This window comes from Microbacterium sulfonylureivorans (assembly GCF_003999995.1).
Lineage (GTDB): Bacteria > Actinomycetota > Actinomycetes > Actinomycetales > Microbacteriaceae > Microbacterium > Microbacterium sulfonylureivorans.
Genome location: NZ_RJAD01000004.1, coordinates 221,670 through 278,833, shown reverse-complemented (window position 1 = coordinate 278,833; position 57,164 = coordinate 221,670). Strand labels below are relative to the sequence as shown.

General features: G+C 70.4%; 53 protein-coding genes (2 of these 53 cut by a window edge). 30 read left to right on the top strand and 23 right to left on the bottom strand.

The window, feature by feature from the left end; genetic code table 11:
• Nucleotides 1–587, bottom strand: the start of a protein-coding gene (locus EER34_RS17180) for a PspC domain-containing protein (RefSeq protein WP_127476910.1). 994 nt of this gene lie to the left of the window's left edge; 587 of the gene's 1,581 nt are visible here — the first part of the coding sequence; the start codon lies at nt 585–587; the stop codon falls past the left edge of the window.
• A gap of 114 nt (nt 588–701) precedes the next feature.
• Between EER34_RS17180 and EER34_RS17175 the strand changes: the two genes are divergently transcribed.
• The 8 genes from EER34_RS17175 to ligD all read left to right on the top strand — a co-directional run bounded on the left by EER34_RS17175 (nt 702) and on the right by ligD (nt 8,829).
• The gene (locus tag EER34_RS17175; protein ID WP_127476909.1) at nt 702–1,901 is read left to right on the top strand and encodes an ATP-binding protein; all 1,200 of its coding nucleotides are present in this window, start codon (nt 702–704) and stop codon (nt 1,899–1,901) included.
• A complete protein-coding gene (locus EER34_RS17170; protein WP_127476907.1) occupies nt 1,894–2,568 on the top strand; it encodes a LuxR C-terminal-related transcriptional regulator in 675 nt (224 codons plus the stop codon). The genes EER34_RS17175 and EER34_RS17170 overlap by 8 nt, the downstream gene beginning before the upstream one ends.
• Before the next feature lie 38 nt (nt 2,569–2,606).
• Nucleotides 2,607–5,066, top strand: a complete 2,460-nt coding sequence (locus tag EER34_RS17165; protein ID WP_127476905.1) for an ATP-dependent helicase — start codon at nt 2,607–2,609, stop codon at nt 5,064–5,066.
• 92 nt (nt 5,067–5,158) lie between these two features.
• Complete coding sequence (locus EER34_RS17160) at nt 5,159–6,184, top strand: SseB family protein (RefSeq protein ID WP_127476903.1); 1,026 nt, start codon at nt 5,159–5,161, stop codon at nt 6,182–6,184.
• A gap of 72 nt (nt 6,185–6,256) precedes the next feature.
• The gene (locus EER34_RS17155; RefSeq protein WP_127476901.1) at nt 6,257–6,640 is read left to right on the top strand and encodes an ArsR/SmtB family transcription factor; all 384 of its coding nucleotides are present in this window, start codon (nt 6,257–6,259) and stop codon (nt 6,638–6,640) included.
• Nucleotides 6,637–7,113 (top strand): SRPBCC family protein, encoded by a 477-nt coding sequence (locus EER34_RS17150; protein WP_127476900.1) that lies wholly within the window; start codon nt 6,637–6,639, stop codon nt 7,111–7,113. The genes EER34_RS17155 and EER34_RS17150 overlap by 4 nt, the downstream gene beginning before the upstream one ends.
• A 1-nt stretch (nt 7,114) precedes the next feature.
• Nucleotides 7,115–7,711 carry a dihydrofolate reductase family protein gene (locus EER34_RS17145; RefSeq protein WP_127476898.1) on the top strand — a complete coding sequence of 199 codons (597 nt, stop codon included), beginning with the start codon at nt 7,115–7,117 and terminating at the stop codon, nt 7,709–7,711.
• 71 nt (nt 7,712–7,782) lie between these two features.
• Nucleotides 7,783–8,829: a non-homologous end-joining DNA ligase gene (gene ligD, locus EER34_RS17140; RefSeq protein ID WP_127476897.1), complete on the top strand. Its 1,047-nt coding sequence runs from the start codon at nt 7,783–7,785 to the stop codon at nt 8,827–8,829.
• 64 nt (nt 8,830–8,893) lie between these two features.
• Here ligD and EER34_RS17135 read toward each other — a convergent pair whose 3' ends face one another.
• From EER34_RS17135 to EER34_RS17125, 3 genes are all read right to left on the bottom strand, one after another.
• Entirely contained in the window at nt 8,894–9,940 is a 1,047-nt protein-coding gene (locus EER34_RS17135; RefSeq protein WP_127476895.1) for an ATP-dependent DNA ligase, read from the bottom strand.
• A gap of 339 nt (nt 9,941–10,279) precedes the next feature.
• A complete protein-coding gene (locus EER34_RS17130; RefSeq protein WP_127476893.1) occupies nt 10,280–11,434 on the bottom strand; it encodes an AI-2E family transporter in 1,155 nt (384 codons plus the stop codon).
• Nucleotides 11,435–11,497: 63 nt separating this feature from the next.
• A complete protein-coding gene (locus EER34_RS17125; protein WP_127476892.1) occupies nt 11,498–12,730 on the bottom strand; it encodes an acyl-CoA dehydrogenase family protein in 1,233 nt (410 codons plus the stop codon).
• Nucleotides 12,731–12,950: 220 nt separating this feature from the next.
• Between EER34_RS17125 and EER34_RS17120 the strand changes: the two genes are divergently transcribed.
• From EER34_RS17120 to EER34_RS17590, 3 genes are read left to right on the top strand one after another with little or no spacing between them, the layout of a single operon-like run.
• Entirely contained in the window at nt 12,951–13,700 is a 750-nt protein-coding gene (locus tag EER34_RS17120) for an SDR family oxidoreductase (protein WP_127476890.1), read from the top strand.
• 29 nt (nt 13,701–13,729) lie between these two features.
• The gene (locus EER34_RS17115) at nt 13,730–14,320 is read left to right on the top strand and encodes a TetR/AcrR family transcriptional regulator (protein WP_127476888.1); all 591 of its coding nucleotides are present in this window, start codon (nt 13,730–13,732) and stop codon (nt 14,318–14,320) included.
• Complete coding sequence (locus EER34_RS17590; protein WP_164743604.1) at nt 14,307–14,465, top strand: hypothetical protein; 159 nt, start codon at nt 14,307–14,309, stop codon at nt 14,463–14,465. Before EER34_RS17115 ends, EER34_RS17590 begins: the two co-directional genes overlap by 14 nt.
• A 21-nt stretch (nt 14,466–14,486) precedes the next feature.
• Here EER34_RS17590 and EER34_RS17110 read toward each other — a convergent pair whose 3' ends face one another.
• The 3 genes from EER34_RS17110 to EER34_RS17100 form a co-directional block, all read right to left on the bottom strand.
• Nucleotides 14,487–15,692: an acyl-CoA dehydrogenase family protein gene (locus tag EER34_RS17110; protein ID WP_127476886.1), complete on the bottom strand. Its 1,206-nt coding sequence runs from the start codon at nt 15,690–15,692 to the stop codon at nt 14,487–14,489.
• The gene (locus EER34_RS17105; protein ID WP_127476884.1) at nt 15,692–16,729 is read right to left on the bottom strand and encodes a phosphotransferase family protein; all 1,038 of its coding nucleotides are present in this window, start codon (nt 16,727–16,729) and stop codon (nt 15,692–15,694) included. Before EER34_RS17105 ends, EER34_RS17110 begins: the two co-directional genes overlap by 1 nt.
• A gap of 93 nt (nt 16,730–16,822) precedes the next feature.
• Nucleotides 16,823–17,566, bottom strand: coding sequence for a formylglycine-generating enzyme family protein (locus tag EER34_RS17100; protein WP_127476883.1), 744 nt, complete (start codon nt 17,564–17,566; stop codon nt 16,823–16,825).
• A 158-nt stretch (nt 17,567–17,724) separates the two neighbouring features.
• Here EER34_RS17100 and EER34_RS17095 point away from each other — a divergent pair, with 158 nt between their 5' ends.
• The gene (locus EER34_RS17095) at nt 17,725–18,153 is read left to right on the top strand and encodes a VOC family protein (protein WP_127476881.1); all 429 of its coding nucleotides are present in this window, start codon (nt 17,725–17,727) and stop codon (nt 18,151–18,153) included.
• A gap of 3 nt (nt 18,154–18,156) precedes the next feature.
• Here EER34_RS17095 and EER34_RS17090 read toward each other — a convergent pair whose 3' ends face one another.
• The 10 genes from EER34_RS17090 to EER34_RS17045 all read right to left on the bottom strand — a co-directional run bounded on the left by EER34_RS17090 (nt 18,157) and on the right by EER34_RS17045 (nt 27,555).
• A complete protein-coding gene (locus EER34_RS17090; RefSeq protein ID WP_127476879.1) occupies nt 18,157–18,567 on the bottom strand; it encodes an acyl-CoA thioesterase in 411 nt (136 codons plus the stop codon).
• A 43-nt stretch (nt 18,568–18,610) separates the two neighbouring features.
• Nucleotides 18,611–19,258 carry a QsdR family transcriptional regulator gene (locus EER34_RS17085; protein WP_127476878.1) on the bottom strand — a complete coding sequence of 216 codons (648 nt, stop codon included), beginning with the start codon at nt 19,256–19,258 and terminating at the stop codon, nt 18,611–18,613.
• A 268-nt stretch (nt 19,259–19,526) separates the two neighbouring features.
• Nucleotides 19,527–20,357, bottom strand: coding sequence for an alpha/beta fold hydrolase (locus EER34_RS17080; protein WP_127476876.1), 831 nt, complete (start codon nt 20,355–20,357; stop codon nt 19,527–19,529).
• Nucleotides 20,354–20,848 (bottom strand): SRPBCC family protein, encoded by a 495-nt coding sequence (locus EER34_RS17075; RefSeq protein WP_164743603.1) that lies wholly within the window; start codon nt 20,846–20,848, stop codon nt 20,354–20,356. Before EER34_RS17075 ends, EER34_RS17080 begins: the two co-directional genes overlap by 4 nt.
• Complete coding sequence (locus EER34_RS17070; protein ID WP_240642473.1) at nt 20,845–21,159, bottom strand: ArsR/SmtB family transcription factor; 315 nt, start codon at nt 21,157–21,159, stop codon at nt 20,845–20,847. The genes EER34_RS17075 and EER34_RS17070 overlap by 4 nt, the downstream gene beginning before the upstream one ends.
• A gap of 75 nt (nt 21,160–21,234) precedes the next feature.
• Entirely contained in the window at nt 21,235–21,984 is a 750-nt protein-coding gene (locus tag EER34_RS17065; RefSeq protein WP_127476873.1) for an SDR family oxidoreductase, read from the bottom strand.
• Entirely contained in the window at nt 21,981–23,129 is a 1,149-nt protein-coding gene (locus EER34_RS17060; RefSeq protein WP_127476872.1) for an alcohol dehydrogenase catalytic domain-containing protein, read from the bottom strand. Before EER34_RS17060 ends, EER34_RS17065 begins: the two co-directional genes overlap by 4 nt.
• A gap of 218 nt (nt 23,130–23,347) precedes the next feature.
• Entirely contained in the window at nt 23,348–23,956 is a 609-nt protein-coding gene (locus EER34_RS17055) for a hypothetical protein (protein WP_127476870.1), read from the bottom strand.
• 107 nt (nt 23,957–24,063) lie between these two features.
• Nucleotides 24,064–26,790: a cation-translocating P-type ATPase gene (locus EER34_RS17050; protein WP_127476869.1), complete on the bottom strand. Its 2,727-nt coding sequence runs from the start codon at nt 26,788–26,790 to the stop codon at nt 24,064–24,066.
• Between the two features lie 81 nt (nt 26,791–26,871).
• Nucleotides 26,872–27,555: a TetR family transcriptional regulator gene (locus EER34_RS17045; protein ID WP_127476867.1), complete on the bottom strand. Its 684-nt coding sequence runs from the start codon at nt 27,553–27,555 to the stop codon at nt 26,872–26,874.
• A gap of 118 nt (nt 27,556–27,673) precedes the next feature.
• Between EER34_RS17045 and EER34_RS17040 the strand changes: the two genes are divergently transcribed.
• The 4 genes from EER34_RS17040 to EER34_RS17025 all read left to right on the top strand — a co-directional run bounded on the left by EER34_RS17040 (nt 27,674) and on the right by EER34_RS17025 (nt 31,999).
• Complete coding sequence (locus tag EER34_RS17040; RefSeq protein WP_127476865.1) at nt 27,674–29,236, top strand: FAD-dependent oxidoreductase; 1,563 nt, start codon at nt 27,674–27,676, stop codon at nt 29,234–29,236.
• 149 nt (nt 29,237–29,385) lie between these two features.
• Entirely contained in the window at nt 29,386–30,549 is a 1,164-nt protein-coding gene (gene sucC / locus EER34_RS17035; RefSeq protein ID WP_127476863.1) for an ADP-forming succinate--CoA ligase subunit beta, read from the top strand.
• 27 nt (nt 30,550–30,576) lie between these two features.
• A complete protein-coding gene (sucD, locus tag EER34_RS17030; RefSeq protein WP_127476861.1) occupies nt 30,577–31,479 on the top strand; it encodes a succinate--CoA ligase subunit alpha in 903 nt (300 codons plus the stop codon).
• Between the two features lie 79 nt (nt 31,480–31,558).
• Nucleotides 31,559–31,999: a nitroreductase family deazaflavin-dependent oxidoreductase gene (locus EER34_RS17025; protein WP_127476860.1), complete on the top strand. Its 441-nt coding sequence runs from the start codon at nt 31,559–31,561 to the stop codon at nt 31,997–31,999.
• Between the two features lie 52 nt (nt 32,000–32,051).
• Here the strand turns inward: EER34_RS17025 and EER34_RS17020 are convergent, their stop codons facing one another.
• Complete coding sequence (locus EER34_RS17020; protein ID WP_127476858.1) at nt 32,052–33,521, bottom strand: NCS2 family permease; 1,470 nt, start codon at nt 33,519–33,521, stop codon at nt 32,052–32,054.
• Between the two features lie 121 nt (nt 33,522–33,642).
• Here EER34_RS17020 and EER34_RS17015 point away from each other — a divergent pair, with 121 nt between their 5' ends.
• The 7 genes from EER34_RS17015 (at nt 33,643) to EER34_RS16985 (ending at nt 43,540) form a co-directional block, all read left to right on the top strand.
• Nucleotides 33,643–35,142 carry a cell division protein PerM gene (locus EER34_RS17015; protein WP_127476856.1) on the top strand — a complete coding sequence of 500 codons (1,500 nt, stop codon included), beginning with the start codon at nt 33,643–33,645 and terminating at the stop codon, nt 35,140–35,142.
• A gap of 4 nt (nt 35,143–35,146) precedes the next feature.
• Nucleotides 35,147–35,755 (top strand): phosphoribosylglycinamide formyltransferase, encoded by a 609-nt coding sequence (purN, locus tag EER34_RS17010; RefSeq protein ID WP_127476854.1) that lies wholly within the window; start codon nt 35,147–35,149, stop codon nt 35,753–35,755.
• 23 nt (nt 35,756–35,778) lie between these two features.
• Nucleotides 35,779–37,383 carry a bifunctional phosphoribosylaminoimidazolecarboxamide formyltransferase/IMP cyclohydrolase gene (gene purH, locus EER34_RS17005; RefSeq protein WP_127476852.1) on the top strand — a complete coding sequence of 535 codons (1,605 nt, stop codon included), beginning with the start codon at nt 35,779–35,781 and terminating at the stop codon, nt 37,381–37,383.
• Between the two features lie 103 nt (nt 37,384–37,486).
• Nucleotides 37,487–39,034 (top strand): DNA-3-methyladenine glycosylase 2 family protein, encoded by a 1,548-nt coding sequence (locus tag EER34_RS17000; RefSeq protein ID WP_240642472.1) that lies wholly within the window; start codon nt 37,487–37,489, stop codon nt 39,032–39,034.
• Complete coding sequence (locus EER34_RS16995) at nt 39,031–39,543, top strand: methylated-DNA--[protein]-cysteine S-methyltransferase (protein WP_127476851.1); 513 nt, start codon at nt 39,031–39,033, stop codon at nt 39,541–39,543. Before EER34_RS17000 ends, EER34_RS16995 begins: the two co-directional genes overlap by 4 nt.
• A gap of 359 nt (nt 39,544–39,902) precedes the next feature.
• A complete protein-coding gene (locus EER34_RS16990; protein ID WP_127476849.1) occupies nt 39,903–41,726 on the top strand; it encodes an ABC transporter ATP-binding protein in 1,824 nt (607 codons plus the stop codon).
• Nucleotides 41,723–43,540: an ABC transporter ATP-binding protein gene (locus tag EER34_RS16985; RefSeq protein ID WP_127476847.1), complete on the top strand. Its 1,818-nt coding sequence runs from the start codon at nt 41,723–41,725 to the stop codon at nt 43,538–43,540. The genes EER34_RS16990 and EER34_RS16985 overlap by 4 nt, the downstream gene beginning before the upstream one ends.
• A 77-nt stretch (nt 43,541–43,617) precedes the next feature.
• Here the strand turns inward: EER34_RS16985 and EER34_RS16980 are convergent, their stop codons facing one another.
• The 3 genes from EER34_RS16980 to EER34_RS16970 form a co-directional block, all read right to left on the bottom strand.
• Nucleotides 43,618–44,541, bottom strand: coding sequence for an N-acetylglucosamine kinase (locus tag EER34_RS16980; RefSeq protein ID WP_240642470.1), 924 nt, complete (start codon nt 44,539–44,541; stop codon nt 43,618–43,620).
• A gap of 72 nt (nt 44,542–44,613) precedes the next feature.
• The gene (locus EER34_RS16975) at nt 44,614–45,579 is read right to left on the bottom strand and encodes an acetylxylan esterase (RefSeq protein WP_127476844.1); all 966 of its coding nucleotides are present in this window, start codon (nt 45,577–45,579) and stop codon (nt 44,614–44,616) included.
• Between the two features lie 158 nt (nt 45,580–45,737).
• Complete coding sequence (locus tag EER34_RS16970; RefSeq protein ID WP_127476843.1) at nt 45,738–46,190, bottom strand: GNAT family N-acetyltransferase; 453 nt, start codon at nt 46,188–46,190, stop codon at nt 45,738–45,740.
• Nucleotides 46,191–46,334: 144 nt separating this feature from the next.
• On the opposite strand from EER34_RS16970, the gene EER34_RS16965 reads away from it, so the two are divergent.
• A complete protein-coding gene (locus EER34_RS16965; RefSeq protein ID WP_127476841.1) occupies nt 46,335–48,554 on the top strand; it encodes an NADP-dependent isocitrate dehydrogenase in 2,220 nt (739 codons plus the stop codon).
• A 76-nt stretch (nt 48,555–48,630) separates the two neighbouring features.
• Here EER34_RS16965 and EER34_RS16960 read toward each other — a convergent pair whose 3' ends face one another.
• Together EER34_RS16960 and EER34_RS16955 are read right to left on the bottom strand one after the other, a co-directional pair.
• Nucleotides 48,631–50,724, bottom strand: a complete 2,094-nt coding sequence (locus EER34_RS16960; protein WP_127476840.1) for a L,D-transpeptidase — start codon at nt 50,722–50,724, stop codon at nt 48,631–48,633.
• Nucleotides 50,725–50,828: 104 nt separating this feature from the next.
• Nucleotides 50,829–51,326 (bottom strand): hypothetical protein, encoded by a 498-nt coding sequence (locus EER34_RS16955; protein ID WP_127476838.1) that lies wholly within the window; start codon nt 51,324–51,326, stop codon nt 50,829–50,831.
• A 147-nt stretch (nt 51,327–51,473) separates the two neighbouring features.
• Here EER34_RS16955 and EER34_RS16950 point away from each other — a divergent pair, with 147 nt between their 5' ends.
• The 6 genes from EER34_RS16950 to EER34_RS16925 form a co-directional block, all read left to right on the top strand.
• The gene (locus EER34_RS16950; protein ID WP_127476837.1) at nt 51,474–52,673 is read left to right on the top strand and encodes an ROK family transcriptional regulator; all 1,200 of its coding nucleotides are present in this window, start codon (nt 51,474–51,476) and stop codon (nt 52,671–52,673) included.
• A gap of 103 nt (nt 52,674–52,776) precedes the next feature.
• Entirely contained in the window at nt 52,777–54,039 is a 1,263-nt protein-coding gene (locus EER34_RS16945) for an extracellular solute-binding protein (protein ID WP_127476835.1), read from the top strand.
• A gap of 186 nt (nt 54,040–54,225) precedes the next feature.
• Nucleotides 54,226–55,203, top strand: a complete 978-nt coding sequence (locus EER34_RS16940; protein ID WP_127476833.1) for a carbohydrate ABC transporter permease — start codon at nt 54,226–54,228, stop codon at nt 55,201–55,203.
• A 95-nt stretch (nt 55,204–55,298) separates the two neighbouring features.
• A complete protein-coding gene (locus EER34_RS16935) occupies nt 55,299–56,165 on the top strand; it encodes a carbohydrate ABC transporter permease (protein WP_420845984.1) in 867 nt (288 codons plus the stop codon).
• A 43-nt stretch (nt 56,166–56,208) separates the two neighbouring features.
• Entirely contained in the window at nt 56,209–57,135 is a 927-nt protein-coding gene (locus EER34_RS16930) for an ROK family protein (protein ID WP_127476829.1), read from the top strand.
• A protein-coding gene (locus tag EER34_RS16925) for a glucosamine-6-phosphate deaminase (protein WP_127476828.1) crosses the window boundary here: on the top strand, nt 57,128–57,164 show its 5' portion. It continues 743 nt past the right edge of the window; 37 of the gene's 780 nt are visible here — the first part of the coding sequence; its start codon is at nt 57,128–57,130; its stop codon lies beyond the right edge, outside the window. Before EER34_RS16930 ends, EER34_RS16925 begins: the two co-directional genes overlap by 8 nt.

The window sequence follows — 57,164 nt, the reverse complement described above, 5'->3', positions numbered from 1 at the left end:
CCGGAGTCGCTCGGATCCGCGGAAGCCGTTCGCGGATCCGTCACAGGTGCGACCCCGGACGTGGGAGCGCGGTGCGATGACGACCGCGCGATGAGGAAGATGACGCCCCCGATGGCGGCGACGGCGAAGAGCGTCCAGAACGCGCCCCAGGGCGACCAGTCGAAGAAGGGGCCGAAGGGGAGGGCCGCCGCGAAGAACCACGGGACGACGGGGAAGAGCCCGACGAGGAGCATCAGGCCGATTCCCACCATGGCCGGATCGAAGCGGCGCGCCAACAGGTCGCGGAGGTGAATGCGTCCCAGGATGTCGGGGAGCAGCGCCCAGGCGATGCCGTAGACGAGGAACATGGGGAGGCCGAACAGCGCGGCGACGACGAAGACGCCGCGCACGATGACGGGGTCGATGCCGATGCGGGCGGCCAGTCCCGCGCACACGCCGCCGATCCAGCCGTCGCCGCGTGCGATGCCGAGGTCGGTCAGCCACTCGAACACGCGGTCCCATCCGCGGGGGCGTCCCGCGGGAGGGGGCGGCGGTGGTCCGGGATCGGCGAGAGGCGCAGCATCCTGTGCGGCAGTGGCGTCGGTCATGCATCGATCCTCCGCGGTCCGCGCCGACGCTCGCCATGGGGTGATCCCCTGAGCGGACCCTGATCTTCGTCACTGTGGTCCTCGGCCCGCAGACGAGGGTGATTGGATGGCGGCATGACCTCGTCCGCCGTACCTGCCGCGCGCGAGCGCGCGCCGCTGCGCCGCCCCCGGGCGTGCCAGGTGTCGGGCACCTCGGAAGCTCTCGCGACGCATCTGGGGTGGGGGCCGGCCGCTGTGCGGACGATCTTCGTGCTCCTCACCCTGCTGTGGGGTGCGGGCGTGCTGCTCTACGCCTGGGTGTGGGTGTTCACGCCGTGGCAGGAGGGGGACGCCGCGCCGACGCGGCGCGTCCCCGTCGCCTGGACACTCAGCGCCGCCGCGGGCGTGTGCCTCGTCGGCACGTCCGCGACGCTCTTCGCCCTCACCTCGGCGGACGTGCCGATTTCGTCCCAGCCGAGCTGGTTCGTGTGGGTCGGCGCGACGACGGTGTTCGCGGTCGCGGCGGGGATGTGGGCGACCTTCGTCGACCGTGACGACCCGGCCCGCGGGCCGCGGCACGAGCTCTCGGTTCGGCTCACGGTGACGGCGATCCTCGTGGCACTGGTCGCCATGCAGGTCGCGATCATGCAGGAGGCGGGACTCGTCGCGTTCCTCTTCGCCGTCACGATCATCGCGGGCATCGCAGCCGTCTACTCGTCGACTCTGATCGCGAAATGGCGCGAGCTGTCGGGCGAGAGGGTGCGCCGCATCCGCGAGGAGCAGCGCGCCGAGATGGCGGCGCACCTCCACGACTCGGTGCTGCAGACCCTCGCCCTCATCCAGAACCGGGCCGGCGCCTCGAGTGAAGCGGCACGGCTCGCGCGGGCGCAGGAGCGCGAGCTGCGCTCCTGGCTCTACGACGGCGACAGTCCGGCCGACAGCGATCTGCCGACCGATCTCCGTGACTACGCGGGCGCGCTCGAGCTCGACTTCCCGGTGCGCATCGACGTGGTCTCGGCCGGTCTGTCGACCGAGCGGGCGAGCGGGGAGGTCGCCGCCGCTGCCCGCGAGGCGATGCTCAACGCGGCGCGTCACGCCGGCGGAGACGTCTCGGTCTACATCGAGGGGACGACGGCCGGGGTCGACGTGTACGTCCGCGACCGGGGGCAGGGGTTTTCGCTGGAGGCCGTTCCCGGCGATCGTCTCGGAGTCCGCGAATCAATCATCGGACGTCTGCGCCGAGCGGGCGGCGCCGCAACGGTGAGGCCCGGGGCGGGCGGGGTCGGCACCGAGGTCCACCTGCACTTCGCGGGAGAGGAGGCCCGGCGTGGGTGAGACGTTGCGGGTCGTCCTCGTCGACGACCACTCCATCTTCCGATCCGGACTGCGCGCCGACCTCGACGCCTCGCTCGACGTGGTGGGCGAGGCAGCGGATGTCGCCTCCGCCGTCTCGGCGATCGCCGAGCTCAAGCCCGATGTCGTGCTGCTCGACGTCCATCTTCCGGGTGCAGCTGAGGCGGGCATCCCCGATGCGAGCGGCGGCGAGGCGGTTCTGCGTCGTGCGGGAGCTCTCGCGCCGCAGGCCCGTTTCCTGGCGCTGAGCGTGTCGGATGCGGCGGAGGACGTCGTGCGGGTCATCCGCGCCGGGGCGCGCGGCTACATCACGAAGGGGTCGTCGGGAGCCGAGGTCAGCCGGGCGGTGCACGCCGTCGCCGACGGCGATGCCGTCTTCTCGCCGCGCCTCGCGGGTTTCGTGCTCGACGCGTTCGGAGCGGTCGCGGGCGAGACCGCCACCCGCAGCGACGAGCTCGACAGGCTCTCGGCTCGCGAGCAGGAGGTCATGCGGCTGATCGCGCGCGGGTACGCCTACAAGGAGGTCGCGGCCGAGCTGTTCATCTCGACGAAGACCGTCGAGACGCACGTCTCCGCGGTGCTGCGCAAGCTGCAGCTCTCGTCGCGATACGAGCTCACAGCGTGGGCGTCGGAGCGGCGACTGCTCTAGACGCGGGTGTCACCGCTCGCGCCTAGACTTGTCGGGACATGACCGACGCCTCCATTCCTCTCATCGTCGGCGGAGATCGCGGTCCTCAGCCCGGCGACGCGCGCCCCGACGACGACCTCCTCGCCGGTCTCAACGCACCGCAGCGCGACGCCGTCACCTACCGCGGCCAGGCGCTCCTCATCGTGGCCGGCGCCGGTTCGGGCAAGACGAGCGTGCTGACCCGACGCATCGCGAGCCTGCTGCGCACCCGCGAGGCGTGGCCGAGCCAGATCCTCGCCATCACCTTCACGAACAAAGCCGCGGGCGAGATGCGCGAGCGCGTCGAGCAGCTCGTCGGCGACACCGCGCGGGGCATGTGGATCTCGACGTTCCACTCCGCGTGCGTGCGCATCCTCCGCCGCGAGGCCGAGCAGTTCGGCTTCACGAAGGCGTTCACGATCTACGACTCCGGCGACTCGCGTGCGCTCATCAAGCGCCTGGTGAAGGAGCACGAGGCCGACGCGTACGGCCTGACGCCTGCGGCAACCCAGAGCCGCATCTCGAAGCTCAAGAACGAGCTGTCGGATGCCGAGTCCTACGCGCGGTCGGCCAACATGAGCGATCCCGCCGAGCGCGTCTTCGTCGAGCTGTTCGCCGCGTACCAGCGAGAACTCCAGCGGGCCAACGCCTTCGACTTCGACGACCTCATCGGCCAGACCGTGTTCCTGTTCCGTGCGTTCCCGCACGTGGCCGACGTGTACCGGCGCCGATTCCGGCACATCCTCGTCGACGAGTATCAAGACACCAACCACGCGCAGTACGCGCTGATCCACGAGCTGACGCGCCCGATCGGATCGGATGCCGGGCCTATCGCGTCGTCTGGCGGAATGATGATCTTCGACGCCGACCCGGCCGACGATCCCGACAAGGCGGGCGCGTCGCTCACCGTGGTCGGCGACTCCGACCAGTCGATCTATGCGTTCCGCGGCGCCGACATCCGCAACATCAGCGAGTTCGAGCGCGACTATCCAGGCGCAAAGGTCGTGCTGCTCGAGCAGAACTACCGCTCGACGCAGAACATCCTCTCGGCCGCGAACGCGGTCATCAGCAATAACTTCGATCGCAAAGACAAGAAGCTGTGGACCGATGTCGGCGCGGGCGAGCAGATCGTCGGGTTCACCGGCTACTCGCAGCACGACGAGGCCCAGTTCGTCGCCGACGAGGTCGAGGTGCTCCGCAAGGCGGGCATCGACTACTCGCAGATGGCGGTCTTCTACCGCACCAACTCGCAGTCCCGTGCGCTGGAAGAGATCTTCATCCGCTCGGCCGTGCCCTACAAGATCATGGGCGGCACGAAGTTCTACGAGCGCGCCGAGATCAAGGACGCCCTGGCCTACCTCGTCGCGGTGTCGAATCCCGCCGACGAGATGGCGATGCGCCGCATCATCAACCGGCCGCGGCGCGGCATCGGCGACGTCACGATCGAGGCCATCTCGCGCTACGCGCAGGACGAGCAGATCACCTTCCGTGACGCGCTTGCGAACTCCTCGGCACTTGGGGTCGGCCCCAAGATCCAGGCGGCCATCGCGCATCTCGACACGGTGCTGGCCGAGGCATCCGCTCTCATGCTGCCCGCCACGGGCGAACTTGCGCCTCCCACCGCGGTGGCCGAAGGGCTGCAGCTGCTGCTGAACCGGAGCGGGTACTACGACGCGCTGCGCGCGAGCAAGGACGCTCAAGACGAGGCGCGCATCGAGAACCTCGACGAGCTCGTCGCCGTCGCGCGGGAGTTCGCGCGCAACAACCCCGAGGGGACGGTCATCGACTTCCTGGCCGAGGTCGCCCTCGTCTCCGACGCGGATGATCTGGAGGATGCCTCGGGCTCGGTGTCGCTCATGACCCTCCACACCGCGAAGGGCCTGGAGTACGACGCGGTGTTCGTCACCGGCGTCGAAGAGGACCTGATCCCGCACCGGATCTCGGCCGGCGAGCCCGGCGGACCGCAGGAGGAGCGGCGGCTCTTCTACGTCGGCATCACGCGCGCTCGCAAGCGCCTCTACCTGTCGCTCGCGATGACCCGCGCGCAGTTCGGCGAGGTGACCGTGGCCATGCCGAGCCGCTTCCTGCAGGAGATTCCCAACGAGCTGCTGAACTGGCGTCAGTCGCCCGGTGACGTCAACTCCCGCGGGGGAACGCAGTCGCGGGCCCTCAACGCCCGCCGTCAGTCGGGCTCCGGGTACGGCGGTTCGGGCAAGCGCTACGGCGACGACCTCGTTCCCCTCGCACGGCGAGAGCCGAGCGGCTCGATCGACCGGTTCGCCAACAAGATCCCGGCGAAGGTGCGCGACAACGGCGACCTCGAACTCGCCCCGGGCGACCGCATCCGCCACGACGACTTCGGTGAGGGTCGAGTGGATGCCGTCACCGGCGAGGGCGCGAAGCGCGTCGCGCACGTGCGCTTCGACACCGCCGGACCGAAGAAGCTGCTGATCAAGATCGCGCCGATCGCGAAGCTGTAGAGGAATTCGTGAGACCGGGCCGCGCAGCCATCGCCGGCTGGGCCTGGGGACAGTCTCGGTTGCGTCGGAGGACCGCGGGTTAGGCTCGGACCATGGCCCTCTTCTCGCGCCGCCCGAAGGATTCCCCTGAGCCGAAGCCGGAGGATGCCGCGCCCGCCGCGGACCTCGACGGAGCGCCTGACGACGCCACGGTTCCCGAAGAGGTGCTCGACGCCGATGCGGCGGCCGCGGCATCCGTCTCCATCTCGGTCTCGTCTTTCGGGGGGCTCGGAGCCTCCCGGCCCGACCTGCACCCGCGCCGCACCGCTCGCGCGGCGACCAAGGTCGCGCCACGCGAGGCAGAGACCGTCCCCGGCCTTCGCGACAACGTGCTGGTGCGCGAATCGCTCGCCCGGCTCGCCGACGGCACCGCGCCGCAGGCTCTCCTCGATGTGGCACGCCAGACTCTGCAGGGGCACCTCTTTCTGCGGGTGAAGGGCGACGCGCGGGCGCTCTTGGCAGAGGGCAAAGAACTCCCGCTCGCGATGGTCAAGGTCGGTGATCGCAGCTTCGCCCTGGCGTACTCGAGCGGGTCCGCCCTGCAGGCGAGCGTGCGGGCCGACGGCGACGTCGACACGTCGGCGATGGGCCAGCCCGTCCTTTCGGTCATACGGCACGTGCTCGCCGGCCCGTATGAAGGGCTGATCATCGATCAATCCTCGGCGCCGGCGCGCGCGGTGCTGCCCAAGGCCCTGCTCGAGAAGATCGTCGAGAAGGTCGACGAGCAGCTCGCCGTGAAGACGCTCCTCGCGGGGGAGCGCACGCCCGAGACCGCGGCGGCCGTGGCCGACGCGCTCACGCGCGCGCCCCTGTGGGTCGCCGTCGGCAAGCTCGACGACGGGCGGCCCGGCATCGCCGAAGGGCGCTCCGAGGACGGCGCCCGCTACCTCGAGGTGTACTCGCACCCGCTCGAGGTCGCGGTGATGGGTCGCGGCGATCAGGCCGCGCCGGTCACCGCATCGCAGCTCGCGGCGGCGCTCGGCGATTCTGGGCTGGCCGGCGTCATCGTCGACCCCGCGGGTCCGTGGATCCGCCTCACACGCGCCGACCTCGCGCCGCTGCTGCCCGCCACCGGCTGATAGAGGTCTTGACGCGGCATCCGTTCCGTCTTATCTTGTTATCAATCAAGTGATTGATAAAGGGATTGATTGATGACAGACGAGGATGCCGTGCTCGACCGGGCGTTCGCCGCGCTGGCCGATCCGGTCCGCCGCGCGATCGTGGCGCGCCTGAGCCGCGGCTCCGCCACACTCGGCGAGCTCGCCGAGCCGTTCGCCATCTCGCTCCAGGCGGTGTCGAAGCACATCACCGTGCTCGAAGACGCAGGCCTGGTCTGGCGCACGCGGGAGGCGCAGCGCAAGCCCGTCCACCTCGACGCGGCCGCACTCGAGCGCCTCACCGCATGGATCGACCGCTACCGGCTCGACGCAGAACGCGCCTACCGCCGCCTCGATGCCGTGCTCGCCACCGCCGAAGCCCTCCAAGCCCCTCGCAGAAGAACCCCCAACACCCGCACGAAGGAGAAGGAATCATGAGCAACCCGCTCATCGTCGACACCGTCCCGGGTACGTCGTACGCAGACATCACTCGCGAGTTCGACGCGCCCGTCGACGCCCTGTTCCGCGCTCACGCCGACCCGGAGCTGTTCACGCAGTGGATCGGACCGGGCGAGGAGCGCACCGAGATCACCCACTGGGATTTCCGCACCGGAGGCGGCTACCGGTTCGTGCAGCGCGACGCCGACGGCGAATACGGCTTCCGCGGCGTCTTCCACACCGTCCGCGAGAACGAGCTGATCATCCAGACGTTCGAGTTCGAAGGCTGGCCCGACGAGGTCAGCATGGACATGATCCGCTTCGAGTCCCTTCCCGATGGGCGCTCGCGCCTCGTCGACCACAGCGTCTTCCCGACGATCGAGGTGCTCGAGGGCATGGTCGCCCAGGGCATGGAGCGCGGCATGCGCGAGGGCTACGAGAAGCTCGACCGAATGCTCGCCCTCGGACACTGACATGGGCAAGGTCATCACGTCGGCCTCGACATCCCTCGACGGATTCGTCGCCCACGAGAACAACGACCCCGGCCGGCTGTTCGACTGGTACGAGGCGGGCGACGTCGAGGTCGGGAACGAGGGAGACCTCCCGCCCTTCCACCTCACCCCCACGAGCGCCGAGTTCTGGCGCGGGTGGGTGAAGGAAGTCGGATGCCTCGTCGTCGGCCGGCTGCTGTTCGACATCACCGACGGGTGGAAGGGCGAGCACCCGATGGGTGTGCCCTTCGTCGTCGTCACCCACGAGGCGCCGACGGACTGGGCGCACGCCCATACGGGCAACGCGCACTTCGTCACCGACGGGATCGGGGCCGCCATCGCCCGGGCGAAGGAGATCGCCGGAGACGGCGACGTCGGCGTCGCCGCCGGAACGATCGCCGGGCAGGCGCTCGCCGCGGGTCTGGTCGACGAGGTCGCGATCGACCTCGTCCCCGTGGTGCTCGGGAGCGGCCACCGCTACTTCGCTGACGTCGACCCGGCAGTCGTGCGCCTCGGAGATCCGACCGTGGTGATTCCGAGCACGCGTGTGACGCACATGGTGTTCCCGGTCGAGAAGTGACCGCGCGACGGCGTGACGCCGCGCGCCTCAGAGGGGTGCGGGATGTCGCGCGCCGCGCCTAGGGTCGAGGCATGGCGTCGGAGCGCATCATGTTGACCATCCCCGGACCGGACGGCGACCGCGAGGTGGGACTGTCCAGTCCGAACCGGGTGCTGTGGCCGGAGCTCGGGATCACCAAGCACGAGCTGGCGGAGTACATCATCGCCGTGTCGGAGCCCTTCCTCGCCTCCAACGGCGACCGGCCGGTGTCGCTGGAGCGGTTCCCCGATGGAGTCGACGGCGAGCGGTTCTACTCGAAGAACCCGCCGAAGGGCGCACCGGGGTTCGTCGAGGCGCAGACCGTGACGTACAACAGCGGGCGGAGGCATCCGCAGCTCATCCTCACGGAGATCGCGACCGCCGTCTGGGCCGTCCAGATGAACACGATCGTGTTCCACCCGTGGGCGTCCCTCGCCGCCGACACCGACAGCCCCGTCGAGCTGCGCATCGACCTCGACCCGCAGCCGGGCACCGATTTCGCGGATGCCGCGGCCGTTGCGCCCGCGCTGCGCGAGGTGCTGGCCGAGGCGGGACTGACGGCGTTCCTCAAGACGAGCGGCAATCGCGGCATCCACGTGTTCTGCCCCATCGAGCCGACGCACGAGTTCCTCGACGTGCGCCACGCCGTCATCGCCGCCGGGCGCGAGCTCGAGCGGCGACTGCCCGACAAGGTCACGATGAACTGGTGGAAGGAGGAGCGCGGGGAGCGCATCTTCATCGACTTCAACCAGGCCAACCGCGATCGCACGATGGCCGGCGCCTACAGCCCGCGCGCCCTGCCCACCGCGACCGTTTCGACCCCCCTGACGTGGGACGAACTCGACGGCGTCGACCCGGCCGCCTTCACGGTGCGCACCGTGCCGAAGCGGCTCGCCGACGTCGGCGACCCCTGGGCCGACCTGCTCTCGAAGCCGGGCCGCATCGACACGCTGCTCGAGTGGTGGCAGCGCGACCTCGACGACGGGCTCGGCGAGCTGCCGTTTCCGCCGGACTTCCCGAAGATGCCCGGCGAACCGCCGCGCGTGCAGCCGAGCCGCATCAATCGCGAGAACTGGACGGCGGACGGCGAAGCCCGATGACCGACGGCGCCGGCCTCCTCGACCGTGCGGCTGCTGCGTACGCGGGTGACCGTGGAGCGCGCTCTCAGTCCAGCACGTCGCCGAGGTCGTAGGCCGATACGGTCTCGAGCTGGTCGTACGTGCAGGACGCGGCATCCCGATCCGGACGCCATCGCTCGAACTGCACCGTGTGGCGGAACCGCCATCCCTCGAGCTGGTCGTAGCGCACCTCGAGCACGCGCTCGGGGCGGAGGTGGACGAAGGACGAGTCGCGGTCGGGGGCCGAGAATCGCGACTTCTCGCCCTCGCTCTTGACGGCGGCGCCCTCTTCGTCGCGCTCGACGAGCGGGGCGAGCTCGTCGATCAGCTCGAGGCGGCGCGCGTTGGTCCAGGCGGCGACGCCGCCGACGGGGTAGAGGACGCCGTCGTCGTTGTAGAGCCCGACCAGGAGCGAGCCGAGGCCCTGCCCCGACTTGTGGATGCGGTAGCCCATCGCGACCACGTCGGCCGTGCGCGCGTGCTTGATCTTGTACATCGCACGCTTGTTCGGGGCGTACGGCTGCGCCAGCGGCTTCGCGATCACCCCGTCGAGTCCGGCGCCCTCGAACTCGGCGAGCCAGCGCTCCGCAACGGCGCGGTCGTCGGTGGTGCGCGTCACGTGCACCGGATGCGGCACGCCTCCGAGGAGGTCGACGAGCTCCGCGCGCCTGACCCCGAATGGCTCGGACTGCAGGTCGCGGTCGCCACGCGCGAGCAGGTCGAATGCGATGAGCATCGCGGGCGTCGTCTCGGCGAGCATGTTCACGCGGGATGCCGCGGGGTGGATGCGCTGCGTCAGGGAATCCCAGTCGAGCCGCTGCCCTCCGGGCCCGTCCTTCGGCACGACGATCTCGCCGTCGATCAGGCACGGCTCGGGGAGGAGGCGCGCGAATGCCTCGACCAGCTCGGGGAAGTAGCGCGTGAGCGGCTTGGCGCCGCGGCTGCCGATCTCGACGTTCTCGCCGTCCCACGACACCAGGGCTCGGAAGCCGTCCCACTTCGGCTCGAAGCTCAAGCCGCCCGGCGTCTTCGCGGGGTCGGGCACGGCGGGCACGGACTTCGCGAGCATCGGCGCGGGGATCACGTACGGCATGGACCCATCCTGCCGTGCGCTTCCGACGGCCGACAGGTTCAGCCGTCGGACCCATGTCCCGTTTCGTCCGCAACGTGGTCCCCATTCGACCCGGTATCCGAGTGCAATTGCGGGACGAATCGGGACATGGCCGGTGAATCTCACGGCCGACAGGTTCAGCCGTCGGACCCATGTCCCGTTTCGTCCGCAACGTGTCCCTATTCGGCCCGGTATCCGAGTGCGATTGCGGGACGAATCGGGACATGGCCGGTCGGCGGGTCGGGACATGGCCGGTCGGCGGGTCGGGACATGGCCGGTCGGCGGGTGGGGACACAGCCCCCCGCGAGGGGGGAGGCGCCGTCAGGCCTCGATCGGATGCTTCGGGCGCGCCCAGCGGGCGGGGAGGTCGGGTCCGTCCCACACCTGGATCACGCCCCACACCGCTGCCGCGATCGGAACGGCGAGCACGGCTCCGACGATGCCGCCGAGCACAGTGCCCACCGTCAGGGCGACCAGGATGACGAACGCGTGCAGCTTCATCGAGCGGCCCATCAGGACCGGCTGCAGGAAGTTTCCCTCGAGCTGGTTGACGAGCACCACCACGCCGACGACGAACAGTGCGTTTACCCAGCCGTTGGCGACGAGCGCGACCAGTGCCGCGATGATGCCCGCCACCGTCGCGCCGACGATCGGGATGAAGGCGAGGAGGAACACCAGCACCGCGAGCGGGATCGCCAGCGGCACCTGAAGGATGAGCAGACCGATGAGGATGCCGATCGCATCCACCGCGGCGACGGTCGCGGTGCCGCGGACGTACGAGCCAAGCACAGTGGTCGTCTTGTCGCCGATGCGCCGGGCACGCAGATAGTGCGCGCCGCGGAACGGGCGGAGGAGGAATTCCCACATCTGCGGTCCGTCCTTCAAGAAGAAGAACAGGATCGTCACCATCAGGACGAGGCCGGTGACGAAGTTCGCGACCGCGCCGACGCCGGCCAGAGCTCCTGAACCGAACTGGGCGCTCGTCACGAAGTCGGTGAGCGTAGCGACCCACTCGTTGACCTGGTCGGGCTGGACGAAGTCGAACGGCAGCGTCTGCACCCACGCGAGGAGGTCCTGGAAGCCGGCCTCGGCCTGCGCATACAGCTCATCCCACTGATCGCGCACGGCCCACACGATGAGCCAGCCGAGGAGGCCCAGAATCAGGACGATCCCGAGCAGGGTGATGAGCGTTGCCACGATCGAGGGGACGCCGCGCCGGCGCATCCAGCTCATCACCGGGTTGAACGCGCACGCGAGGATGAGTGCGATCACGAGCGGGATCGTGACGAGCGTCAGCGACTGGATCGTGTAGACGATGCCGGCGACGACTGCGACCACGACGATGATCTGCAGCGACCGGATGGCGAGCATCCCGAACCCGTCGGCCCACAGGCTCCACGGCGCGCGCGTCGCCTTCAGATCGACGTCGTGCGACTCGAGGCGGACGGTCTGGGGGTCGTTCCGGAAGAGTCCCATCCGTCGAGGCTAGCCCGACGTCGGGCTGAGTCCCGGTGGCTTGCCGGAGCGCCCGGCCGACTGCTACGCGAAGGCGCTCATGCCGGTGATGTCGCGACCGATCAGGAGCGCCTGCACGCTCTCGGTGCCCTCGTACGTGTGGATCGCCTCGATGTCGGCCATGTGCTGCATGACGCCGTTCTCGAGGAGGATCCCGTTGCCGCCGAGCAGGTCACGGGCGGTCGCCGCGATCCGGCGGGCGGCGCGCGTGTTGTGATACTTCGCGAGCGACGCCTGAGTGGGGCGGAGGCCGCCGGATGCCTCGAGGTCGGCGAGGTGCCGGCAGTAGAGCTGCATGGCCGTGAGCTCCTCGAGCATCTGCGCCAGACGCTCCTGCACCATCTGGAACTTCGCGAGCGGCTTGCCGAACTGGAGGCGCTGCTGCGAGTACGACAACGCGGCCTCGTAGCAGGCCGTGGCGTGACCGAGCGCCGACCACGCGACGCCCGAACGCGTCGAGTAGAGGACGGTCGAGGCATCCTTGAAGGTCTTCGTGCCCGGCAGCACGGCGTCGAGCGGCACGCGCACGCCGTCGAGGACGATGAGAGCCTGATGGATGCCGCGCAGCGACGCCTTGCCGCCGATCGCCGTGCCGGTGTACCCCGGGGTCTCCTGCTCGACGAGGAAGCATCGGACGGCGCCGTGCTCGGGCGCCTCGGGGTCGTCGATCCGTGCCCAGACGAACGTGATGCCGCCGGACGCGCCGTTGCCGATCCACTTCTTCGCGCCGTCGAGCACCCACTCGGTGCCGTCGCGGCGGGCTGTCGTCTCGAGCGACACCGAGTCGGAGCCGTGGTCGGGCTCGGTCAGCGCGAAGGCTGCAGGCACCTCGCCCCGCGCGACCGGCTTCAGCCACCGCGCCTGCTGCTCGGGACTGCCGAACAGCGCAAGGGTGCGCAGGGCCAGGCCGCCCTGGACCGCGATGACCGTGCCCAGCGAGCCGTCGCCGCGCGACACCTCCATGTTGACGAGCCCGGCCGCGAGCGGCGAGAACCGTGTGAGATCGGGGTGGTCGATGCCGTCGTTGAAGAGGTCGAGCTCGCCCATGCGCATCGCGAGGTCGAGGGGGTAGGCCGCGGCATCCCACGCGTCCTGCATCTGCGTGCCGACCTCGTCGACGTAGCCCTGCGCGCGCTCCCAGACGGCGCGGTCGGCCTCGGGGATGTCGGCGAACACCTGGTAGTAGTCGGTGCCGAGGCGGGCGGTGACGTCGTAGCCCTCGGTCGCCTGGCCGGGGCGGGCGCGGAAGTCGGTCATGGTGGTGCTCCTGACGTGGTGCATGCGGCGTTCCCACTCTACTGGAACTGAATCCCACACAATCAAGGACTCAGTCCCATCCGTGAAGTCGGTTCGTGTGGCCGGAAGCGGCCATGTCGAGTCACCGCTGCCGAATGCGCGCACGCAAGCCGAGAAGCATGGCATGCTAAGGTCGGGTGAAAACCGACTGGACGGTATGCATCAAGCGCGAGGAGGCGCCATGGCAGTGGGCACACGGCGATTCGACGGGACGGTGTCGCTCATCACCGGCGCGAGCCGCGGCATCGGCTTCGCGATCGCGCGACGCATCGTCGCGGAAGGCGGCTCGGTCGTCATCACCGGCCGCAAGCAGGAGGGACTCGACGCCGCGCTCGCGGAGCTGGGGGATGCCGCCACGGCGGTGGCCGGCCGCGCCGACGACGCCGAGCACCGCGCAGCGGTCTTCGCCCACATCGCCGAGCGCCACGGCCGGCTCGATCACCTGGTCAACAACACCGGGATCAACCCGGTGTACGGTCCGATCGTCGACGTCGATGCCGACGCGGCCCGCAAGATCCTCGAGGTCAACGTCGTCGCCGCGCTCGACTGGACGCGCGCTGCGGTCTCGGCGGGCCTCTCGCGGTCGGTGGTGAACATCGCCTCGGTCGCGGGGCTCGGCGCGAGCCCCGGGATCGCGTTCTACGGCATCTCCAAGGCGGCGCTCATCAACCTCACGATGCAGCTCGCCTACGAACTGGCGCCCGGCATCCGGGTCAACGCCGTCGCCCCGGCCGTCATCAAGACCGCGTTCGCGCGCGCCCTGTACGAGGGGCACGAGGAGCAGGCATCCGCCGCCTATCCGCTCCGCCGGCTGGGCGAGACCGACGACGTCGCGGGCCCGGTCGCGTTCCTCCTCTCCGACGACGCCGCATGGATCACGGGCCAGACTCTCCCGATCGACGGCGGAGCCGGCATCCGTCCGTTCCTCTGATCCGGGCGGATTCGCGGAAAGATGAACCCATGAAGGATTCCCACGTCGCAGACGACGTCACCCGTGCCGCCGTCGAGCTCTTCGCCACGCAGGGCTACGCCAACACGAGCGTGCAGCAGATCGTCGAGGCCGCCGGCGTCACCAAGGGCGCGATGTACCACTACTTCGAGTCGAAGGACGACCTGCTCTTCGGCATCTACGAGAAGCTCCTCTCGCTGCAGAAGTCGCGACTCGACCAGATCATCGCGCGCGGCGGCGCGGTCGACGACGTGCTCCGGGCCGTCTGCGTCGACGTGATCGAGACGTCGATCGACCACATGCCCGAGGGCACGGTGTTCTTCCGCAGCATGCACATGCTCTCCGCCCCCCGTCAGCAGGAGGTCACACGTCGCCGCCGCGAGTATCACGACGAGTTCGTGCAGCTCATCGAGCGCGGGCAGGCCGAGGGCGTCTACCGCACCGACATCCCGGTGGCCGTGCTCGTCGCCCACTTCTTCAGCGACCTGCACTACCTGTCGCACTGGTATTCGCCGGAGGGCCCCGAAGACAAGACGCTCGTCGCCGAGCAGCTCACCGACCTCTTCCTCACGAGCATCAGGAGACCGGATGCCGCGGCCTGACGCCCTTCGCGCCTGGCGCATCAGCTCGCTCGGCGAGTCCGCCGACGCCCTCACTCTCGACGAGATCGCCGCCGCGAAGATCGGCGTGCTCGCCGAGTACGCTGCGGTGCCGGCATCCGCTGTCCGGAAGATCCGGATGCCCTGACCGACGCCGCACCCGGCGGGTTCAGCCGCGCAGCTGTGCGCGGCCGAGGCTCGACAGGTGCACTTCGTCGGGGCCGTCCGCGATCCGCAGCGACCGGATCCCTGCGTACAGCTCGGCGAGCGGCGTGTCGGACGAGACCCCTGCGGCGCCGTGCACCTGGATCGCACGATCGATGATCGTCTGCACCGCGCGGGGAACGGCGATCTTGATCGCCTGGATCTCGGTCATCGCCTGCTTGTTGCCGACCGTGTCCATCAGCCATGCGGTCTTGAGGACGAGGAGGCGGAGTGCCTCGAGCTGGATGCGCGACTCGGCGGCCCACTCCCGCACCACGCCCTGGTCGGCGAGCGTGCGGCCGAAGGTGTGACGCTCGTTCGCCCGCGCGGCCATGAGCGAGAGTGCCCGCTCTCCCATGCCGAGCGCCCGCATGCAGTGGTGGATGCGTCCCGGTCCGAGGCGCGCCTGGGCGATCGCGAAGCCGGAGCCCTCCTCGCCGATGAGGTTCGAGGCGGGCACACGCACGTCGTCGAAGGAGATCTCGGCGTGGCCGCCGTGGTCGCGGTCGTCGTAGCCGAATACGGTGAGTGGGCGCACGATCCGCACGCCGGGGGTGTCGCGCGGCACGAGGATCATCGACTGCTGACGGTGCCGGTCGGCGTCGGGGTCGGTCTTGCCCATCACGATGAAGATCGCAGCAGCCGGGTTCATGGCTCCCGTCGACCACCACTTTCGGCCGGAGATCACGTAGGAGTCGCCGTCGCGGCGGATGCGCGTGCCGATGTTCGTCGCGTCGGAGGACGCGGTATCGGGCTCGGTCATGCAGAACGAGGAGCGGATCTCGGCGCGCAGCAGAGGCTCGAGCCACCGCTCCTTCTGCTCGGTGGTGCCGAACTCGTTGAGCACCTCCATGTTGCCGGTGTCGGGCGCGGCGCAGTTGAACGCCGCTGGCGCGAGGCGCGGGCTCCAACCGGTGACCTCCGCCACGGGCGCGTACTGCAGGTTCGTGAGCCCCGCGCCGCCGGGGTCGCCGGGGAGGAAGAGGTTCCACAGCCCCTGCGCCCGAGCCTTCGCCTGCAGATCGGCGACGATGGGCCAGCCGCCCCATCGGTCGTGATCGGCGGCGAGCTGGGCTTCGAGCACCGGCTCGGCGGGGAGCACATGCTCCTCGAGGAATGTTCTCGCGCGAGCGGTCAGCTCCCGCGTGCGTGCATCGGGCGCGAAGTCCATCAGCGCACCTCCATTCCCTTCCGGGCGAGCGGCTCGACGAGAGCGCCCATCCGATCGAACCCCTCGCCGACGGTGTCGCCGGCCCGGTAGCGGCAGTGGATCCCCTCGAGGATCACGGCGAGCTTGTAGGCGGCGAACGCGCGGTACCAGCGCAGGTCCGGGATGCCGCTCCCCGCCCGCTGCGCGTACACCTCGACGAGCTCGTCGAACGTCGGGTACCCGGCAGCCGGGTCGACGGCACTGGGAACAGCGCCGGCGAAGCCGCCGGGAAGGCTCGCGATGTCCCAATAGAGGGCGAAGATGCCGAGGTCGACGAGCGGGTCGCCGAGCGTCGCCATCTCCCAGTCGAGGATCGCCGAGATCCGAGGCGCGTCGGCATCGCCGACGACGAGGGCATTGTCGAGGCGGAAGTCGCCGTGGACGATCCCGGCGCGGGAGGACGGCGGCATCCCTTCCTGAAGCGACTCCTGCAGCGCGTCGAGCGCGGGCGTCTCGCGGGAGCGCGATGCGTCGAGCTGCCGCCGCCACGTGGAGAGCTGCCGCGCCAGATAGCCGTCGGGGCGGCCGAAGTCGCCCAGCCCGACCTCGTCGGCGTCGACGGCGTGCAGATCGGCCAGGCGGCGCACGAGGTCGAAGCCGAGACCCCGGAGGCCCTCTGCGGTGTAGCCGGCGTTCTGCGCCGGGCGGGCGAGCACGATGCCGGGGGAGCGCTCCATGACGAAGAAGACCGTTCCCGTCACGCGTGCGGCGTCGGTGTCGTCGACGACGTCGATCGTGTGCGGAACGGGGACCGCCGTGCCGGCCAGCGCGGAGATCACGCGATGCTCGCGCCGCATGTCGTGGGCGCTCGAGAGCACGTGCCCGAGCGGCGGGCGGCGGACGATCAGCGGCACGCGGGTTCCTTCGACGGCGTAGGTGAGGTTGCTGCGACCCCCCGCGATCACGGATGCCTCGACCGGCCCGTCGACGAGCTCGGGGTGCGCCTCGCGCAGCCACGTGGTCAGGCCCGCGACATCCAGCCCGGGTACCTCGGTCATCGATGACCCGCCTCTCTGCACGGCCCGCATCGGTGCGACCGTACCAGCAGCATACCGGATGGTCGGTATGCTGGGATTCCCATCCCGGCGGTGTCAGCGCCACGGTGTCCACCCCGGAGGGAGCGGGCCGTCGACCGAGGCCCGCTCGGCGTCGGCTCTCGCGGACCACCCCTGTGCGGCATCCGTCCCGTCGAACCCGCCGCGCGCAACGCGGAAGCCGACGTCGTCGTGGTGCATGCGCGGAGCCCCGCCGCGCCGGGTCGAAGCGCGCACGCTCCAGGCGTCATCGGCGAAACCCCCGCCGCGGAACACGCGGTATGCGTCGTACCGAGCCGGATCGAGGAGATCCCAGCACCACTCCCACACGTTGCCGAGCGTGTCGAACAGTCCGTTGAGGTTGGGGAGCTTCCCCCCGACGTTCTGCGGCGCGGTCACGCCGTCGGCGCCCGTCCAGGCGACCTCGGCGAGGGGGCCGTAGTGCGGAGTCGTCGAGCCCGCGCGGCACGCGAACTCCCACTCGGCTTCAGTGGGCAGGCGGAAGCCGTCGGAGTCGACGTGCCAGGTGACGTCTTCGCCGTCGAACGTGTACGCCGGGTCGAGGCCCTCCCACTCCGACGCGGCGTTGCAGAATCGGATCGCGCGCAGCCAGCTCACGTCGGTCGCGGGGCGGCGGGGGTGGGATGCCGCCTCCCCGATGATCTCGGCCAGCTGCTCCTGCGTCACCGGGTAGACGCCGATCTCGAAGGGCTCGAGCTCGACCGCCCAGCGCATCTTCCGGCGCGCATCGTGAAGGGTGACGGCACCCCCGGGGATGCGGACGAGCTCGATCTCGGTCACCGGGTGGGGTCCCGGTCGCCGCGGATGCCGGGGGCGGGCGTCGATCTCATCCTCCGAGACTAGGACGCCCGTCCTGCCGCGCGGCGGCGGGGTGCCGGGCGTCGGGGGCTCGCCGTACCGTGGAGCCAGTCGCGGCCACGCGGCGAGAGGAGCGATCGATGGCAACGAAGCTCGGCAACATCACCTTCTACGCGGACGACCCGCCGCGGCTCGCGGAGTTCTGGGCGGACGTGTTCGGCTACCCGACGATCGAATGGGACGAGCCGCTCAAGAGCGAGCTGCTCGCGTCGGGATTGACCGAAGAGGACCTCGCAGCTCGCGCGGTCGTGGAGGATCCCGATGGAGCGGGTCCACGGCTGTTCTTCCATCACGCCTCCGAGCCGAAGGCGGGCCGCAACCGGCTGCACCTCGACATCAGCTCCACTCCGGGCCGCCGGCCCACTCGCGACGAGATCGATGCCGAGAAGGACCGCCTGCTCGCGCTCGGCGCGTCGGTCGTCCGTCTGGTCGACCAGAACTGGGGGCCGTGGCCCGAGTACTACTACCAGCTGCGCGATCCCGAGGGCAACGAGTTCTGCCTGCAGTAGGGCTCAGCCGACGAGCTGCTCCTCCACGGCGGAGCGGACGGATGCCGGCACCGGCGTCGGTCGCCGGGTCGCGGCATCCACGAAGACATGCACGAAGCGACCCGTCGCGATCGGCTCGTCCTCAGCCGCACGCAGGATGCCGAGCGCCCACGTGATGCTCGTCGTGCCGAGCCGCTCGACGCCGATGCCGACCTCGAGCGGCTCGGGGAACGACGCCGACGCGAGGAACTCGCACGACGAGGCCGCGCACAGCGCGATCGCGTCGCCATACGGATCGAGTCCCGCCGCAGCGATCATCCAGGAGTTGACGGCGGTGTCCATGGCCTCGTAGTAGACGGTGTTGTTGACGTGGCCGTACTGGTCGTTGTCGTTCCACCGTGTGGCGAACGCACGGCGCACCGGGTACGCGGGCATGGACTCCTCCTCGAGCCGTATTCGGAGCGGGCGGCGCTGCAGATCAGTCGTCGACGCGCAGCAGCAGGCGGAAGGCGACGCGGGCACGCTCCGCGCTCGGCTGATCGCCCGAGATGAGGTCGGCGTAGGTGAACGACTCCGACATCCGCACCAGGAGGTACGCGAGGCCCGGCGGGTCGATCGCGCCGCCGAGGGGCGCGTCGCCGAGGTCGCGCCGCACGAGCCACTCCGCGGTCGCGACGTGGCGGCGCTGGATCGGGCTCTCCTTGGTGGTGAGCAGCCGCAGAGCGCGGGCCGGCTCTCGGCGCAGGAACTGCCGGAAGTAGTCGGCCGTGATCAGGTCGTCGACGAAGTGCGTCAGGATCGCGGCGATGCGACCGCCTCCCGTGCGCTCCGCGCTCGCGTGCTCGGCCTGGACGAGCGTCGGGATCGCGAGCGACCACAGCACCTCGCTGAGCAGCGCATCGCGGTTGCCGACCCACCGGAAGAGCGACGTGCGGTCGACGCCGAGGGAGGCGGCGAGGCTCCCCATGTCGATGCGTCGCCCGGCGATGAATGTCTCGCGTGCGGCCTCGAACGCCCGCACGGCGTCGGGGTGGGCTGCTTCGCCCAGCCGCTCCGAGAGCCAGGACGGCGCAGCATCGACACCGACCGTCGCGATCGTCGTCGGCGGAGCGGCGGTGGTGGTCATGTCGGCACTCTACCTCGCGCGCCATCGCGCTGTGCAACGTTCTCAAAGATGATGCACACGATCCGGGATCACCGACGATCGGAGCAACGACATCGACCTGGTCGTGATCGATGAGGCGTTCGCGGCGCAGGTGACCCTGTCGCCTCTTTCGCCGAGAGTGCACCGGCGTCACGAGACCGCACGGTTCGCACGTGGATGCGACGCGCTCTCGTCGAGACGACCTACTCTCGGCGGACGGGAGTCCGGGAGGACTGCGGAGTCCGGCAGCTCAGGCCGGGGCGAAGAGGGTCTTGATGCGGGCGGCGATCCCGGCAGGCGACATCTCGGGCGACCCGTGGTGGGCGCCGTCGAGCGACTCGTACTCGGCCGCCGGCACGGCGGCTGCGAACGCCTGCGCGCTGCGGTGGAAGAAGGCCTCGCTCTTCGAGCCGACCATGACGGTCGTCGGCGCCGTCAGTCCGGCCCACCGCTGCGCGGGCAGCGGATGCCCCGCCTGCAGTCCGTCGAGGACGGCGAAGTCGTACCGCAGCGTGTGCGTCAGCGCCTTGGCGTCGCGCCAGAGAGGGAGCAGCCTCATGATCGCGACGCCGAACGCCGGCACACCGATCGCCTCGGTGAAGAACGCCTTGGCCGCACCCGATCGGTCGCCGGCGGCGACGGATGCCGCGACCCGCGCCGGCAGGTCGGGAGCGAGCGGCGGCCGCGAGTCGTCGCAGATGAACGGCGGCTCGTACGCGACGACGCCGGTCACGCGGTCGCCGAGTCGGGCGGCGGCCTCGAGCGCGAGCGCGGCTCCCGACGACGTCCCGAACAGCAGCGCCTGACCCCCGGATGCCTCGATCACGGCGGCGATGTCGTCGACCTCGCGGGCCGGGTCCGCGGCATCCGGCTGCTCGTCGCCGCTGGCGCCACGGCCGCGGCGGTCGTAGCTGACGACGCTGAATCGATCCGCGAGGGCGGCGGACAGCTTCCTCGAGCCCTTGTGCGTCGACAGCGCCGGGTCGATCAGCACGATCACGGGTCCTGAGCCCGCCCGGTGCGTCGCGATGCGGGTGCCGTCGGCCGAGCGGACGGTCGAGGGGGTGTCGGTGATGGTCATCGGTTGCTCCTCAGCAGCAGTTCGAGGCGGTCGAAGCCGCCGTCCCAGCCCTCGACCATGCCCATCGCTTCGATCTCCTCGAGGCGGTGGGCGGAGGGGAAGCGGGTGCGCAGCACGAGGCGGGTGCGTCCTGCCTCGACGCCGATGAACTCGACGGTGACGTGCTGCGACTCCGGGTCGAGATCGGCTCCGGTCTCGTCGGAGAAGCCCTCGACGTACGACAGGGCCGAGCCGGTGGTGACCTCGCTGTACACGGACCGGATCCAGACCTCGGGCTCGGCACCGACCGGGCCCATGCCGAAATGCCAGAGCCCGCCGGGCCGCACGTCGAGCGCGCGGACGGTCGTCTGCCATCCTTCGGGTCCCCACCACGCCTCGAGCGCGTCGGCGTCGGTCCAGCTGTGCCAGACCGCGTCCACCGCGCCGTCGAGCTCTCGCTCGAGCACGATCTCGAGGCGGTCGAGGTCCTTGGAGACGAGGAGGCCGCTCACCGGTCCGCTCCCTCGGACCGCAGGTGCGCCTGGAGGCGATCGAGCCGGTCGTCCCAGACGGCGGCGAACGAGTCGAGCCACCGGTCGAGCTCGTCGAATCGCTCGCGCTGAAGAGCGTAGATGCGTCGCTTGCCGTCGACGCGGCGGTCGACGACGTCGGCGTCGCTCAGCACCTTGAGGTGCTTCGAGACGAGCGGCTGGCTCAGGCCGAGCCTGTCGACGATGTCGCCGACGGGCCGAGGTCCGTCGCGCAGCAGCTCGACGATCGCGAGCCTGTTGGGTTCGCCGAGTGCGGCGAGTGTCTGAATCACTCCCTCAAACTACCCAGCGGTTATATGAATGTCAAGTGATGTGAGTGAGGCGTCGGCGAAGCCGCGATCCGGTGCTCATGCGCGCGGACCTCCGGCGACGTACAGCACCTGGCCGGAGACGAAGCCCGCCTCATCGGAGCAGAAGAAGGACGCGGCCGCGGCGATGTCGTCGGGATATCCCGCGCGGCCGACCGGGATCTCCGCCGCGGCTCCGGCGATGAAGTCGTCGAAGCCGATCCCCATGCGCTCGGCGGTCGACCGGGTCATGTCGGTGACGATGAACCCCGGCGCGATGGCGTTCGCCGTGACGCCGTAACGGCCGAGCTCGAGGGCGAGCGTCTTGGTGAACCCCTGCATGCCGGCCTTCGCCGCGGCGTAGTTCGCCTGGCCGCGGTTGCCGAGCGCCGAGGTGCTCGACAGGTTGACCACCCGGCCCCAGCCCGCCTTGACCTGGTGCACCTGGACGGCGCGCGACATCAGGAACGCCCCCCGCAGATGCACCGAGAGCACGGAGTCCCAGTCGTCCTCGGTCATCTTGAACAGCAGGTTGTCGCGGATGATCCCGGCGTTGTTCACCAGGATCGTCGGTGCGCCGAGCTCGGCCTCGACGCGGGCGACGGCATCCGCCACCGCCGCCGCGTCGGCGACGTTCGCACCGATCGCGATCGCCTCCCCGCCGGCGTCGGCGATCGCGGCGACGGTCTCGGCGCAATGGGCCTCGTCGAGGTCGAGCACGGCGACGGCATGTCCGTCGGAGGCCAGGCGCCTTGCGGTCGCTGCGCCGATGCCGCGCGCGGCGCCGGTGACTATGGCGGTGCGGGTCATGTGGGGGTCCTTTCGAACGTTCTGAGCTGGTCGAAGAGCACGAGCTGGCGCAGCTCGCCGCCTGCGGCGAGCCGGTCCATGGCCTCGTCGAGGTCGTCGAGGCTGATGCGGGAGGAGACGAGTCGTTCGAGGGGGAGGCGTCCGGTGCGCCACAGCTCGACGTAGCGGGGGATGTCGCGGCCGGGCACGGCCGAGCCGAGGTAGCTGCCGATCACCGTGCGCGCCTCGGCCGTGAGCAGCAGCGGCGACACGCTGGCGCGCGCATCGGGTGCGGGCAGCCCGACGGTGACCGTGGTGCCGCCCGGTGCCGTGAGGGCGAGTGCGGTCTCGAAAGCGCGGGCGGCTCCGGCGGCTTCGATGACGACAGGAGCACGGATGCCGCGGTCCGTCGCGTCGGTCGGGCTCAGCGCCTCCACGGCTCCGAGCTCGCGGGCGAGGTCGAGCTTCGCATCGACGGCGTCGATGCCGACGACCTCGTGGCCGAGGGCGACGGCGACGAGGAGTGCGGCCATGCCCACACCGCCGAGCCCGACCACGATGACGCGGTCGCCGGGGGCGGGGCGCCCGGCATTGAGCACGGCACCGCCGCCGGTGAGCACGGCGCAGCCGAGGAGTGCGGCGATCTCCGGGGGCACGTCGGCGTCGACGGGCACGACCGAGGTGCGGCTCACGACCGCGTGCGTCGCGAAGGCCGAGACTCCCAGGTGGTGGCGGACGTCCTCCGCCCGGCCGTCGGCGTCCGCGCGATGAATGCGGATGCCGCCTCCGACGAGCGTGCCTGCGTTGTTGGCCGCCGTGCCCGGCGTGCACGGCAGGCGGCCGTCGGTGCGGCATCCGTCGCACTCGCCGCAGCGGGGGAGGAACGTCATCACGACCCGGTCGCCGGGTGCGACATCCGTCACTCCCTCGCCGATCTCCTCGACGATCCCCGCCGCCTCATGGCCGAGCAGCATCGGCGTCGGACGAACGCGGTTGCCGTCGACGACGCTGAGGTCGGAATGGCAGACCCCGGCGGCCTCGATGCGCACGAGCAGTTCGCCCGGGCCGGGGGCGTCCAGCTCGAGCTCGCCCACCGTGAAGGGCCTCGACTCGGCGAACGGCGCAGGGGCGCCCGACCGCTCGAGGACGGCTCCGATGATCTTCACACGACCTCCTCGTCGTCGGCCGACCGAACGGCGATCTGCTCAGCATACCGACCGTGCGGTATGCTCGCGAATCGGGGCGAAGATCATCCGCGGCACTCGATGAGGAGGAGCCACCCGACGTCGACGACCTCACACACGACGGTACCCACGGGAGGCACAGCCGACGAGCGTTCGCGGCATTGCGCTCCGCATGCGACGGACTCCGACGCCTTCGGCGCTCACGCGCCGCCGTCGGCGGGCGGCGCGGGCTTCGACCGTCGGCGGATCAGGAAGTAGGCGCCCAGGCCGATGGCGATGGCGAGCAGCGCGAGCGGGATGATCCAGGGGAGCGGGTTCGCCGTGTTCGTCGCGCCCGCATCGGGGTCGGCCGTCGCCGTGGGGCTCGGGGAGTCGCTCGCCGTGGATGTGGGTGCGGGTGCAGGTGTGGGGGTGGCGGATGCGGATGCCGACGGCTCGGCGGTCGCCGTCGGCACCGTCGTGGGGACGACGCTCGGCACGGGCGAGGCAGACGGCGTGGGAGCGACGGTCGGCGTGGGAGCGATCGACGGCTGGGTCGTCGGCTCCGGCGTGGGCTCGGGCGTCGGCGCGGGTGAGGGCGTGCGGGTCGGCCGGGGGACCGGGGTGCGCGTGGGCTCCGGCGTCGGCTCGATGGTGGGCTCCGGAGTCGGGAGAGCGGTCGGGAGGGCGACGGTCGGCGAGATCGTCGGCAGCGACGTGGGCAGTGCGGTCGGAAGCGGGAGGGTGCCGTCGCACGCGCTGAGAAGCAGTGCAGTCAGGGTCAAGGTCGCGATCGCGAGACCGCGCACGACGGTGGTCCTGGCAGGCATCCGCTCTCCGTCCTCGGCGCCCGACAGGCGCCCTGGAGCAACCGTGCCCCGGCCGGCGCATCATCGACGTCCACCGCGGCGGGTGATCTTGCCCGCCCCGGCCCGGGTCAGCTGTGCAGCGCCGCGCGCCGCGCGATGCGCGCGCGGCGGATCCACTTCTCGACCTCGACGAACAGCGGCACGACGAGCGCGAGCCCGATGCAGATCAGCCACTCGCCGCCGCTGAGCGACACCGTGCCGACGAGCCTCTGGAGGAAGCCGATCTCGACCGCGGCGACGGTCAGCGCCAGAGGGATCGCCAGCCATTTCACCGCCGTGAGGATCGGGCCGGCGAGACCCGACTCGGGATCGCGCCGCATCGCCAGGCCGCCGAGGATCGCGCCGAAGGCGGCGACGACGAACGTCATCGTCACCGGGATGTTCGGCTGGGACGGGCTCGCGAGGTCGGGGAACATCAGCAGCGGGATGAGGGTCATCAGGAACAGCACGCCGCCGTAGACGAACCACAGCGTGACCGCCCCGCCGTTGGCGATCGTCTTCTTCGGGTCGCGCGGGGGCTTGAGCATGATGCCGTCCGGCACCGGATCGAGGAGGATCACGATGACCGGGAAGACCGAGATGAAGAAGTTCAGGAACAGGATCATGATCGGCGTGAGCGGCACGCCGCTGTTGATGTCGAAGATGCTCGCCACCAGGAACAGCAGCACGAGGGAGAACAGCTGCGACATCTGGTACCGGACGTAGCTGACGATCTTCTCGTAGATCCCGCGTCCGAGCTGCACAGCGGTGACCAGGGTGCCGAAGTTGTCGTCGACCAGGATCATCTTGCCGGCCTGCTTCGTCACCTCGCTCCCGGACCCCATTGCGACGCCGATGTCCGCCTGCTTGAGCGCGGCGGCGTCGTTCACCGCGTCGCCGGTCATCGCCACGACATCGCCGCTCTCCTGCATGAGGCGGGCGAGGCGGAGCTTGTCCTCCGGCGTCACCCGCCCGAACACATGGAGGTTCGGAAGCGCGGCCTTGAGCTCGTCGTCCGTCATCGCCTGGATCTCGGCTCCGCTGGCGGCGCCGGGGCCGAGGCCGAGCTTCGCGCCGATCGCGGCGGCCGTGATCGCGTGGTCGCCCGTGATCATCCGCACCTCGATACCGGCCTCATGGGCGATGCGCACCGCCTCCTTGGAGGACGGGCGGAGCGGGTCGATGATGCCGACGAGCCCGACGAAGGTGAGGTCCTTGACCTCGGCCATCGGGTCTGCGGGGATCGGAGCGCCCGGGACGAACCGTCGCACCGCGAACGCCAGCACGCGCAGCCCCTGCTCCGAGAGCTTCCGGTTCGCGTCGAGCACCGTCTGCAGCTGAGTGTCGATCGGCGCCGGGCCGTCGGCGGTCATCACCGTCGAGCAGCGGTCCAGCACGACATCCGGCCCGCCCTTGACGAGCGCGACGAGGCGCGTCGTACCCTCCTGCGGCACCTCGTGAAAGGTCGCCATGAACTTGTAGGCCGAGTCGAACGGCACCTCCGCGGCGCGCGGGTACTGCGCACGCGTGAGCTCGGCGTCGGCGCCCATCTTCGCGGCCAGCACCACGAGCGCCGCCTCGGTCGGGTCGCCGATCACGTCACCGTCGTCGGACACGGTGGCGTCGCTGCACAGTGTCAGCCCGAGCGCGAGCTGACGGAAGTCGGGAACGGGCTGTCCGGCGACCTGCCGGATCTCACCGGTCTTCTCGTACCCGCTCCCGCCGACGCTGAACCAGTCGCCGGCGAAGTACAGCGACTCCACCGTCATCTCGTTCATCGTGAGCGTGCCGGTCTTGTCGGAGTTGATCGCACTCGTCGCGCCGAGCGTTTCGACATCGGTCAGGTTCTTGACGACGGCCTTGTGCTCGGCGAGCTGACGCGACCCGTACGAGAGCATCGCCTGCACGAACGACGGCATGCCGGTGGGGATGGCGGAGATCGCCATCGAGATGCCCAGCAGGATGACCGAGGCGATCGGCTGCTCGCGCACCAGGCCGAAGATCACGATGACCGCCACCGCGCCCCACGCGATCCAGCCGAGCACGCCCGTCAGGGCGTCGAGCTCCCGCTGGAGTGGGGACTTCGCCTGCTTGACGGCCGAGAGCATCGAGGCGATCTGGCCCATCTGCGTCGTCATGCCGGTGTCGGTGATCACGACCGTGGCCGTTCCCCGTGTCACCTGCGTGTTCTGGAACGCCATGTTCGCCCGGTCGCCGAGCGTCGTGTCGGGATCGGCGATGGCGGCGGGGTCTTTCGCGATCGGCGCGCTCTCGCCCGTGAGAGCGGCCTCCTGGGTCTCGAGCGTCGCGGAGCGCAGGATGCGTCCGTCGGCCGGGACGATGTCGCCGGCCTCGAGCGCGACGATGTCACCCGGCACGACGTCGGTGGCGGCGATCTGCACGAGGCTCCCGTCGCGGAAGACGCGAGCCTGCGGGATCTGCATCTTCGACAGCGCGTCGACGGAGGCCTTGGCCTTCATCTCCTGGCTCGCCCCGAGGAACACGTTGAGGACCACGAGCGCGCCGACGACGATGCCGACGCTGACCTGGCCGATGAGAAGACTGATGATCGCGACGATCACGAGCATGACGTTCATCGGATCGGCGAGCTGGCTGAGCGACACCTGCCAGAGCGACGGCGCCTTCTCCGCGGCGATCGCATTCGGGCCGTGCTCGGCGAGCCGGCGAGCGGCTTCCGCCTGCGTCAGTCCCCGCTCGCGATCGGTCCGGAGCGCGGCGACCACCGCGTCAGGTTCCTGGGTGTACCAGAGGGGATCCTTCGAGGGCGCGGTCGGAGACGTGTCCACGGTGCTCATGGCTTGACGATACCGCCGGGCACAGCGGCGGAGGGGGGTGAGATTCCGCCGACGGGGGTGATTCTTCCGAGCGTCCTGACGTCAGTCGAGGCGATCGCGCAGTCGCCGTGCGATCTCCGCCGTTGGCATCGATCGCGGGAACACCGCCACCACGATGTCGTCGCCCGCCGCTTCGCGCGGCTCGCCGTCGGGCTGCACGCCGAAACGCCGCAGCGCATCGTCGAGGGCGCGGCGGAGCACTGACACCGGCACACGCTTGGGTCCGCGCAGGAGCTGGCGCAGCACATGGTTGTGGATCGCCGTCACGAGCGCAGAGAAGCCGACTGCGTCGATGGGGTCGAGGCCGGGAAGCGCGGCGCGGAGGTACTCGTCGAAGAGACGCTCGTACCGGAAGACGGTGACGATCTCGCGCTCGCGCAGCGCCGGCACCTGGCGGACGACGGTGTAGCGGCGTCGTGCGAGCTCGGGATCCGCCGCGAAATGCGAGTAGACGAGGACGGATGCCTCGCACACCGCCTTCCACGGATCCGGATGGGGGCCCGCAAGGAAGTCGCGGATGCGATCGAGAAGCAGCTCGTGGTCGGCGAAGACGACATCGTCCTTGCCGCCGAACTGCCGGAAGAACGTGGAGCGCGAGACGCCGGCCGCCTGGGCGATCTGCTCGACGGAGGTCTGGTCGAAGCCCTGCGCCGCGAACAGCTCGAGGGCGGCCGCGACCACGGCGGCCTGGGGTGCGCCGGCGGGGACGGTGGCGGTGTCGGTCATCTCGGGGGAGAGCCTAGTGAACGGATGCCCCGGCGCGCGGCATCCGTGCCGTTCTCACTCGTGCGCCCGCACTGTCAACCCGCTGTGCGGGCATCCCGTCGACGCGTTCACTGGAGTGATGACGTCCATCTGGAAGCACGCCGCGCCCGCCGTCGAGGGAACCCCGTTCGAACCCGGGCGGCACCGCGACGTGATCGTCGTCGGGGCAGGCGCTACCGGCCTCGCGACGGCTCTGATGCTGGCCGAGGACGGGCTCGATGTCGCCGTGCTCGACGCCGGCTGCGTCGCCGAGCTCGCGACGGGCTCCAACACCGGCAAGGTCTCGCTGCTCCAGGGCTCGGTCCTCTCGACGCTGCGCCGCCACCACCCCGCGCGGCTGGTGCGGGCCTACGTCGACGCGAATCGCGACGGCGCCGACTGGCTCCTCGCGTTCGCGGACCGCGCGGGCGTTCCGTACTCACGGCGCACCGCCTTCTCGTTCGCGCAGAGCGCCGAGGGGACCGAATCCGTGCGCGCCGAGCTCGAGGCGGCGACCGAGGCGGGCCTCCCCGTCCGGCGCGTGCTCGGGCAGGAGATCGGCCCGGGCTCCGTTCCGATGGTCGACGCGGTCGCGCTCGACGATCAGGCGGCGATCGACCCGCGGCGGCTCGCGTCGGCGCTCGCCCACGCGTTCCTCGAAGCGGGAGGGACGCTGCACACCGGCATCCGCGTGACACGCGTGCACGCCGCCCCGAAGGCGCACGTGACCACGGACGAGGGCTCCGCCTGGGCGGACCGGATCGTGCTGGCGACGGGAACGCCGATCACCGACCGCGGGCTCTACTTCGCCAAGGCGCGCGGGCTGCGGTCTTCGTGCGTGGCGTTCGCCTACGACGGGCCGGCGCCGGAGGGCCTCTATCTCTCGGTCGACGGAGCCACGAAGTCCGTGCGCACCGTGACGGCCCAGGACGGTCCGGCAGACCTCGCGCAGCTCATCATCGGCGGCAACGGGCACGCGGTGGGGCGGTCGGCGTCGCCGCAGGGGGGCATCGACGACCTGATCCGCTGGGCGCGAGAGCACTTCCCCGGTGCCGAGCCCGTCGCACAGTGGTCGGCGCAGGACTACGAGTCCCACGACCTCATGCCGTTCGTCGGGGCGATGCCGCGCGGGCTGGGGCGCATCCGGTTCGCGACGGGGTACGCGAAGTGGGGGCTGTCGAACGGACCGGCGGCCGCGCTGCGGCTCGCGGCCGAGATCCGCCGGATGCCGTGGCGCGAGCGACCCGAATGGATGCGGGTGATCGCGACGCGGATGACCGTTCCCGCCGATCTCGCCCGAGGCGGCGCGGAGAACATCCGCGTCGGATGGGAGGCGGCGTCGGGCTGGGCCGGCGCACAGGCCGTGCCGACGCCCGTCCGGCGGCCGGCGGAGGGCGAGGGCGTCGTCGCGAGCCGTGCCGGCCACCCCGTAGGCATCTCGACCGTTGACGGTGCCACCCGGGCCGTGAGCGCGGTGTGCACGCATCTGGGCGGCGTGCTCAGCTGGAACGACGCCGAGCACACGTGGGACTGCCCCCTCCACGCCTCGCGGTTCGGCGCTGACGGCGCTCGCATCGAGGGTCCCGCCGTCTGCGATCTCGCACGACTTCCGCGGGTCCGAGGTGAGGAGCTGGAACCGGATGCCGCGACAGCCGCGCACTGATCCGCGCACCCGGCCGAACCGCGCGCGAGTCGTTGCGGTCGGGAGCGCTCAGCAAGCGGTAGTAGGCTGGGGGATTGGTCGATATCTCGACGTCGAGACGCTTTTTCGCGTCAAACCACCCCCATTCGCCACCTGCGAAGGAATGCACTGTGGATCTGTACGAGTACCAGGCACGTGACCTTTTCGAGAAGTACGAGGTGCCGGTGCTCGCCGGCATCGTCGCGGACACGCCGGAGGAGGTGCGAGCCGCAGCCGAGAAGATCGGCGGAGTCGTCGTCGTCAAGGCCCAGGTCAAGACCGGAGGCCGCGGCAAGGCCGGCGGCGTGAAGGTCGCCAAGACCCCCGACGAGGCGTTCGAGGCGGCCAAGGCCATCCTCGGCCTCGACATCAAGGGCCACGTCGTCAAGCGCGTGATGGTCGCCCAGGGCGCCCGCATCGACAAGGAGTACTACTTCTCGGTGCTGCTCGACCGCGCGAACCGCGCCTACCTCTCGCTCGCGAGCGTCGAAGGCGGCATGGAGATCGAGGAGCTCGCGGTCGAGCGCCCCGAGGCCCTCGCCCGCGTCGCCGTCGACCCGCTGCAGGGCATCGACAAGCAGAAGGCCGTCGAGATCGCCGAGGCCGCCGGGTTCGCCCCCGAGCTCGTCGACAAGGTGAGCGACGTGTTCGTCAAGCTCTACGCCGTCTACAAGGGCGAGGACGCGACCCTCGTCGAGGTCAACCCGCTGATCCTGTCGGAGGAGGGAGACATCATCGCCCTCGACGGCAAGGTGTCGCTCGACGAGAACGCCGACTTCCGCCACGCGGCCCACGCGCTCCTCGAAGACAAGGACGCGGCCGACCCGCTCGAGGCCAAGGCCAAGGAGAACGACCTCAACTACGTCAAGCTCGACGGCGAGGTCGGAGTCATCGGCAACGGCGCGGGCCTCGTGATGTCGACGCTCGACGTCGTCGCGTACGCCGGCGAGAGCCACGGCGGCGTCAAGCCCGCCAACTTCCTCGACATCGGCGGCGGCGCCTCGGCCGAGGTCATGGCCGCCGGACTCGACGTCATCCTCGGCGACCCGCAGGTCAAGAGCGTCTTCGTCAACGTCTTCGGCGGCATCACGGCGTGCGACGCCGTCGCGAAGGGCATCGTCGGTGCGCTCGCCGAGCTCGGCTCGAGCGCCTCGAAGCCGCTGGTGGTGCGCCTCGACGGCAACAAGGTCGAAGAGGGCCGCGCGATCCTCCGCGACGCGAACCACCCGCTCGTGACCCTGGCCGAGACCATGGACGAGGGCGCCGACAAGGCCGCCGAGCTCGCCAACGCCTGAGACAGACACCGGATACAAGGAACAGACATGTCGATCTTCCTCAACAAGGACTCCAAGGTCATCGTCCAGGGCATCACCGGCGGCGAGGGCACCAAGCACACTGCGCTCATGCTCAAGGCCGGCACCCAGGTCGTCGGCGGTGTGAACGCCCGCAAGGCCGGCACCACCGTGCTGCACCGCGATGCCGACGGCAACCCGGTCGAGCTTCCCGTGTTCGCCTCGGTCGCCGAGGCCATCGCGCAGACCGGCGCCGACGTGTCGATCGCGTTCGTGCCGCCGGCCTTCACCAAGGACGCGATGGTCGAGGCCATCGACGCCGAGATCCCGCTGCTCGTCGTGATCACCGAGGGCGTTCCCGTCGGCGACACCGCGGAGGCCTGGGCGTACGCGCAGTCGAAGGGCAACACGACCCGCATCATCGGACCGAACTGCCCCGGCATCATCACGCCCGGCGAGTCGCTGGTCGGCATCACGCCCGCCAACATCACCGGCAAGGGCCCGATCGGCCTGGTGTCGAAGTCGGGCACCCTGACCTACCAGATGATGTACGAGCTGCGCGAGATCGGCTTCTCGACCGCCATCGGCATCGGCGGAGACCCGGTCATCGGCACGACCCACATCGATGCGCTCGCCGCGTTCGAGGCCGACCCCGAGACCAAGGCGATCGTCATGATCGGCGAGATCGGCGGCGACGCCGAGGAGCGCGCGGCCGACTTCATCAAGGCCAACGTCACCAAGCCGGTCGTCGGCTACGTCGCCGGCTTCACGGCTCCCGAGGGCAAGACGATGGGCCACGCGGGCGCCATCGTGTCGGGCTCCGCAGGCACCGCCCAGGCGAAGAAGGAGGCCCTCGAGGCCGCTGGCGTCAAGGTCGGCAAGACCCCGAGCGAGACCGCCGAGCTCATGCGCGAGATCATCGCCGCGCTGTAACTGCGCGAAGGAGGGGGCGGATGCCGCGGCTCAGGCTGCGGCATCCGCCCCTCTTCTCTGCCGGCGTTAGGGTGAGGTCATGCCGCTGACCGGAGAGTACAAGCCGTCCACGTCCGCCTGGGCCCGCAAGCAGGCGGAGCTGTTCGAGGAGTCGAACGGCGCCAAGGGCAACACGCTCCGCGGCGTCCCGATCATGGTCCTCACGTCGGTCGGGGCGAAGAGCGGCGGCCTCCGCAAGACTGCGCTCATGCGCGTCGAGCACGACGGGCGCTACCTCGTCGTCGCCTCCAAGGGCGGGCACCCCGATCCGCCGAACTGGTACTGGAACGTCCGCGCGAATCCCCACGTCGAGCTGCAGGACGGCGCGGTCAAGCGCGACTACCTCGCCCGCGAGCTGTCCGGCGACGAGCGCGCCGAGTGGTGGGCGCGCGCCGTCGCAGTGTGGCCCGACTACGACAGCTACCAGTCCAAGACCGACCGGCTGATCGCCGTCTTCCTCCTCGAGCCGATCGAGGAATGAGAAGACGGGATGCCGCGGTCGCGGCATCCCGTCTCTCGAAAGACCTGTCGCGTCAGCCGGCGAGCAGCGTCTCGAGCGGCCCGCGTGCGAAGTACACGAGGAATCCGGCCGCGACGATCCACAGCAGCGGGCTGATCTGCTTCGCCTTGCCCGAGAGCGATCGCACGATCACCCACGAGATGAAGCCCGCGCCGATGCCGTTGGCGATCGAGTACGTGAGCGGCATGACGGTGATCGCGAGGAACACCGGCAGCAGCACCGAGAACTCCGAGAAGTCGATGTAGCGGATCTGCGCCATCATCAGCGCACCGACGATCACCAGAGCGGACGCAGCGACCTCGCTGGGCACGATCGACACCAGCGGCGAGAAGAACATCGCGACGAGGAACAGCAGGCCGGTGACGATGTTCGCGAAGCCGGTGCGCGCACCCTCGCCGATACCCGCGCCGGACTCGATGAAGACCGTGTTCGACGACGCCGAAGCGTAACCACCGGCGACCGCGCCGACGCCCTCGACGATCAGCGCCGACTTGATGCGCGGGAAGTCGCCCTTGGCGTCGGCGAGTCCGGCTTCCTTCGACAGTCCGGTCATGGTGCCCATGGCGTCGAAGAAGTTCGTGAAGACGAGCGTGAAGACGAGCATGAGCGCCGCCAGCCAGCCGATCCGCTCGAACGAGCCGAACGAGACGTCGCCGATGAGCGACAGATCGGGGATGCTCACGAGCGAGGTCGGGAGCTCGGGGACCGAGAGTCCCCAGCCGCCGGGGTTGACCCCGTCGTCGGTGAACTTGGGGCCGATGTTCCAGATCGCCTCGACGATGACCGCCACCACGGTGCCCGAAACGAGACCGATCAGGATGCCGCCCTTCACCTTGCGGGCCACCAGGATGCCGGTGAGCAGCAGCGTGAAGACGAAGATCAGCGTCGGCACGGTCGCGACGGATCCGTTGATGCCGAGCCCGACGGGCGGAGAGGAGGCGCCCGTGGCCGTGACGAAACCGGCGTCGACGAAGCCGATGAAGGCGATGAACAGGCCGATGCCGACGGTGATCGCGAGCTTCAGCTGGATCGGCACGGCGTCGAAGATCATGCGCCGCAGACCTGTCGCGGCGAGCACCACGATGATGAGGCCGTTGATGACCACGAGGCCCATCGCCTCGGGCCACGTGACCTGGCCGACGACGGCGACGGCGAGGAACGAGTTGATGCCCAGCCCCGCCGCGAACGCGAAGGGCAGGCGGGTGACGAGGCCGAAGAGGACGGTCATCACGCCCGCGGTCAGCGCGGTCACGGCGGCGACCTGCGTGAAGCCGAGGCTGTTGCCGTCGACGTCGACCCCGCTCGACAGGATGATCGGGTTCAGGATGACGATGTAGGCCATCGTCACGAAGGTCACGACGCCTCCGCGCACCTCGGCGCCGACCGTCGAGCCGCGTCTGGTGATCTCGAAGAAGCGATCGAAGCCGTTGCGGGGCTCAGGGGTTTCGGTGGTGTCGGCTGCAGGCGACGGGGCTGTGCTCATGAATGACCTCCGGAGACGACGTTAGCGCCCACGCGCCCCTGCGCCGTACCGGATCCGGATGCTGCGAACGGCCGGGTCGTCGCCCGGGGCGTCCGTCGGGCGTAGGTAGGGTCGATGGCGCATGCATCGCCTCATCGTCGCCCTTCTCGCCGCCGTCGACGCCGCCATCGCGGTGGCCGTCGGCGTCGCGGCGACCCTCGCCCCGCTGACCCTCCTGTTCGTGTTCACGTTCGGCACCGCCGCGGACTGGTCCGCCCTGTGGCCGTCGGGCGTCACGGTGTGGCAGTTCGGCAATCTCGTGCCGATGCTCGTCACGCTCCCCGCCGACTACATCGCCGCCACCGGCATCGATCCGGCCGCGGCATCCTTCACCCTCTCGCTCGCCCCGCTCGCCTTCACCGCGTTCACCGTGATCTTCGCCGCCCGCTCGGGTGTGAGAGCCTCGCAGGCGGATGCCTGGGTCACCGGCGTCCTCTCGGGAACGGCGGTGTTCGGCCTGCTCGCCGTCGTCGCGGGCTTCACGGCGCAGAACCTCGTGGTCGACGCGGAGCTGTGGCAGGCCATCCTGCTGCCGACGCTCGTGTTCGCGCTGCCCTCGCTCGCGGGTGCCGTCGTCACGGAGTGGCGCGAGGCGGGAGCGGGCGTCGTCGCCCGTGTGCGCGACCGGGTCGAGGCGGTCCCGCACGGCTGGGGCGAGGCCCCCGCACTCGTGGCGAGGGGCTCGGCGATGGTCGTCGTGGGCCTCATCGGCCTCGGCGCCGCGGTCACCGCCGTCGCCCTCCTGCTGCGCGGCGGGGAGGTCGTGGCGCTCTTCCAGGCCGGGAACGTCGACGGTCTCGGCGCCGTCGTCATCACCCTCGCGCAGCTCGCCTACCTCCCGACCCTCGCGGTGTGGGGCATGGCGTTCGCCGCGGGCCCGGGCTTCGCGGCGGGGACCGGCACGTCGGTGTCGCCCGCCGGGACGCAGGTCGGCGTCGTGCCGGGCATCCCGATCCTCGGCATCCTGCCCGAGTCGACGACCCCGTGGCTGCTGCTGCTCGCCCTCGTCCCCGTCGGACTGGGGGCGCTCGCGGGGTGGATCGCGCGGTCGCGCCTGGTGCATCCGCTCCCCGCCGCGGCCGGCGGCTCCAGGTCGGTACGCGGCCTGCCGGCCGCCGACGACGGCGACCGCACCGCCGTGCTCACCGGGCTCCTCGCCTCGGCGCCGGTCATCGAGCCCGACCCGCCGGCGCCCCACGATCCGCACGACGACGACCCCATCGGCGCGCGTCTGGTCAGCGTGGCCGGCATCGCGGTGCTGTCGGCCGCATCCGCCGCACTGCTGTCGGCGATGGCCTCGGGCTCGCTCGGACCCGGACGCCTGGCCGAGTTCGGCCCCCAGCCCGGAGCGGTCGCGCTGGCCGTCGGGCTCGAGGTCGCCATCGGCGCGTCGATCCTTCTGCTGTCGCCGCAGAGCCGGACCCGCCGCGGCGAAGACCCTCCGCATCGCGCGATCGTCGATCCGGCCTCGGTGCAGGCAGTCGGAGCCGAGCCGGATGCCGCGCCCCAGGCATCCCCCGACCAGAACGAGACCCTCGATCTGGGACCCCGACGGGGCGGAGCGGGCGCGCCGGTAGACTAGGCGGGTGCTCACGGTCGCCGTCCTCATCTCGGGCACGGGGTCGAATCTGCGTGCGCTGCTCGATGCGGCAGCCGACCCCGGGTATCCCGCCGAGATCATCGTCGTCGGCGCCGATCGCGAGGCCGAGGGCTTCGCCCACGCCGAGGAGTACGGCATCCCCTCGTTCATGGTCCCGTGGGCGCAGTTCGGCACCCGCGAGGAGTGGGGTGCGGAGCTCGGAGCCCAGCTCGCCGTGTGGAAGCCCGACCTCGTCGTCCTGAGCGGCCTCATGCGCCTGCTCCCGGCATCACTCGTCGACGCCTGGTCGCCGCGCATCGTGAACACCCACCCCGCGTACCTGCCCGAGTTCCCCGGAGCGCACGGCGTGCGCGACGCCCTCGCGGCCGGGGTCGCCCAGACCGGGGCCAGCGTCATCATCGTCGACAACGGGGTCGACTCGGGGCCGATCCTCGCCCAGGAGCGCGTGCCCGTGCTCCCGGGCGACGACGAGCACGCCCTCCACGACCGCATCAAGCCCGTCGAGCGACGGCTGCTGATCGACGTCGTCCGTCGCATCGCGACCGGCGAGCTCGACCTGGCCGCCGCGTCGGCGGCTGCGGCATCCGCTTCCTGACCCCTTCACCGAGGAGACCTGCCATGGCCGGCCCGACCCCCGACCCCACCCTGTACCGCCACCGCGACGTCGTCCCGATCCGTCGCGCGCTCGTGTCTGTGAGCGACAAGACCGACCTGCTGACGCTCGCCGAGGCGCTCGCCGCGGCCGGTGTCGAGATCGTCTCGACGGGCTCCACCGCCGCGACGATCCGCGAAGCGGGCCACGACGTCACCGACGTCGCCTCGGTCACCGGCTTCCCCGAGTCGCTCGGCGGGCGCGTGAAGACGCTGCACCCCGGCGTGCACGCCGGCCTCCTGGCGGACCTCCGCCTCGAGGACCACGCGGAGCAGCTCGGCGAGCTCGGCATCGAGCCGTTCGAGCTCGTGGTCGTCAACCTCTACCCGTTCGTCGAGACCGTGCGCTCGGGCGCCCAGGGCGACGACGTCGTCGAGCAGATCGACATCGGCGGTCCGGCGATGGTCCGCGCCTCGGCGAAGAACTTCGCCAACGTCGCGATCGTGGTCTCGCCCGAGTCGTACCCCGCCATCATCGGCGCCATCGCGAACGGCGGCACGTCGCTCACGCAGCGCCGCGAGCTCGCCGCGCGCGCGTTCGCGCACACGTGCGAGTACGACAAGGCCGTGGCGACCTGGTTCGCCGAGGAGACCCTCGGCGCGGCCGACCTGCCCCAGCACCTGACGATCAAGGCCGAGCGCCTGTCGACCCTCCGCTACGGCGAGAACGCGCACCAGCGCGCGGCGATCTACACGCGCGTCGGCGGGCACGGCATCGCCCAGGCGACGCAGCTGCAGGGCAAGGAGATGTCGTACAACAACTACGTCGACGCCGACGCGGCCCTGCGCGCGGCGTTCGACATGGTCAAGCCCGCGGTCGCGATCATCAAGCACGCGAACCCGTGCGGCATCGCCGTGTCGGCGCCCAACGCCCTCGATCCGATCGCCAGCGCCCACCTGCGAGCGCACGAGTGCGACCCGGTGTCGGCGTACGGCGGCGTGATCGCCGCGAACGGCACCGTGACGCTCAAGATGGCCGAGAACCTGAAGGACATCTTCACCGAGGTCATCGTCGCGCCCGCCTTCGAGCCGGCCGCCCTCGAGGTGTTCAAGGCGAAGAAGAACCTGCGGCTGCTCCAGCTCCCGGCCGACTGGCAGCAGGAGCGCATGGACGTGCGTCTGGTGTCCGGCGGGCTGCTGCTGCAGGACGCCGACCGCTTCCCCTCCGACATCGAGTCCGTCGCCAAGGACTGGGAGCTCGTCTCGGGCGAGCGGCCCGCGCCGGAGGAGATGCAGAACCTCATCTTCGCGTGGAAAGCCTGCCGCGCCGTGAAGTCGAACGCCATCGTGCTCGCGAAGGGCTCGGCGACGGTCGGCATCGGCATGGGCCAGGTCAACCGCGTCGACTCCTGCCGGCTCGCGGTCGAGCGCGCCGGCGACCGCGCCGCCGGGTCGGTCGCGGCATCCGATGCCTTCTTCCCGTTCGCCGACGGCCCGCAGGTGCTGCTCGACGCCGGGATCTCGGCCATCGTGCAGCCCGGCGGATCGGTGCGCGACGACGAGGTCATCGAGGCTGCGCGTGCCGCAGGAGTCACGATGTTCTTCACGGGCGAGCGCCACTTCTTCCACTGAGCGCGGTCGGCCGGAAACCTGCCGCTTCGCGTTGGCCGGATGCCGCTACCGCCGTGTCCGATTTCCGCGAGCGGGTGTCGGCGGGCCGTGTCAGGCTAGGGGCATGAGCAGCACGGTCATGACCCCCGGGGCGACGAGCCTCGCCTCCATGACCTTCGACGAGCGGTACCGCGCGATCGACTCGCGCGACACCCGCTTCGACGGGCAGTTCGTCACGGCCGTGCGCTCGACGGGCATCTACTGCCGGCCGAGCTGTCCCGCTCGCACGCCGAAGGCGTCGAACGTGACGTTCTATCCGACGAGCGCCGCTGCGCACGAGGCGGGGTTCCGCGCGTGCAAGCGGTGTCTTCCCGAGGCCGCTCCGGGATCGCCGCAGTGGAACCTCCGGGGCGACACGGCCGGCCGCGCCATGCGACTGATCGCCGACGGCGTGGTCGAGCGCGAGGGCGTTCCCGGTCTCGCCCGGCGACTCGGGTACTCGTCTCGGCATCTGACCCGCCTGCTGACGACCGAGCTGGGTGCGGGTCCCCTCGCCCTCAGCCGGGCCCACCGGGCGCAGACCGCACGCATGCTCCTCGTCGGCACCGACATGTCCGCCGCCGACGTCGCCTTCTCGTCCGGGTTCGCGAGCGTCCGGCAGTTCAACGACACCGTGCGCGAGGTGTTCGGCATGACGCCGCTCGAGCTGCGCGCACGGCGCCGGGTCGTGCCGGGCACGCGGGCGACGACGCCGACGCCGGGGGCGATCGACCTGGTGCTGCCGCACCGAGGCCCGCTCGACGCCGACGGTCTCTTCGCGTGGATGGGCGCACGCGCCGTCGAAGGCGTCGAGGCCGCCTCGCCGACGTCGTTCGCCCGCGCACTGCGGCTGCCCGGCGGTCCGGCCTGGTTCGAGCTCCGTCTCGACGGTGCCGGGCGTGTGCGCCTGCGGGCACGACTCACCCACCTCGGCGATCTCACCACCCTGGTGACGCGCGCACGACGGCTCTTCGACCTCGACGCCGATCCGCTCGCCGTCGACGAGGCGCTGTCCCAGCAGCCCGAGCTCGCCCCGCTCGTCGCCGCGCTCCCGGGCATCCGTGTTCCCGGTGCGGCCGATCCGCACGAGATGCTGATCCGCGCGATGGTGGGTCAGCAGATCACCGTAGTGGCGGCACGCACCGCGCTCTCGGCCCTCACCGCGACGCTCGGAGAGACCGTCGAGGGCTTCGACGGCGCGACGCGTCTCTTCCCGTCGATGGCGGCGATCGCCGAGCACGGCACAGAGGTGCTCCGCGGACCGGCGGCCCGCATCCGCTCGATCGTCGGCGCTGCCGCCGCGCTCGCCGACGGCACGCTCACGCTGACCCCGGGCGACGACGCCGTCGACCAGCGTGCGGCGCTGCTCGCGATGCCCGGCATCGGCCCATGGACGGCCGACTACGTGCGCATGCGCGTTCTCGGCGACCCCGACGTCTTCCTGCCGGGCGACGTGGCGGTGCGCTCCGGAGCCTCGGCGTCCGGGCTTCCGTCAGAACCGCGCGCGCTCACCGACTGGGCCGTGCGCACGGGGCCGTGGCGCAGCTACCTCACCGCGCACCTGTGGCGCGCAGTCCCACCGAGACCACCCCGGCAGCCCGCATCCCGCCGAAGCAACGGAGGCACACCATGACCATCGCGACGCTCCAGACCATCGCCACCCCCGACGGCGCGTTCACGATCCTCGTCGACGCCGACCAGCGCGTGCTCGCCTCGGGCTGGACCGACGACGTCGAGCGCATCCTCGGCCGGCTGCGCACCGCAGACCGCCCGTCCTCAGTACGCGAAGGGGAGACGGATGCCGCAGCCGCCGTCGTCGCCTACTACGGCGGCGACGTCTCGGCCATCGACGACGTCGCGGTCGCCCAGCACGGCACGGCGATGCAGCTCGCCGGCTGGGATGCGCTGCGCCGCATCGAGCCTGGGCATCCGCTCACGTACGCGGAGTTCGCGATCCTGCTCGGATCGCCGAATGCGGTGCGGGCGGCGGCATCCATCTGCGCGCGCAACGCGCCCGCCCTGTTCGTGCCGTGCCACCGCGTGCTGCGCACCGGGGGAGCGCTCGGCGGGTTCGCGTGGGGACTCGACGTCAAGCAGCGCCTGCTCGATCGCGAAGCGGGAGTGCCGGCGCTCATCGGCTGACGCCCGGCCGCGATCGCCTTCCGGGGGACCGGAAAGCGATTGTTGCACTCAGCGAAATCCCAGGTATAGGCTGGAGGGCTGTCGCGCCCGGAAGGGCTCGCCGGTCCCGTCCGCTCTCACCAAGGAGGAAGCCATGTACCAGGCCGCCATCGCCGCGAAGACCGCCTTCGTCCTCCGTGTCGCCGGACCGAAGCGTCTCCGCATTCAGGGGTAGTCGCTCTCCCAGCTCGTCCCGGTTTTCCCGCCGGCTTCGGCATACTGCCGCCTTTCGGAGCGTTCCCTTCACCGGGACTCCGTCGCGCCCCGCGCATCCTCCGACCCGACGCCGGGTCATCCGCACCACCCTCCCCACAAGGATCATGACCACCACCGCCGAACCTGTCCGGTCCGAACAGTCCACGTTGAAAGCGCTCTCGCGCCTCCTGCCCTTCGCGAAGCCGGTGCTGCCGCGCCTCGTGATGGGGGCCCTGAGCGCGCTCGCGGCCAGTCTGCTCGCCCTTTCCATCCCACTCATCCTCGAGGTGATCGTCGCGGGGCCGATCGCCTCCGGCGACATGACCCAGATCGTCTGGGGCTCGGTCATCATCCTCGTGCTGGGCCTCGCCGAGGCCGTGATGGTGTGGCTGCGGCGCTGGTTCGTGCTCGGACCCGCCACCAAGGTCGAGTACGAGATCCGCCAGAGCTTCTACTCGCGGCTGCAGCGCCTGCCCGTCTCCTTCCACGACAAGTGGCAGTCGGGTCAGCTGCTGAGCCGCATGATGCAGGACATCAGCATGCTGCGCCGCTGGATGGCCTTCGGCATCGTGCTGCTGGTCGTCAACGCCATCACGATCGTGGTGGGCTCCGCCCTGATCTTCCGGTGGCACTGGCTCCTCGGAACGATCTTCCTGATCACGTCTGCGCCGCTCTGGTACGCCGGGTACCGGTTCGAGAAGACCTACGGCACCCTCGCGCGGCAGAGCCAGGACCAGGCGGGCGACCTCGCCACCTCGGTCGAGGAGAGCGTGCACGGCATCCGCGTCCTGAAGGCGTTCGGCCGCGGCAAGCACGCGCTCCAGAAGTTCACCCGCCAGGCGGAGACGCTGCGCGAGACCGAGCTGAGCAAGGCCCGTGCGATCGGCTGGATCTGGTTCTGGCTCGTGCTGCTCCCCGACATCGCGTTCGCCCTGTGCCTGGGTGCCGGCGTGTACCTGACGGCGGTCGGTCAGCTGCAGGCCGCCGAGCTCATCGCGTTCTTCGCGATGGCCACCGTGCTGCGCTGGCCCATGGAGTCGATCGGCTTCCTGTTCTCGTTCACGCTCGACGCGCGGACGGCCACCGACCGCATCTTCGAGGTCTTCGACGAGGAGAACACGATCGTCGACCCGGTGAACCCCGACACCATCGACCGCCCGCGCGGCGCGCTCGTGTTCGAGGGCGTGCACTTCCGGTATCAGGATGCCGCGGCCCGCGAACGCGACCTGCTCGACGGCATCGACCTGGTGCTGCGCCCCGGAGAGACGATGGCGCTGGTCGGGCTCACCGGCTCGGGCAAGACGACCCTGACGACCCTGCCCGCGCGCCTGTACGACGTCACCGGCGGCCGCGTGACGCTCGACGGCGTCGACGTGCGCGACCTGACCCTCGACGAGCTGCGCCGCCACGTCGGCATGGCCTTCGAGGACGCGACGCTCTTCTCGCAGACGGTGCGTGACAACGTGCTGCTCGGCCGCGAGGACCTCGCGCCGGGGAGCCCCGAGGCCGAGGCCGTCATGCGCGAGGCGCTGCAGGTCGCTCAGGCGGGCTTCGTCGAAGACCTCCCCGACGGCGTCGACACCGTCATCGGCGAAGAAGGCCTGTCGCTGTCCGGCGGCCAGCGCCAGCGGCTCGCGCTCGCGCGCGCCGTCGCCGCCCGTCCCGCCGTGCTCGTGCTCGACGACCCGCTGTCGGCCCTCGACGTCGACACCGAAGCGCTCGTGGAAGACGCGCTGCGCGAGGTGCTGCACGCGACGACGGCGCTGGTGGTCGCCCACCGTCCGTCTACGGTGACGCTCGCCGACCGGGTCGCACTGCTGGAGGCCGGTCGCATCACCGCGGTCGGCACGCACTCCGAGCTGCTTCGTGAGAGCGAGCACTACCGGCACGTGATCTCGAGCCTCGAGGTCGAGGAAGCCCGCCTGCGGGAGAGGGAGGTGAACCTGTGAGCACCACGACCGTCACCGGAACCAGCGGCGAAGACCGCTCCGACTACACGAAGATCGAGAGCAAGGCGATCCGCAAGAGGTCGCTGCGCCTCCTCGGCTCGCTCGTGACGCCCGTGCGCGGCCAGCTGTGGCTCGCCGGCATCGTGCTCGTCGTCTCGACGGCCTTCCGGGTCGCCGGCCCCGCGCTGATCGCGTACGGCCTCAACCAGGCTCTGCCCGCGGCCGTTGAAGAGATGAACTGGCTGCCGACGATCGGCGTGGTCCTCGTGTACCTCGTCACGGGCTTCGCGGGCGCGGCGCTCATCGGCTGGTACGTCGTCGTCGCCGCGAGACTGACGCAGTCGATCATGCTCGACCTGCGCAAGCGCATCTTCCTCCACACCCAGCGCCTCAGCCTCGAGTTCCACGAGTCGTACACGTCCGGCCGCATCATCTCGCGCCAGACGAGCGACCTCGACTCGATCCGCGAGCTGCTCGACGGCGGTCTCAACGAGCTGGTGTCGGGCATCCTCTACGGCGGATTCACGCTCATCGCCCTGCTGCTGATCGATTGGCAGTCCGGCGTCATCCTCGCGGTGATGGGCATTCCGCTGTACCTCCTGATGCGCTGGTTCTACACCCGCTCGCAGGTGGTCTACCGCGAGTCCCGTGTGGTCAGCGCGAAGGTCATCGTGAAGTTCGTCGAGACCATGACGGGCATCCGCGCGGTGAAGGCGTTCCGCAAGGAGGGCCGCAACGACGAGGAGTTCGGTCAGCAGGCCAGCGACTACCGCGACGTGAACATGCGCTCGATCCGCCTCTTCGGCACGTTCGAGCCGGGGCTGATGGCGGTGGCGTCCGTCACCGTGGCGGTCGTGCTGCTGTGGGGCGCGATCCGCGTCGTCGACGGCACGCTCCTCCTCGGAACGCTCCTCGCCGCCGTGGTGTACGTGCGCAACTTCTTCTCGCCCCTGCAGGAGGTCGCGTTCTTCCTGAACTCGTACCAGTCCGCGACGGCCGCGCTCGAGAAGGTGTCGGGCGTGCTGGAGGAGGAGCCCACCGTGCCCGACCCCGTGAAGCCGGTCGACCTGTGGCAGGCGCGTGGACACGTGCGGTTCGACGACGTGCAGTTCGGGTACTCGAACGACCGGGTCATCCTTCCGGACTTCTCGCTCGACATCCCGGCCGGTCAGACGATCGCGCTCGTGGGGACGACGGGTGCCGGCAAGTCGACGCTCGCCAAGCTCGTGTCGCGGTTCTACGACCCGACGCGCGGCACGGTCAGCCTCGACGAGCTCGACCTCCGGTCGCTGCACCCGAAGGATCTCCGCCGTGCGATCGTCATGGTCACGCAGGAGGCCTACCTGTTCAGCGGCACGGTCGCCGACAACATCGCGCTCGGCAAGCCCGACGCGACGCTCGACGAGATCCAGGCCGCGGCGCGGGCGGTGGGTGCGGATGCCTTCATCCAGGCGCTGCCCGACGGCTACGCCACCGACGTGAACAAGCGCGGCGGCCGCGTGTCGGCGGGTCAGCGTCAGCTGATCTCGTTCGCCCGCGCGTTCCTCGCCGACCCCGCGGTGCTCATCCTCGACGAGGCGACGGCGTCGCTCGACATCCCGAGCGAGCGTCAGATCCAGGACGCGCTGCAGACGCTGCTGGCCGATCGCACGGCGATCATCATCGCGCACCGTCTGTCGACGGTCGCGATCGCCGACCGCGTGCTCGTCATGGAGCACGGCCGCATCATCGAGGACGACGCGCCCGAGGTGCTCATCGGCGGCGACGGCCGGTTCGCCAAGCTGCACGCGGCCTGGCGCGAGTCGCTGGTCTGACGTAGGTTCCGGATGCCCCGTCCCCGCCGCGCGCGGAGGGCGGGGCATCCGTCGTTCCCGGCGTGCGGTGCCGTGCGTCAGCGCCGCGCGATCGAGACCTCCGTGAAGAGCGGATGCCCCGCCTCGAGGCCGGCCAGCGCGACGGCTCCGTCGATCCCGTGGCCGAGCGGCTCCACGAGCGAGACATCGAGTTCGCTCGCGTCGATGTGCGACGAGAAGGCGTCCCGCAGCAGGGCGGAACGGAAGACTCCGCCGATCGCGCAGACTCCGAAGGTCTCGTCGTCGTCGCGCACACGGCGCAGGGCGGTCTCGACGCTGTGCGCGAGCTCGCCGCCGGCGCGCGACGTGATGCTCTGCGACACCGCGTCGCCGTCCGACGCGAGCCGAGCGACATGCTCGGCGAACGAAGCCACGATCCTCACCCGGTCCTCCGAGGACTGCAGGCGGATGTACGCCTGCTCGAGATCCGGCCACCGCTCCTCAGCGACCTCGCGCAGCGCCGTTGCCGGGCCGCGACCGTCGTACGCGCGCATGACGGCGTCGAGCGCCTCGCGTCCGATCCAGTAGCCACTGCCCGCGTCGCCCATGAGGTAGCCCCAACCGTCGACGCGGGCAACCCGCGCCGGGCCGACGGCCAACGTGACGACGCCGGTGCCGGATGCGACGACCGCGCCGCGGCCGGGGCCCATCGCTCCGAGGAAGGACGTCGTCGAATCGTGGGCGAGCAGCACCTTGTGAACGCCGGGATCATCGATCCCGGCGAGGAGCGCCCCGGCGTCGGCCTCCTGCGCGGTCAAGCCCGAGACGCCGGCGGCGACCACCGCGGCGGACGCGCCGTCGCGGGCGAACAACGACCGGGTCACGGCGACGAGCTGCGGTAGCAGCGGCTCGTGCGTGCGGATGCCGGGAAAGACCCCGTCGTGCGTCGAGCCGCCCTGGCGGATGCGGACCTTGATGCCGGTCTGGCCGGCGTCGATGGCGAGCACGCTGTCTGGCGTCACATGCATTCCTTCATCGTGTCACCCCGCCCGTCGTGGCGGCGGCGAGGGAGATACGACGAGCGGATGCCGCGGCTAGACCATCCCCGCGAGGAACCGTGCCTGCGCGTGCCACTGGTACGCCTGGCCGCCCTCGTGCTCGTTGTGGGCGTAGACCTCGATCTGCTTCGGCCCGGCGTACCGGTTGAACGCCGCGTAGACCGTCGACGGCGGACAGACGGGGTCGAGCAGACCGACGGAGAACAGGGCCGCGGCATCCGCTCGTCGCGCCATGTTGGCGCCGTCGAAGTAGGACAGCGTCTCGAACACGCGGTCTTCCGAACCCCGGTGCACCGCGAGGTAGCGGACCACCTCCTGGTAGGGATCGCGGTCGGTGAGGCCGACGGCCCGCTCGAAGTGGCACAGGAAGGGCACGTCGGGCATGACGGCGACGAGTCCCTCGCTCAGCCCGGCCGCCGCGAGGGCGATGCCGCCGCCCTGACTCCCGCCGCAGACCGCGACGCGTGAAGGATCGACCTGCGGGAGGGCGCGCACCGCGTCGACCGCCCGCACCGCATCGGCGTAGACGCGGCGGTAGTAGTAGCCCGCGGGGTCTTCGATGCCGCGGGTCATGAATCCGCTGGCCGAGGGCCCGGTGCCGTGCGGGTCGGGCGTCGCGCCGGCGGCGCCCCACATCGAGCCCTGACCGCGTGTGTCCATGAAGAGGTGGGCGTAGCCGGCCGCCGTCCAGCCGACGCGTTCGCCGGGAAGGCCGCGGCCGCCGCCGTAGCCGTTGTACTCGACAACGGCCGGGAGGGGATCGTTCGCGCCGGCGGGGAGCGTCAGCCATGCCCGGACGGGATCGCCCGCGAAGCCGGAGAAGGTCACGTCGAACACGTCCATCAGGCGCAGCGGCGTCTCGACCGCGGTGACGATCGGCGGTGCGTCGTGGCGACGCGCGTCCGCGATCGTGTCCGCCCAGAAGGCGTCGAAGTCGGCGGGCTCCCGCACATCGGGGGCGTACAGCTCCAGCTCGGCGGGGGAGAGGTCGAATCTCGGCACGACGTTCACCCTAGTCCGGCGCCAGTGTCGACCGGGTGAGACCCGAAAGGCGACGGGGCCTCGATGGGGGAGGGGTATTCGAGGCCCCGCCGCCGGTCTCAGGAGCCCGGACGGGCTGTGTCGCGGTTACGCGTACGGGATGGAGCGCGAGGTGTCGGTCAGAGTCGGATCTCTGCGATGACTTCACCGTACTCGGTCTCGCCGACTGGCGTGAAGCCTACACGCTGGAAGAATGCCTCAGGGCCGCCCTCGCCGGCCTCGTAGATGACGTTGACGCGGTCGACGTCCCGCTCGCGTGCCTCGTCGAGGAGCTTCTCCACGGCGAACCGGCCCACGCCGCGGCCCTGGTCGTCGGCGTCGACGTTGATGCGCCAGAGAACGGCCTTGAAGTGCTCCTGCGGGGCCTCGGGGTCGAAGTTCGCGCTCACGAATCCGACGACCTCGTCGCCGTCCAGCACGACGCGCTGCCACGACGTCTGCGGGTTGATCACAGTCGCTGCGATGCCGTAGCTGATCGGGGCCAGGAACTGCTCCTGACCGGGCTTGAGCGACATGTTGTTGACCGCGACGATCGTCGCGGCGGACAGTTCGACAAGTCGGAGCTCAGACATAAGGCAAAGGCTAGCCCGGATGTCGGCATCCGGCACTGTCGAGGTCGCTCCTTAACGTGGATTTCACACCGAGAGTTATCTCGACGTCGAGATACTTTCGCGTTGCGATAGTCTGGAATCACCACCCGAACGGAGACGAACCCGGTGACCGACTCGACCATCATCTACACCTACACCGACGAGGCTCCGGCGCTGGCGACCGCCTCGTTCCTGCCGATCGTGAAGGCCATCACCAGCCAGGCGGGGGTGGATGTCGAGATCCGAGACATCTCGCTCGCGGGCCGCGTGCTCGCGGCCTTCCCGCAGAATCTCACGACCGAGCAGCAGGTGGGCGACGCGCTCGCCGAGCTCGGCGGCCTCGCCACGCTGCCCGAGGCGAACATCATCAAGCTTCCGAACATCTCGGCGTCGATCCCGCAGCTCAAGGCCGCCATCGCCGAACTGCAGGCGGCCGGCTACGACATCCCCGACTATCCCGACGAGCCCGAGTCGCTCGAAGACAAGGACATCCGCGCCCGCTACGACCGCATCAAGGGGTCGGCGGTCAACCCGGTGCTGCGCGAGGGCAACAGCGATCGCCGCGCGCCCCTGTCGGTGAAGAACTACGCGCGCAAGCACCCCCATCGCAACAAGGCCTTCGCGGAGGGATCGAAGACCCGCGTCGCGACCCTCGGCCACGACGACTTCAAGTCGAACGAGAAGTCCGTCCTCATCCCCGGCGACGACGTCCTCACCATCGAGCATGTGGCCGCCGACGGCACCATCACGGTCCTCAAGCCCGCTGTCAAGGTCCTCCCCGGCGAGATCGTCGACGCGACGTTCCTCTCCGCGGCGGCGCTCGACGAGTTCCTCGCCGCGACGCTTCGCGAGGCCGCCGACGATGATCTGCTCTACTCGGTCCACCTCAAGGCGACGATGATGAAGGTCAGCGACCCGATCATCTTCGGCCACGTCGTCAAGGCCTACTTCGCCGACGTGTTCGCCGCCTACGGCGACAAGATCGCCGAGGCCGGGCTCACCCCGAACGACGGCCTGGGCGCCATCCTCGCGGGCCTCCCGTCGGTCGACGGCGGAGACGCGATCGTCGCGGCGATCACCGCCGACCTCGCGCGTGGCCCGCGCCTGTCGTACGTCAACTCCGACAAGGGCATCACGAACCTCCACGTCCCCTCCGACGTGATCGTCGACGCGTCCATGCCGGCGCTCATCCGCAACGGCGGCAAGCTGTGGGGCGTCGACGGCGGCGAGGACGACACGCTCGCCGTCATCCCCGACTCGTCCTATGCGAGCGTCTACCAGACCGTGATCGACGACGTCATCGCTCACGGTCCGCTCGACCCGGCCACGATCGGCACCGTTCCCAACGTCGGCCTCATGGCGCAGGCGGCCGAGGAGTACGGCAGCCACGACAAGACCTTCGAGATCGCCGCTCCCGGGGTCGTCCGGGTGCGCAACCAGGCGGGCGACGTGCTCCTCGAGCACGACGTGCAGCCGGGCGACATCTGGCGCGCCACGCAGACGAAGGACATCGCGGTGCGCGACTGGGTGAAGCTCGCCGTGAGCCGCGCCCGCGCCACCGGATCGCCTGCGGTCTTCTGGCTCGACGCCGCACGCTCGCACGACGCCGCCCTCATCGCGAAGGTCAACGAATACCTCGCCGAGCACGACACCGACGGCCTGACCATCGAGATCCTCGCGCCCGCAGCGGCCACCCAGTACTCGCTGGACCGCCTCCGCAAGGGCGAGGACACCATCTCGGTCACCGGCAACGTGCTGCGCGACTACCTCACCGACCTCTTCCCGATCCTCGAGGTCGGCACGAGCGCCAAGATGCTCTCGATCGTGCCTCTGCTCGCGGGCGGCGGCCTGTTCGAGACCGGCGCCGGCGGCTCCGCGCCCAAGCACGTGCAGCAGCTTCTCGAGGAGAACTACCTGCGCTGGGACTCGCTCGGAGAGTTCTTCGCGCTCGCCGCCTCCCTCGAGCACCTCGCCACCACGACGGGCAACGTGCGCGCGCAGGTGCTGGCCGACACGCTGGATGCCGCGACCGGCACGTTCCTCGAGAACGACAAGTCGCCGGGCCGCGCGCTCGGCACGATCGACAACCGAGGCAGCCACTTCTACCTCGCCCTGTACTGGGCGCAGGAGCTGGCCTCTCAGCACGCCGACCCCGAGCTCGCGGCCGCGTTCGGCCCGGTCGCCGAGGCCCTCGCCGCGAACGAGGACACGATCGTCGCCGAGCTCATCGCCGTGCAGGGATCGCCCGCCGCGATCGGCGGCTACTACCGCCCCGACGTGCAGCTCGTCGAGGCAGTGATGCGCCCATCGAAGACCTTCAACGGGATCATCGACGCGATCGGCTGAGCCGACGACGAGAGGAGCGGATGCCTTCGGCCGAGGCATCCGCTCTTCTCATTCCCCGCCCGGGGCGGGACGCGCGTCAGGCGTGGACGTAGACCTCGGTGCCGGTCGGAGCCCAGTCGTAGACGAACTTGGCGACGTCGATGGGCATGTTCACGCAGCCGTGGCTCATCTGGTTGCCGAAGTTGTTGTGCCAGTACGTGCCGTGGAAGCCCTGGTCGCCGTTGAAGTACGTGATCCAGGGCACGTTCTCGGTGCAGTAGCTGTTCTGCGCCTCCGGGTTGTAGCAGAGGGCGCCCATGTCCTGCATGCTCACGTGCGCGAAGATGCGGAACGAGCCGGTGTGCGTCGGCGTCGCGGGCAGGCCCGACGAGATCGCGTAGCTGGCGATGACCTTGTCGTTCTCGAAGAGATAGGTCGTCTGCGCGCTGAGGTCGACCTCGATGCGACGCTCGAGCGCCGTGGTGGCGAACTCGGTCTCCTCGACCGGAAGCTCGTAGCGGGCGTCGCCGGCCGCGAGCTGCGCGGCGAACTCGTCGGCGATGCCGCTGGTGTCGCCGAGCTCGCGTCCGCTCACACCCGCGGTGAGCTCACTGAGGACCTCGCCGCCGGAGTCGGTGATCACCTTGGCGTCGACGAGCTCGCGGTCGACGGCTTTGGGTAGCGTCGCGACGATCTCATCGATCGCCGTGGCGTCGGCTTCGATGTCGAACGTGCCGCGCTCGCCCGGCGTCACCGTGAGCCACGACGCCGCGACCGCACGGCTGACCGGCACGGTCCGCTCGCTGCCGACGTAGAAGCCTGCGGTCGTGAGGATGCCGTTGAGTCGCTCGGCCGAGGCCTCTGCCACGTACGTCGGGGTGCTCGCCTCGACGGGGGCGACGGTCGTCTCGAGCTCGACACGCGTCTCGCCCGACGCGAAGGCCTCCTGCAGCGCAGCGCGGACCGCGTCGACGTCGATCCCGGTGCCGGGCTCCGCCGGGGTGGTCACGTAGGTGGCGGACGTCGCGTCGAAGGCGAGCGTCGCGTCGACGGCGTCGGTGTAGAGATCGGGTGCGGCGGCGCGGAGCGCGGAGGTGGCTGCCTCCTGATCGATGCGCACCGGCGCGTCGACGGATGCCGGGAACCACGCCGTGACGTTCCACAGCGGGTTGGCGGCGTAGGCATCGGCGACGAGACCGTCGGCGTCGACGGACGCGCCCAGGTCGGCGCCGGTCAGCTCGGCGTCGCCGCCCTCGCCGGTCAGCACGATCGTGGTCGTCGCGAGGCGCTGCTGCACGGCATCGGTCGCGGCCGCGACGGGCAGGAATCCGACGGGAACCCCGCCGATCGAGGTGCCGGGGGCGATGAGGGTCACTGAGGCGACCGCGATCGCGATGACCGCGACTCCGGCGCCGAGTCCGATCCACAGGGCCTTGCGGCTCTTCTCGGGCTTCGGCTCCAACGGCGCCCACGCGAACGACGGCGAGTCCGGTCCGCCGCCGACGGGCGCGTCGGCTCCGGGTGCCGGGGAGGCTCCGGCCGCGACGGCGGTGTCGGCTGGAGCGGTGAGGACGGCGGTCTCGGCCACGGCCGTCGGGGTGGCGTCGAGGACGGTCGTTCCCTCGCCGGTCGCATCGGCCGCGGCAGCCTCGGTGACGAACGCGTCGAGCTCGTCGTCGGTGAGGACCTCGACCTCGTCGGCCCCGCCATCGGCATCCTCGGACGCTTCGACCGGCTCGGCCGGGAGGTCGGCGTCGGCGGGGGTCTCCGCGACGGGGGGCTGAACCTCTGCGAGCTCCGCAGCCTCGGCCTCGTCGGCCTCCGGCTCCGCCTCCACCTCGGGCTCGATCTCGATCTCGGACTCCGCCGCTTCGGCCCCGGTCTGCACGTCGCCTTCGGGTTCGGCCTCGTCCTGCGCGCTCTGCGGCTCGGACTCGTCTGTGTCGGCTGCCGTGCCATCGTCGGTGACGTCGACGGCGGGATCGGCCTCGTCCGCGGGGACGGGCTCGGGGTCGGCGTCGTCCGACGGCTCGGCGTCGGCGAGCTCATCGACCGTGCCGTCCATGCCGTCAGAGGCATCCTCGGTGGTGTCGTGCGTGCCCGCGTCGTCGACGATCGAAGCGTCGTCGACGACCGCAGCGTCATCGGGCTGCGGTTTGTCAGCGCCCGACTTGGTCGCCAGATCCGTCACGTCGTCACCCCCCGGTGGTGAGAAACAGTGTTCCCATGGTAAGGGACGCGCCTGAGCGATCGCGCAACGAGCCGATCACGGCCGGGGCATGCAGCGGTGGCGCGTCACTCCGCGGGAGCGCACAGCTCCTCGAACCGCGCGCCCGTCTCCTGGAAGCTCGCGCCCAGTCCCTCGAGCTCGCCGACCTTCGAGGCGTCTCCGGCCACGATCGCCGCCATGAGGTCGGCCACCTGCTGGAACATCGCCTGCATGTCGGGGAGGATCGCTGCGACTTCCTCGTTCGAGATCTGCGACGACGCATCGGCGAGGCTCTGGACGGCGGCCTCCATCTCCTCGACGACCGCGTCGGGGTCGTTCGGGTCCATGTTCTCGAACCCCGCGGTCGCCTCCGTCATGATGTCGGTGACGAGCTGGCAGGCCTCCTCGGTCGTCTGCGTGCCGTCACCCGATCCCTCGCCGGAGCCGGCGTCGCCCGATGCGCTCGATGTCGGCGCGGACGAGGGGGACCCGGCCGGGAAGCCGGCGCATCCGGACAGACCGACGAGTGCGACGGCGGCCACCGTCAGGGCGGCGATGCGGCGGGGGAGGATCGGCGTTCGCATCGTCCCACTGTAGGCGACGGTCTCGGAGCGCACGGGCCGCGCGCGTCCGGCGCGTGTCGACCATGAGATGTAACAGTTTTGTAAACACCCCGCTCAAACCCGATTCAGGGGTTGCGCGTTGTTTGTTCGTAAGGTCTACTAACAAACATGTCTGCATCGGAAGTGCAGCGCGGCTCTTCCACCATCGAGCCGCCGCACCCTTCAGGAAACGCGAACGGCCGCGGCTTCGGGCCAGGGCGATCGCTGCGTCAGGGCGGGAAGGTCCTCCCTGAGCACGCACGCGGCCACAACCGTTCCCTCGTGCTGCAGACGCTCTTCCACCAGGGTGCCATGAGCCGCGCGGATCTCTCGCGGGAGACGGGCCTCACCCGGGTCACCATCTCCGACCTCGTCGCCGAGCTCATCGCCGACGGATTCGTCGCAGAGATGGGTGTGCGCGAGGCATCCGGCCCCGGAAAGCCCGCGATCCTCGTCGACCTCGACCGAGCCGGCCACCGTATCGTCGGCATCGACCTGTCGGGAAGCGACACCTTCATCGGCGCGGTGCTGACTCTCGACGGCGACATCGTCGCCCGTCGGGAGGTTCCCCTCCCGCCGGCCGACGACGTGGTCGCCACGGTCGTCGAGCTCGCCCGCGTGCTCGTGGCGGACTCGCACGCGCCCGTCCTCGGCATCGGCGTCGGCACCCCCGGTGTCGTCGACGACCGCGGCGTGATCCTCACGGCCCCGAACTTCGGCTGGGCGGGGTTCGACCTCGAGGGCGCCCTGCAGAACGCCCTCGGGCTTCCCGTCCTCGTCGCCAACGACGCCAACGCCGCGGTGCTCGCCGAGTACACGTTCGGCGGCGCGGGAGACGACGTCCTCCTGGTCAAGGTCGGCCGCGGTGTCGGCTCCGGCCTGCTCGCCGGCGGTCAGCCCATGCGCGGCAGCCGCTTCGCCGCGGGTGAGATCGGGCACGTCACGGTGGGCACCGACGGCGGGCCCGGCTGCGGCTGCGGCAAGGTCGGATGCCTCGAGGCCTGGCTGTCGGTGCCGTCGCTGTCGAAGCGGCTGGCCGCGGCATCCGCCCCGGAAGACCGCGAGGGGATCCTCCGCGACGCGGGGGAGCGCCTCGGCATCGCACTCGCGCCCGTGGTCGGCGTGCTCGACCTGTCGGAGATCGTGCTCTCCGGCCCCCCTGAACTTCTCGACGGGCCCCTCGCGGAAGCGACCGTCGAGACACTCCGCGCACGGACGCTGGCGCAGTTCCACGACAGCGTGCGGGTGCGGATGACGGAGCAAGGCCAGGACATCGTCCTGCGCGGCGCCGCCGTCATGGTTCTGTCGGGACAACTCGGGGTCTCCTAGCCCGCCGCGTCCCACGGGGTCCGCCCCACCAGATGTATCCCCCACCGGATGGGTCACCCGATCCCCCGGAAACACCAAGAGAAAACACACGAAGGAAGACACCATGAACAAGAAGCTCGGAGCCCTCGCGCTCGTCGGCGCTTCGGCTGTCGTTCTCGCCGGCTGCGCCGGTGGCAGCGGTGCCACCCCGAGCGAAGCCGAGACCGGTGAGATCACCGTCTGGCTCGTCGGCACGGACACGCCGGACACGGCACGCGAGTACCTGAAGGACACGTTCGAGTCGGAGAACGAGGGCTGGACCCTCAACATCGAGGAGAAGACCTGGGCCGACACCAGCGAGACCTACGTCGCCGCGCTGTCGTCCAACGACTCGCCCGACGTCGTCGAGGTCGGCAACACGCAGGCGCTCGGCTTCATCGACCAGGGCCTGTTCCTCGACATCTCCGACATCCAGGAGGAGCTCGGCGGCGACGACCTGCTGCCCGGTCTCGTCGACGCGGGCACGTACGACGGCGCGTTCTACGCCGCCCCGTACTACGCCGGCGGTCGCATCGTGTTCTACACGCCGCAGATCGTCACCGACCCGAACCCCACCACGCTCGACGAGTACGTCGCGCAGGGCATCGCGATGCACACCGACACCGTCTCGGGCATCTACGCCCCGGGCAAGGACTGGTACAACGCGCTTCCCTACGTGTGGGCGCACGGCGGCGAGATCGCCGTCCAGGACGGCGACACGTGGGACGCCCAGTTCTCGAGCGACGAGTCGGTCGCGGGCCTGGAGCAGCTCCAGGAGGTCTACCTCGGCGCGACGAACGCCCCGGCGGACGGCGACGAGGCCAACCCGCAGGTCCCGTTCTGCGCCGGCGAGATCGCGTACATCTCGGCTCCCGGCTGGGTGAAGTGGTCGATCCTGGCCGAGGCTGACGCCGAGAACCCCGGATGCCCCGAGACCTACGGCAAGGACCTGTCGGCGTTCCCGCTCCCCGGCCTCGAAGAGGGCACCACCGCCCCGATCTTCGCCGGCGGATCGAACGTCGCGGTCGCGCAGAAGAGCGACTCGCCCGAGAAGGCCAAGGCCGCTCTCGAGATCCTGCTCTCCGAGGGCTACCAGCAGCTCCTCGCCGAGGGTGGCCTCACCCCCGGAATCATCTCGGCCGCCTCGTCGCTGCCGGATGACGAGATCACCCAGGCGCAGGCCAAGGCCCTGGCCAACTCGAAGTTCACCCCGATGAGCCCCAACTGGGGCGAGGTCGAGGCCGCGCTGGTCATCCCGGACGCGCTCGTCAAGATCGCTCAGGGTGGCGACGTGAAGGCCATCGCCGAGGAGCTCGACGCTCAGATCGAGGCGATCCTCAACCAGTAGTACGAGACCCGGCAGGGGGTCCCCGCTCCGCGGGGCCCCTTGCCGGGGACCGATCCCTCGGTCAGGCTCGGGATGCGGCATCCGATGCGCACCCGCGGTTGACCTGGAGACCGGTCCGCTCCTGAACATCCCCGATTCCGAGTGCGCCTCGCCGCGCCCTCCCAGGTTCCTCAGAGAGGAGGCGAAATGAGCGACATCGCCACCGCACCGGCCCCCGCCGGCCCGGTCGACAAGCCGCGTCCGGCCCAGCCGACCGCGCGCGAGAAGGCCAAGGCCCGCCGCGAGGCGCGCGGCGCCTGGACACTGCTCGGCCCCGCCTTGATCATCCTCGGCGTCATGGTCGGCTACCCGGCCGTGCTCATGGTCATCCAGTCCTTCACCGACGCGAGTGTGAAGAACAAGGTCCAGGGCACGCTCCCCGACTTCATCGGCCTCGAGAACTACGTGAAGCTGTTCACGACCTCGGGCTTCCCGGCGGTGCTGATGCGCAGCCTGGGACTGATGGTGGTCATGACGATCCTCATCATCGGGCTCGGCGTCATCGTCGCCGTCCTGATGACCCGCCTCGGCCGCGCGATGCGCGTGCTCGTCTCGGTCGGTCTCCTGCTCGCCTGGGCGATGCCGCCGCTCGCGGCCACTGTCGTCTGGGGCTGGATCTTCGACACCCAGTACGGCGTGGTCAACTGGGCGCTCAATACAATCACCGGCACCGACGACTGGACCAACCACTCGTGGCTGCTCGACCCGTGGTCGTTCTTCTTCGTCCTGACGATCATCGTCGTCTGGCAGGGCATCCCGTTCGTCGCCTTCACCACCTACGCGGCGCTCGGTCAGGTCCCCGGCGAGGTGCTCGAGGCGGCCGCGCTCGACGGCGCGACCGGTCTGAAGCGGTTCCGCTTCGTGGTCTTCCCCTACATCCGCAGCGTGCTCGTGGTGATCCTGGTGCTCCAGATCATCTGGAACCTGCGCATCTTCACGCAGGTCTACGCGCTGCAGAGCCGCGGCGGCCTCGCCTCCGAGACGAACGTCCTCGGCACGTACATGTTCCGGCAGGGTCCGGGCGACTTCGGCTTCACGAGCGCGATCGGCGTGGTGATGGTGGTCCTGCTGCTCATCCTGTCGTGGGGATACGTGCGCTCGACGCTGAAGGAGGAAGAGCTGTGAGCACCCAGATCAATGCGAGCACCCAGCTCGGCACGATCGGCGTCGAAGACGTCCTCGGAGAGGGCGGCGAGCCCCAGACGCCCCGGAAGCGCTCCATCGAGTCGCGCCGCCCGTCGGGGAAGCGGATCGCCACTCGTACGTTCCTCAACGTCGCCGCGATCATCGTCTTCTTCTGCTCGGTCTTCCCGGTGTACTGGATGATCAACATGTCGCTGACGCCGGCGAACAAGATCATCAGCCGCAGCCCCAGCCTCGTGCCCCTCGAGCTGACGTGGCAGAACTACATCACGGCGTGGACGCGCGAGGCGGCGCCGGGTCAGACCGACTTCCCGCACGCGCTCATGACCTCGACGATCGTGACCGTGGGCGTGCTCATCGCGACGCTCCTGTTCGCCTTCCTCGCGTCGATCGCCGTCGCTCGATACCACTTCAAGGGCCGTCGCGGCTTCATCGTCTCGGTGCTGATCATCCAGATGATCCCGGGCGAGGCGATGATGTTCACGATCTACGGGATGATCGACGACTGGCACCTCATGAACACGATGCTGGGCCTCGGGATCGTGTACCTCGCCAGCGTCATCCCGTTCACGATCTGGACGCTGCGCGGATTCGTCGCCGGCGTCCCCGCCGACCTCGAAGAGGCCGCGATGATCGACGGCTGCACGAAGTCGCAGGCGTTCCGCCGTGTGACATTCCCGCTGCTGGCACCGGGACTCGTCGCGACGGGCATCTTCGCCTTCATCCAGGCGTGGAACGAGTTCACGATGGCGCTGCTGCTGATGAAGGGCTACAACCTGACGCTGCCGACGTGGCTCAACTCGTTCCAGTCCGCCACCGAGGCGACCAACTGGGGCGCGGTGATGGCCGGAGCGACCCTCATCTCGATCCCCGTCGTGATCTTCTTCCTCATCGTCCAGGGACGCATGACCGGTGGGCTCGTCGCCGGGGCGGTCAAGGGCTGATGCGCGCGGTGCACCACGCCGCCTCCCGCAGGGGGGTCGGCGGATGAAGGTCGGACTGGATGTCGGCGGGACGAAGACGGACGCCGTCGCCGTGGACGACGCGGGCACGATCGTCGGGCGTGTTCGCCTCGCGACCGGGTGGGGACCCGATGCCGTCACCGCGACGGTGCTGGAAGCCGTGCGGGCGCTCGGCAGCGAGGCGAACGTCGACGTGTCGGCGATCCGCTCGGTGGGCATCGGCATCCCGGGCCAGATCGAGCCCGGGTCGGGCCGTGTCGTGCACGCCGTGAACCTCGGTGTCGACGAGCTCGACCTCGTGGCCGCGACCAGGCCGCGGCTGGGCGTGCCGGTCGGAGTCGAGAACGACGTGAAGGCCGCCGCGCTCGGCGCGTACGCCCTCCACGGCGGCTCCGGGTCGATGGGCTACCTCAATCTCGGTACCGGCATCGCGGCGGGGATCGTCAGCGAGGGCCGGCTGTGGCGCGGAGCGCGCGGCACCGCGGGCGAGGTGGGTCACATCTCGGTCGACCCGCGCGGCCCCCTGTGCCGCTGCGGCCAGCACGGCTGCATCGAGGCTCTCGCAGGCGGCGGCGCGATCGCCGAGCGGTGGGGCCGCGGCTCCGCGCTGCCCGTGCGCGACGTGTTCGACGCCGCCGATGCCGGCGTCGCGGAGGCGCGCGAGCTGCGCTCCGGTCTGGCCCGCGGCGTCGCGGCGGCTGTGCGGGTCCTCGTACTGACCGCCGACGTCGATGCCGTCGTGCTCGGCGGCGGCGTGACCGCGCTCGGCGACCGGTTGATGGCGGATGTCGCGGCCGAGCTCGCAGCCAGCGCCGAGGCATCCCCGTTCATGCGATCGCTCCACCTGCAGGAGCGCGTCGAGCTGCTTCCGGCGGGTTCCCCCGCGGCGGCGCTGGGCGCCGCCCTCGTCGGAGCCGCTCTCGACACCCAGGAGGCGCTGGCCCATGGCTGAGGTCATCATCGTCCGCGATCCGGCGGAGG

Bases quoted from the DNA above. Each gene is read 5' to 3' on its own strand.
- EER34_RS17160 (WP_127476903.1), top strand. From the start codon at position 5,159: ATGGCCCTCTTCTCGCGCCGCCCGAAGGATTCCCCTGAGCCGAAGCCG.
- EER34_RS16990 (WP_127476849.1), top strand. From the start codon at position 39,903: ATGACCACCACCGCCGAACCTGTCCGGTCCGAACAGTCCACGTTGAAA.
- EER34_RS17065 (WP_127476873.1), bottom strand. From the start codon at position 21,984: ATGACCCGCACCGCCATAGTCACCGGCGCCGCGCGCGGCATCGGCGCA.
- EER34_RS17045 (WP_127476867.1), bottom strand. From the start codon at position 27,555: ATGACCGACACCGCCACCGTCCCCGCCGGCGCACCCCAGGCCGCCGTG.
- EER34_RS17165 (WP_127476905.1), top strand. From the start codon at position 2,607: ATGACCGACGCCTCCATTCCTCTCATCGTCGGCGGAGATCGCGGTCCT.
- EER34_RS17110 (WP_127476886.1), bottom strand. From the start codon at position 15,692: ATGGACTTCGCGCCCGATGCACGCACGCGGGAGCTGACCGCTCGCGCG.
- EER34_RS16950 (WP_127476837.1), top strand. From the start codon at position 51,474: ATGTCTGCATCGGAAGTGCAGCGCGGCTCTTCCACCATCGAGCCGCCG.
- EER34_RS17115 (WP_127476888.1), top strand. From the start codon at position 13,730: ATGAAGGATTCCCACGTCGCAGACGACGTCACCCGTGCCGCCGTCGAG.
- sucD (WP_127476861.1), top strand. From the start codon at position 30,577: ATGTCGATCTTCCTCAACAAGGACTCCAAGGTCATCGTCCAGGGCATC.
- EER34_RS17085 (WP_127476878.1), bottom strand. From the start codon at position 19,258: ATGACCACCACCGCCGCTCCGCCGACGACGATCGCGACGGTCGGTGTC.
- EER34_RS16955 (WP_127476838.1), bottom strand. From the start codon at position 51,326: ATGCGAACGCCGATCCTCCCCCGCCGCATCGCCGCCCTGACGGTGGCC.
- EER34_RS17120 (WP_127476890.1), top strand. From the start codon at position 12,951: ATGGCAGTGGGCACACGGCGATTCGACGGGACGGTGTCGCTCATCACC.
- EER34_RS17175 (WP_127476909.1), top strand. From the start codon at position 702: ATGACCTCGTCCGCCGTACCTGCCGCGCGCGAGCGCGCGCCGCTGCGC.
- EER34_RS17590 (WP_164743604.1), top strand. From the start codon at position 14,307: ATGCCGCGGCCTGACGCCCTTCGCGCCTGGCGCATCAGCTCGCTCGGC.
- EER34_RS17055 (WP_127476870.1), bottom strand. From the start codon at position 23,956: ATGCCTGCCAGGACCACCGTCGTGCGCGGTCTCGCGATCGCGACCTTG.
- EER34_RS17105 (WP_127476884.1), bottom strand. From the start codon at position 16,729: ATGACCGAGGTACCCGGGCTGGATGTCGCGGGCCTGACCACGTGGCTG.
- EER34_RS16930 (WP_127476829.1), top strand. From the start codon at position 56,209: ATGAAGGTCGGACTGGATGTCGGCGGGACGAAGACGGACGCCGTCGCC.
- EER34_RS17155 (WP_127476901.1), top strand. From the start codon at position 6,257: ATGACAGACGAGGATGCCGTGCTCGACCGGGCGTTCGCCGCGCTGGCC.
- EER34_RS17020 (WP_127476858.1), bottom strand. From the start codon at position 33,521: ATGAGCACAGCCCCGTCGCCTGCAGCCGACACCACCGAAACCCCTGAG.
- EER34_RS17050 (WP_127476869.1), bottom strand. From the start codon at position 26,790: ATGAGCACCGTGGACACGTCTCCGACCGCGCCCTCGAAGGATCCCCTC.
- EER34_RS16970 (WP_127476843.1), bottom strand. From the start codon at position 46,190: ATGTCTGAGCTCCGACTTGTCGAACTGTCCGCCGCGACGATCGTCGCG.
- EER34_RS17130 (WP_127476893.1), bottom strand. From the start codon at position 11,434: ATGGGACTCTTCCGGAACGACCCCCAGACCGTCCGCCTCGAGTCGCAC.
- EER34_RS17125 (WP_127476892.1), bottom strand. From the start codon at position 12,730: ATGACCGACTTCCGCGCCCGCCCCGGCCAGGCGACCGAGGGCTACGAC.
- ligD (WP_127476897.1), top strand. From the start codon at position 7,783: ATGGCGTCGGAGCGCATCATGTTGACCATCCCCGGACCGGACGGCGAC.
- EER34_RS17135 (WP_127476895.1), bottom strand. From the start codon at position 9,940: ATGCCGTACGTGATCCCCGCGCCGATGCTCGCGAAGTCCGTGCCCGCC.
- purH (WP_127476852.1), top strand. From the start codon at position 35,779: ATGGCCGGCCCGACCCCCGACCCCACCCTGTACCGCCACCGCGACGTC.
- EER34_RS17080 (WP_127476876.1), bottom strand. From the start codon at position 20,357: ATGACCATCACCGACACCCCCTCGACCGTCCGCTCGGCCGACGGCACC.
- EER34_RS17090 (WP_127476879.1), bottom strand. From the start codon at position 18,567: ATGCCCGCGTACCCGGTGCGCCGTGCGTTCGCCACACGGTGGAACGAC.
- EER34_RS17145 (WP_127476898.1), top strand. From the start codon at position 7,115: ATGGGCAAGGTCATCACGTCGGCCTCGACATCCCTCGACGGATTCGTC.
- EER34_RS17040 (WP_127476865.1), top strand. From the start codon at position 27,674: ATGACGTCCATCTGGAAGCACGCCGCGCCCGCCGTCGAGGGAACCCCG.
- EER34_RS17000 (WP_240642472.1), top strand. From the start codon at position 37,487: ATGAGCAGCACGGTCATGACCCCCGGGGCGACGAGCCTCGCCTCCATG.
- EER34_RS17015 (WP_127476856.1), top strand. From the start codon at position 33,643: ATGCATCGCCTCATCGTCGCCCTTCTCGCCGCCGTCGACGCCGCCATC.
- EER34_RS16940 (WP_127476833.1), top strand. From the start codon at position 54,226: ATGAGCGACATCGCCACCGCACCGGCCCCCGCCGGCCCGGTCGACAAG.
- EER34_RS17095 (WP_127476881.1), top strand. From the start codon at position 17,725: ATGGCAACGAAGCTCGGCAACATCACCTTCTACGCGGACGACCCGCCG.
- EER34_RS17025 (WP_127476860.1), top strand. From the start codon at position 31,559: ATGCCGCTGACCGGAGAGTACAAGCCGTCCACGTCCGCCTGGGCCCGC.
- EER34_RS16945 (WP_127476835.1), top strand. From the start codon at position 52,777: ATGAACAAGAAGCTCGGAGCCCTCGCGCTCGTCGGCGCTTCGGCTGTC.
- EER34_RS16995 (WP_127476851.1), top strand. From the start codon at position 39,031: ATGACCATCGCGACGCTCCAGACCATCGCCACCCCCGACGGCGCGTTC.
- EER34_RS17150 (WP_127476900.1), top strand. From the start codon at position 6,637: ATGAGCAACCCGCTCATCGTCGACACCGTCCCGGGTACGTCGTACGCA.